The sequence below is a fragment of the Lamprobacter sp. genome, from assembly GCF_034860625.1.
Classification (GTDB): Bacteria; Pseudomonadota; Gammaproteobacteria; order Chromatiales; family Chromatiaceae; genus Lamprobacter.
Genome location: NZ_JAYESN010000032.1, coordinates 1 through 48,059 on the forward strand (window position 1 = coordinate 1; position 48,059 = coordinate 48,059).

Here is a 48,059-nt window from a genome sequence, read left to right on the forward strand (position 1 = left end):
GCCGATGGTGAGCCGACCTGCTTCATCGGCGCCGGCGCCTATGATCACCACATCCCCGCGGCCGTCTGGCAGATCACCACCCGCGGCGAGTTCTACAGCGCCTATACGCCCTACCAGGCCGAGGCCAGCCAGGGCACGCTGCAGGTGCTCTACGAGTTCCAGTCGATGATGACCGCGCTGACCGGGCTCGATGTTTCCAACGCCTCGCTCTACGACGGCGCCTCGGCGCTAGCTGAAGCCGTGCTGATGGCGGTGCGCTCCAATCGCAAGGTCAAGAACCCGCGCGTGCTGATGCCGCGCACGGTGCATCCGTTCTATCGGCGCACCGTCGCCAGCATCGTCCAGCATCAAGGCATCGAGCTAGTTGAGGTCGACTTCGACAAGCGCAGTGGACAGACGCGAGTCGCCAACTGCGAGGCCGTCGCCGATGAGCCCTTCGCGGCGCTGGTGGTGCCACAACCCAACGTCTTCGGTGTGCTCGAGGAGGTCGATGCCCTCACCGACTGGGCCCAGGCACGCGATGCGCTGGTGATCGGCGTGGTGAATCCGGTCGCCCTCGCCCTGCTCTCGCCGCCGGGCGACTGGGGCCAGGCTGGCGCTGATATCGCCTGCGGCGAGGGCCAGCCGTTGGGGATGCCGCTTGCCTCCGGCGGCCCCTATCTCGGCTTTCTCTGCTGCAAGCAGGCCTTCATCCGCCAGCTGCCCGGCCGTATTGCCGGACGCACCGAAGACCTCGACGGCAAGATCGGCTACACCCTCACCCTGCAGGCGCGCGAGCAGCATATCCGCCGCTCCAAGGCGACCTCGAACATCTGCACCAACCAGGGCCTGCTGGTCACCGCGGCGACCATCCACATGGCGATCCTCGGCGCCGAAGGCCTTGAGCGCGTCGCCGCCGCCTGCCATGCCAACACCGTCCGACTGGCACAACAGCTGTGCGAGGTGCCGGGCGTCGAGCCAATCTTTAGCGGCCTCGCCTTCCACGAGCGCGCCCTGCGTCTGCCAGCGCCGACCGAGACGGTGCTCGCCGGGCTCGCCGAGCAGGACATCCTCGGCGGCTTCGATCTCGGGCGGGAGTATCCGGAGCTGGGCTCTGCGGTGCTGGTCTGCGCCACCGAGAAGCGCACCGATGCCGAGATCGCCGCCTATCGCGAGGCGCTCGCCAGCGCCCTGGCCATCGCCAAAGCGGCCTAGCTCCCTGAATGCAGGAGAAGCGCGCCAAGCTGCAAATCCAACGAATGCTTCGTTTCCTTAGGTTTCGTTTCCTTAGGTTTCGTTTCTTAACGACTCACAATCGGTATCTCGCGCCATGGACTTGCAGCATTGGGCCGTTAGCATCGGCCAACGGCATCAATGAAGCCAACGCTCTCGCACATCAGGGAATGCGTGCGAAAGAAGCACTATGTCGTCACGACGCATGCTGCCGAAGAGGTGGTCAAACTTGGTCCGACCGGTAAGCTGATTATCGTCACTGTTTTTCGAGAGATCTATGATGAGTGAAATGTGCGCTATCTGCGGTGGTTCTGGAGTGGTTATCCGAAGGGTGACCCGGAGCTATGGTAAAGGTAACGGGCTCCTGATCATCGAAGACGTTCCGGTCATCACTTGTCCGCACTGTGGCGAGAGCTACATGACTGCAGAAACCATGCACGAGATTGAGAGGATCAAACAACATCGTGCGACGTTCGCTACACCAAAGCCGGTCGCCGTTGCTCATTTTGCCTAATCGTCGGATGCGATCGCTGCTTATCGCGAAGCCCTAGCGAGCGCCCTGGCCATCGCCAAAGCGGCCTAGAACAGCGTCCATCCATTGCGTCCCAATGTCAGCGCCACCATCCGCCGATCATCGGGAAACAAACACCAGACAGCCACTAAACACTCACTCCTATATCACTCACTCCTCTCTCCTAATCACTCACTGCTCACTCCTAATCACTCACTGCTCACACACACCGCCATGCTCATCCAAGAACACTCCCGCCCTGGCCGCCGCGCCACCGCGCAAGCGCCGCTCGCGCCTGCCGACCACAGCGCTCTACCGCCAGCACTGCGCCGCAAGCAGCGTGCCGCCCTGCCCGAGGTCTCCGAGCTGCAGGCGGTGCGCCACTATACCCGGCTGTCGCAGCAGAACTTCTCCATCGACACGCACTTCTATCCGCTCGGCTCCTGCACCATGAAGTACAACCCGCGTGCCTGTAACAGCCTCGCCTCGCTGCCCGGCTTTCTGGCGCGCCATCCCGCCGCACCCGAGACCCATAGCCAGGGCATCATGGCCTGCCTGCATGAGCTACAAGACATGCTGAAGAGCGTCACCGGCATGCACGCGGTCTCGCTGGCACCCGCGGCCGGCGCCCAGGGCGAGCTGGCCGGGGTGATGATGATCCGCGCCTATCACGACGCGCGCGGTGATCACGACCGACGCGAGATGCTGGTTCCCGACGCCGCTCACGGCACCAACCCGGCCTCGGCGATCATGGCCGGCTTCGAGGTGCGCGAGGTACCGACCGGCCGCAACGGCGATGTCGACATCGACGCCCTGCGCGCGGTGGTTGGCCCCCAGACCGCCGGCATCATGCTCACCAATCCGAGCACCGTCGGCGTCTTCGACCGCAACATCCAAGCCATCGCCAAGACCGTGCACGAGGCCGGCGGCCTGCTCTACTACGATGGCGCCAACCTCAACGCCATCCTCGGCAAGGTCAGGCCAGGCGACATGGGCTTCGACGTCATCCACATGAACCTGCACAAGACCTTCTCGACCCCGCATGGCGGCGGCGGGCCGGGTGCCGGTCCGGTCGGGGTCTCCAAGCGGCTCGAGCCCTATCTGCCGATCCCACTCGTCGCACAGGTTGATGACGATGGTCATGGCGACGGCAGCAATCGAGACCGCTATCGCTGGCTCGACGAGGACGACCGCCCCGAAAGCATCGGCCGCCTCACCGCCTTCGGCGGCAACATGGGCATCCTGCTGCGCGCCTATATCTACGCCCGACTGCTCGGCGCCGAGGGCATGCGCCGGGTCTCGGAATTCGCCACGCTCAACGCCAATTATCTGCAGGCGCGGCTGCGCGCGGCCGGCTTCCAGCTCGCCTACCCGGAGCGGCGCGCCAGTCACGAGTTCATCATCACGCTGAAGAAAGAGGCCAAGGACTTCGGCGTCAACACCATGGACTTCGCCAAGCGACTGCTCGACTATGGCTATCATGCGCCGACCACCTACTTCCCGCTGTTGGTACCGGAATGCCTGCTGATCGAGCCGACCGAGACCGAGCCCAAGGAGGCGCTCGATGGTTTCGTCGAGGCGATGATCAAGATCCGCGCCGAGGCCGAACAGGAGCCGGAGACGGTCAAGCAGGCGCCACACAGCCTGCCGGTGCGTCGACTCGATGACGTGCGCGCCGCGCGTCAGCTGGATGTCGCCTGGAAGCCTTTTGAGGGCAATGCCTAGGAGAGCCTGATCACCCAGCCTGTTCCAGCTTATGGCGACCACTGTATGGCGGCCAGGGCCTCCAACCTTGATGCTGCCGTTAGATCAGGTCAGACAAGGTCAGACCAGGCTAGCCTGATGAGGCCTCCAGCGGACCAAGCAGGCAAAGGGATGTTCGAGGCCGCCCGAGACGCAAAACAGGGTCGGCACAGCTACACAAGACCGTCAAGATCAACAGGAAATCGATACGCGACCATGGCCAACCACACTGTCAGCGGATGGCGCCGCATCTTGTTCGCCTTCGGCTACTCGATGAAGGGCTTCAAGGCTTGCTACGAGCTGGAGGAGGCCTTTCGTCAGGAGGTCTTCGTCCTCATCTTTCTGATCCCGCTGGGGCTCTGGTTGGGCGAGTCGCCGGTCGAGAGCGCCCTGCTGGTCGGCAGCCTGTTGCTGGTGCCGGTGGTCGAACTGCTCAACTCAGCGATCGAGGCCAATGTCGATCGCATTGGCTTAGAGCGCAATGAACTTTCAGCACGCGCTAAGGACCTCGCCTCGGCTGCGGTGTTCATGAGCATCAGCTTCGCGGCGACGATCTGGGCGTTGATCTTAATCCCGCGTTGGCTGTGATCGCGGCACGACCCCGGACGCTCATCGCGACAAGCGCGCAGGCATGGCGTGTCTCGCAACCGGCGGCCGAGCGCGGTGCAAGCGCTCCGCCTGTCACTGGATTGCCACCGACCGCGGTGTGACCGTTCACCTGGAAATGGCCCCGATCAAGTTGCGATACACTGCGAAAGCCCCAGATGAGCCTCGAAACGTGCTTCTCAGTACCGATCATGAGCCCTTCCGCATGAGCCGAACCCCCAACGACGCCCCTTTTCTGCCGCTGCCGATCGCCGTGGCCACGGTCTCCGACAGCCGCACTGCCGACAATGACACCTCGGGCAGCTACCTGCGCGAGCAGCTCACCGCCGCTGGCCACCGGCTCGCCGACCAGGTGATCTGCAAGGACGACGTCTACCAGCTGCGCGCGCTGTTCTCGCGTTGGATCGCCGACCCCGAGGTGCAGGTGGTAATCAGCACTGGCGGAACTGGCATTACCGGTCGCGATAGCACGCCAGAGGCGATCACTCCACTGTTCGATAAGGCCATCGACGGCTTTGGCGAGCTGTTCCGGCAGATCTCGTTCGAAGAGATCGGCGCCTCAACTGTGCAATCGCGCGCGGTTGCCGGTATTGCGAACGGCACGCTGCTGTTCTGCCTGCCCGGCTCCACCGGCGCCTGCCGCACCGCCTGGGAGCAGATCCTGCAGCCACAGCTGGACAGCCGCACCCGGCCCTGCAACTTCGCCCAGCTCATTGCCCGCTTCAGCGAGCGCTGATCATCATGGCCAAAGCGACGACTGACGGCCGCGGGGCGGTGGAAGCTGCCCAGCTGGAGGGAGCTGCGACCAGCAAGATCAACCAAGGCGCGCCTGATTCCACCTCAGGATGCTCGTCCGTCAATAGTCCAAACGACTGCGAGCCAGGCCAGGGCTTGTCGGCAACGCCGCTGACCAAGCCGCTTAGCGTCGAGGAGGCCTCAGCCCAGCTGCTCGCGGCCGCCCGCATCATCGAAGGCAGCGAGATGCTGCCGACCGCAGACTGTCTCGGACGTGTGCTCGCGGAGCCTTTCTTCAGTAGCACCGATCTGCCGGGCTGGGATAACAGCGCGATGGACGGCTACGCCCTGCGCGTCACCGATCTACAAGCCAGCGACGGATGGCTGCCGGTGAGTCAGCGCATCGCCGCTGGCCAATGCGGCACCCCGCTGACGCCGGGGACTGCCGCGCGCATCTTCACCGGCGCGCCGGTGCCCGAGGGTGCCGATACCGTCGTCGTGCAGGAGGTCTGCGAGCAGGAGGGTGATCGCGTGCGCGTCAACGCCGAGATCACCGCCGGCGCCAACATCCGTCGCCGGGGCGAGGAACTCGAAGCAGGCTCGCAGGTACTCGCGGCCGGAACCCGCCTCGCACCCCAGCATCTCGCCCTTGCCGCTGGCGTCGGCGCCGAACAATTGCGGGTCTATCGCCGCTTGCGCGTGGCCGTGCTCGCCAGCGGTGACGAGCTGGTGATGCCCGGAGAGCCCTTGGCACCGGGCCAGATCTACAACTCGAACCGGTTCCTGTTTCGTGCCTTGCTGCAGGCGCTCGGCTGCGAGGTGATCGATCTCGGCATCGTCAAGGATGACCGAGAGGCAACCGTTGCCGCGCTCAGCACCGCCGCCGAACAGGCGGATCTGGTCTTGGCCAGCGGCGGCGTTTCGGTGGGTGAAGAGGACCATGTGCGCCCGGCGGTCGAGCAGCTCGGCAGCCTCGACCTCTGGCGCGTCGCGATGAAGCCCGGCAAACCGCTTGCGTTCGGTCATATCGGCGGTACACCATTCATTGGCAGCCCTGGCAATCCGGTCTCGTTGTTCGTCACCTTCTGCTTGCTCGCACGGCCGTTCATCGAGCGCATGCAAGGCGTGCAGGATGCCAAACTCCCGACCCCGCTCTGGCTACCGGCGGGTTTTGCGCTCAACAAGCCCGTCAAGCGGCGCGACTATCAGCGTGCGCGACTGGAGATCGATGCAACCGGCCAGGCTAGGGTACAGCGCTTCCACAGCACCTCGTCGGCGGCGCTCAGCTCGCTGACCTGGGCGAATGGGTTGGTCATCATCCCGCCGGATGCAACCATCGCCATCGCTGATCCGGTCGCCTTCCTGCCGTTCGCTGAGCTGGTGCCCGGTCACCAGAGCCTGTGGGTTCAGAGGCCTGAGGCCTGAAATCTGAGGAAGACGCTCACCATGATCCAATTACGCTACTTCGCCAGCCTCCGCGAGCGTCTCGGAATCGATGCGGAAGAACTCGAGCCAACCTCAGGTGCAACCGTGGCCGAGCTGAGGGCCTATCTGCGCAGGCGTGGCGAGCCTTGGCAGCAGGCGCTCGCAGAAGAACAGCGCGTCCTTACCGCCGTGAATCAAGAGATGGCGCGCCCAGACAACGCCGTTGCCGATGGTGATGAGGTGGCCTTCTTTCCACCCGTGACGGGTGGTTGAACAGCTTGCTCGGGCTCGAATTGGGCTTCTTGATTTCATGATCATGCTGGCCAATGATCCCCAAGGATCTGATCCTGGCTCCAAGGACAGCGATCCGGAAACGCCTCATAGTCCAGCGGCGTCTCGGCGCCATGTAACCAAGCCGCATGCCAGGCCGTTCACTCTCCCAAATAGACCTCAACCACCCGCGGGTCGTTCTGCACCTCATCCATGCTGCCCTCCGCCAACACCGACCCCTGGTGCAGCACGGTCACGCGCTTGGCGATCGAGCGCACAAAGTCCATATCGTGCTCGACGACAACGACCGTATGCTTGCCGGCCAGCGAGGTCAGCAACTCAGCGGTGCGTTCCATCTCTTGGTGAGTCATGCCGGCGACCGGCTCGTCGACCAGCAGCAGATGCGGATCTTGCATCAGCAGCATGCCGATCTCAAGCCATTGCTTTTGGCCATGCGAGAGGGCGCCGGCCTCGCGCTGAGCGTGCTCCTGCAGGCCGATGATGCCGAGCACCTCGTCGATACGATCGCGCTCCGCGCCGCTCAGGCGAGCAAGCAGCGTCGGAAAGACGCGCTTGTCCGCCGCCATCGCCAGCTCCAAGTTCTCAAACACGCTGTGATGCTCAAACACGGTCGGCTTCTGGAACTTGCGGCCGATGCCGACCTCGGCGATCTCTGGCTCGGTCAGCTTGAGCAGGTCGATCTTCTGACCGAAGAAGGCGCTACCCGAGTCCGGCCGCGTCTTGCCCGTAATGATGTCCATCATCGTCGTCTTGCCGGCGCCGTTTGGACCGATCACGCAGCGCAGCTCGCCGGCATTGACGTAGAGATTCAGCTCGTTGATCGCCTTGAAGCCGTCGAAGCTGACGTTGAGTCCTTCGAGGTAGAGGATCAGGCCATGACTGACATCCAGCTCCAGATCCTTGGCGCGGATCATGAAGTCGAACTGCCGATCGCGCCGCGTCAGCTCCTTGAAGTCCTGGCCGAAGCCTTGCCAGACCTGCTTGGGGCCGCTGAAGTCGAAGGTCTGATCGCTGCGGAGCAGATCGCGGCTCGAGCCGCGACCGGAGTTGGTTTTCGCGCTGTTCGCTTGGCTCCCCGCTTCGCTGCCCGGAGCCTGCTTGTCGTTCGCAGCCGGTTCGCGATCTGAAGGCAGCTCGTTCGTGGAGATCATGCGCTCGTCTCCTGCAGTGCAGCTGGCTCCGCCCGGCGCCGCCGCAGCCTCTTTAGCAGTCCTACAATACCTGCGGGCAGGAACACCGTCACTAGCACGAACAGCCCACCGAGGACGAACAGCCAGGCCTCGGGGAAGGCGCCGGTGAAGACCGTCTTGCCATAGTTGACCAAGACCGCGCCAATGACCGCGCCATAGAGGGTCGCGCGTCCGCCGATCGCCACCCAAACCACCAACTCGATCGAATTCAACGGCGAGAACTCGCCGGGATTGATGATGCCGACCTGCGGCACATAAAGCGCGCCGGCGATACCCGCCAACACCGCCGAGAAGGTCCAGATCGCCAGCTTGACCCGATCCACCCGATAGCCGATGAAACGCACCCGCGACTCGGCATCGCGCACCGCGACCGCGACCCGCCCGAGCTTCGAGGTCACGATCCAACGGCAAGCCCAATAACCGAGCGCCAGCGCCAACGCCGAGGCCAGGAACAGCCCGATGCGCGTGCCATCGGCCTGCAGATTAAAGCCGAGCAGATCCTTGAAATCGGTCAGACCGTTATTGCCACCGAAGCCCATCTCGTTGCGGAAGAAGGCCAGCATCAGCGCATAGGTCAGCGCCTGGGTGATGATCGAGAGATAGACGCCAGTGACGCGCGAGCGGAACGCCAGCCAGCCGAAGACGAACGCGAGCAGCCCGGGCACCAGCAGGATCATCAACGCCGCGTACCAGAATTGATCGAAGCCCTGCCAGAACCAGGGCAGTTGCTGCCAGTCGAGGAAGACCATGAAATCCGGCAGCAGCGGATCACCATAGACCCCGCGATCGCCGATCTGGCGCATCAGGTACATGCCCATCGCATAGCCGCCGAGGGCGAAGAAGGCGCCATGGCCAAGGCTGAGAATCCCGAGATAGCCCCAGACCAGATCGACCGCCACCGCGAGCAGCGCATAGGTCAGATACTTGCCGAGCAGGGTCACCGTGAAGGTGCTGACATGCAGCGGATTGGCCTCCGGTACCAGCAGGTTCAGGATCGGCACCAGAACGGCGATCAGCGCCAGCACCGCCAGCATGATCTGGCCGCCGGTATCGCCCTTGAGTGGTTGCAACAGGCCCATGTTGAAGGTTCTCATCCGGTCTCAATCAGTTCGCCGGACGGCGCCCGGCCTCGTTAGTCTTCGTTCTCGACTCCCCAAGCGTTGCCAGCCGGGGCGTCCAGGGCGACAAGGCGATGAGTGACATCGTTTAGTCCGCCGCGGCACGGCCCCGCTGCGGGAAGAGTCCGCGCGGGCGCTTCTGGATGAACAGGATAATAAAGACCAAGACCAGGATCTTGGCCAGCACGGCGCCAGCCCAAGGCTCCATCAGCTTATTGGCGATTCCCAGCGTCATACCCGCGACCAGGGTGCCCCAGAGATTGCCAACACCGCCAAACACCACGACCATGAAGGAATCGATGATGTAGGCCTGGCCCATGTTGGGACCGACATTGGTCAGCTGCGACAGCGCCACGCCGGCAACCCCGGCGATACCAGCGCCGAGCCCGAAGGTCAGCGCATCGACCCGCGCCGAGTGCACCCCCATCGCACGCGCCATGGCACGGTTCTGTGAAACCGCCCGCACCTGCAAGCCAAGTGCAGTGCGTTTGAGCACCAGCAGCAAGAGCGCGAACACGATCAACGAGAAGAGCAGGATGTAGAGCCGGTTATAGGTCAACGCGAGCCCCGGATTGAGCTGCAGTGAGCCACTCATCCAGCTCGGGTTCTGGACGATCACGTTCTGTGCTGAGATGGTCGTGCGCACTAACTGCTGCAGGATCAGGCTGATACCGAAGGTGGCCAGCAGGGTCTCCAGAGGTCGCCCGTAGAGGAAGCGGATGACGGTACGCTCGATGGCGACGCCAAAGGCACCAGAGACCAGGAAGGCCGCCGGCACCGCCACCAACAGCGACCAGTCAGTGAGGCCCGGCATCGCCTGCTGCACCAAATAGGTGGTGTAGGCGCCGATCATGATCAGCTCGCCGTGGGCCATGTTGATCACGCCCATGACGCCGAAGGTGATCGCCAGCCCGATCGCCGCCAGCACCAGCACCGAGCCGAGGCTGAGGCCGAAGAACAGGGTCTCGATGCTGCTGTTGAGCTGACGCTTGCGATCGATCGCATCCAGCGCCGCTTTGGTCGCGGCGAGAACCCCAGGATCTTGCTCCACCTGCAGCAAGCCGTTTAGCGCATTGCGTGCCTGCGGATAGAGATTGCCATGCAGCACCTCGATGGCTGCCAAGCGGCTGTCCAGATCCGGCTGTTTGAGATCGGCGATGGCGACCACCAAGGTCAGCATCTCCATCACCTGCGGGACGTCTTCCATGGCAAGCTGTGTGCGCACAGCGCTGATCACCACCGGATCATCACTGCCAACCATCTCGCGCGCTGCCCGCATGCGCAGCGCCGGGTCTGGGCTGGCCAGGGTCAGCGCCGCAATCGCTGTCCGCAAGGCGCTGCGCATCCGATTGTTGACCGTGATCTTGCGCACATCACGGCGCCCAACCTCACCGAGGGCCTCGCCGCTCAGCGCATCGGTCAAGGCCCAGCCGCTGCTGCCTGCCGGCGCTACATAGACGATGCGATCATCGTCCTTTCGATAATAGAGATCCCCTGCGAGCAGCGCTTTCAACAGCGGGATCGCGCGCGGTTCACCAGTTTCGGCGATGGCTTGAGCTGCGGCTTCTTTGACCTTGAACGAGGGATCTGTCAGCTGGGAAACGCGCTCGCGCAACACACTGATTCGCTCCGAATCAGACCCTGCTTCCGGGTCCGGTTCAGATTCCTCGGCCCTGGCTTCGGCAATCACAGTCTTTGCGGGCTCGAGTGCCGCGCTCGCAGCCATGTCGTTTGCGACATTGGCTCCCGCGTCGACAACGAGGCCAGGGATCGACTCGTCCACCGAATCCACTGTGAGCTTCGCTGTCGGGTCTCTGGCGGGATCGGTTGGCTGGCTATCGTCAGCGCCAGTGGCTGTGGCTGTCATCAGCAACAGCAAGAAGCCAAGCGCCATCGCCAAAGCAGGGCCACTGCCGCCAAACACAAACCTGGACATAGGGCTCATCAACCGCACGAGGTCATCTAAGGGGTGAACGCTGCCGCGTCATTCGGATCAGGACGTTCCGGCAACTGGGGTGACCAGCGCGCCATCCCTGGCTTCGGATCAAATGCGGCGTCGGCGCAAACGCCGGCCGCTGCCTCTAGTCTCTCAACGCCACGGTACTAGACGCCTCGCTTCTAGACGCCTTGGTTCTCAAAACTACTCCGTTGCAACCTGCACGCTGCCAAGGCATTTTTTCGTCTTGGTATTGTAGTTGCCACAGTTAATCGGGTCTGTCCAATCGCCGATCAGATCCTTGGAGCCTTCCAGGTAGTCCGACCAGGCATCGCCAGGAACCTCTTCCTCGGTCTGGTAGACGATCGCGAACTGACCATCATCCTGTATCTCACCAATCAGCACCGGTTTGGTGATGTGATGATTGGGCAGCATCTTAGCAGTCCCGCCACTCAGATTGCTGGTGGTCAAGCCGACGATGGCGTTCTCGACCGCATCGGTGTCGGTGGTGCCGGCCTTCTCGACCGCCTGCACCCAGAGATCGAAGCCGATCTTGTGTGCCTCCATCGGGTCATTGGTGACCCGCTTCGGATTGCCGATGAACTCATGCCAGGTCTCGATGAAGGCCTCGTTCTCATCGGTCGGCACACTCATGAAGTAGTTCCAGGCCGCCAGATGGCCGACCAGCGGACCGGTGTCGATGCCTGAAAGCTCCTCTTCGCCAACCGAGAAGGCGATGACCGGGATATCCTCGGCCGAGATACCCTGATTGCCCAGCTCCTTATAGAAGGGCACGTTGGCATCGCCGTTGATGGTCGAGACCACCGCCGTCTTCTTGCCCTCGGAGCCGAACTTCTTGATGTCGGCGACGATCGACTGCCAGTCGGAATGCCCGAACGGCGTGTAGTTGATCATGATGTCCTCCTCGGCCACCCCATTCTGCTTCAGATAGGCCTCGAGGATCTTGTTGGTGGTGCGCGGATACACGTAGTCGGTTCCGGCCAGCACCCAGCGTTCCACGCCCAGCTCGTCCTTCAGATAATCGACCGCTGGGATCGCCTGCTGATTCGGCGCCGCGCCGGTGTAGAAGACGTTCTTGGACGATTCCTCGCCCTCGTACTGCACCGGATAGAACAGCAGGCCGTTCAGTTCCTCGAACACCGGCAGCACCGATTTGCGCGACACCGAGGTCCAGCAGCCAAACACGGCAGCGACCTTGTCTTTCTGAAGCAGCTCACGCGCCTTCTCAGCGAACAGCGGCCAGTCCGAGGCCGGATCAACCACCACCGCCTCGAGCTTTTTACCAAGCACCCCACCCTTCTCGTTCTGCTCATCGATCAGCATCAGGACCGTATCCTTCAGCGTCGTCTCGCTGATCGCCATGGTGCCGGAGAGCGAATGCAGCACACCGACCTTGATGGTCTCATCGTTGGCCTGATCCGCTGCGGGCGCGGCGTCTTCGGCGAATCCGGACAGCGACGCGGTCAGCCCGAGCGCGATACCGGCACTGAGCAGCAGGGGTTTGAAAGACGGGATCGCAATCATCCAGTGTCTCCTAATCATGGTGAGTCTTAGAGCATCAGTGGTCGGCCAGAGCTGCCGCCTAGCGGCATTAAGCAAATTCCAGACCAGGGAAAACAACCGACTGATATTGAAGGACAAGATCGACTCACAGGAGCGCTGATCGAGGAGCAATGCACCAAACCTGAGCAATCACCCTCGCCTTGGTGCAAGCCTCTGCACCAGATTGGCAAACACCTGAGCTGGATGAACGCTCCCGTCAGGGGCGCAGCACCAGATTAAAGTCGCGGAACGGCTCGAAGTCCGACCCACTCGGCACCGGCAAAGGCGAGGCGTCGTAGATCGCATTGACGACAGACTGATCGAACATCGGGTTGCCGCTGCTGGTGATGATCCTCACCTGATTGGTGATCACCTTGCCGCCCGGCTCGAGCTGCACATTGACGACTGGGGCGTTGCCCTCCCAGGTACCAGCCGGGTGCACCCAGAACTGGCGGATGCGCTCCTGAATCGCCGGTACCCAGCGGCTGGCAATCTCCTCGCTCGGCGCGGTTGCTGTGCTCGACTCGGCAGCGTCGCGCGACGCGATGCTGAGCGCTGGCAATCCAACAGCAGGCAGCAGGCCTCGCGCACCGAACAACGCCAGCGCCGTGAGTGCATTGGCGAGCAACACCGCAACGAAGACCGTTACAAACAATTTTCCAGTGCCCATCAGGGGTCCTCTGTGAGTTCAAAGACGCCATGATCATCCCCAACTTCTCGCAGAGCAATCAGCAAACGAGGTCCCAAGATCACCATGCGCATCCTGCACACCATGCTCCGCACCGGCAACCTGCAACGCTCCATCGACTTCTATACCAAGCTGCTCGGCATGAAGCTGCTGCGTCAGAAAGACTATCCAGCCGGCGAGTTTACCTTAGCCTTCCTCGGCTACGGTGATGAGTCCGAGCACACCGTCATCGAGCTGACCTACAACTGGGGCGTCGAGCAGTATGAGCTCGGCGATGCCTATGGTCATATCGCGATCGAGGTCGAGGATGTCTATGAGGCTGCCGCGCGCATCAAGGCGCAAGGCGGCGAGATCCTCCGCGAGGCGGGCCCGATGAACGCTGGCACCACCATCATCGCCTTCGTCAAAGATCCCGACGGCTATCCGATCGAGCTGATCGGCGCCAAGCAGACCGCCGGCTAGATCAGCGCCATCCTTGCTGGTTGCGGCCTAGGCGTCAGCCATCGAACGGGCCGCGATCAGCGCCGATCGCGCACCCAGCTGCGGCAAAATCGCTCGACCCACCGCAACATTGCGCGCAGACTTCGGCATCCCTTCTCACCGAGTCCCGCGCACTTGGCTCATCCCGCCTCTTCCCTGCCGCCCGAACAACCACCCGAGCCCGCCGAGCAGATCGCCGCCACCCTCGCCGAACAAGGTTGGTGCCTGACCGATAGCTTCCTCGCCCCACTGCACATCAGCCAACTCCGCCATGAGGCGCAACAGCGCTGGCAGGCCGGACGCTTCCGACGCGCCGGCGTCGGCCGCGGCGAGGATCTCGAACTGCGCGACGAGGTCAGAACCGACCGGGTCGATTGGCTCGACCCGAATGAGCTCAGCGCTGCGCAGCGCCTCTATTGGAGCCAGCTCGAGCAGCTGCGGCTGGCGATCAACCGCAGCCTGTTCCTTGGCCTCTACGCGCTTGAGGCGCACCTAGCCGTCTATCCACCCGGTACCTACTACCGCAAGCACCTGGATCAATTTCGCGGCATCGGCGAGCGCACACTGAGCTGCATCCTCTATCTGAATGATGCCTGGCAGGCACAGGACGGTGGCGCGCTGCGTCTCTACACCGATCCGGAGCGCCCTGAGCTGAGCGAGTTAATCTTCCCCGAAGGCGGTCGCCTAGTGACCTTCTTCAGCGCCCGGTTTCTGCATGAGGTGGAGCCCGCGCAGCGCGAGCGCTTCAGTCTCACCGGTTGGTTCAAGCGGCGCAGCTAGACAGCGAGCAGGTGGTCGACAGCCGGCAGGTGGTCGACTCATGGCAGCAATGCCCCAGCAGCATCAGGCATCTTGGGCTGATGACCGCCTTTCGCTTAGGCCACCCCGCCCCTCGAACCCTGTAAGACCTGTCTGGTCGCAGACCCGACAACGGACGCTTACGCGCTGTCAGCCTCCTCACAGAAGCTTCGGCAACCCGGCTCTGACCATCGTCGAATCAACCGCTTAGCCTTATACACACATTGGGCACAGCGTTTGCTTATAACCCCCTATACAGCCTAGCGCGTCGCACATGCGACGCCGTCAGACTTTACGGGGATCGAGACATGGTTCAAGCGGTAACCACTCTGAACACAGAGCGGCGAAAGGCGGAGAGCGGGCCAGCCGGCGGCTGTGCGTCGAGTGGCTGCGGCAGCAGTAGCGACAAGCTCGCGCACCTGCCAGAAGCGATTCGCGCCAAGGTCAACGACCATCCTTGTTTCTCCGAGGACGCCCATCATCACTATGCGCGCATGCATGTGGCGGTGGCGCCAGCGTGCAATATCCAGTGCCACTACTGCAACCGTAAGTACGACTGCTCTAACGAGTCACGCCCCGGCGTTGTCTCGGAGCTGCTGACACCCGAGCAGGCGGTGCAGAAGACCTTAGCCGTCGCCGCTGCAATCCCCCAGATGAGCGTGCTCGGCATCGCCGGCCCGGGTGATCCGCTCGCCAACCCGGAGCGCACCCTCGCCACCTTCCGCGCGCTTTCCGAGAAGGCCCCCGACATCAAGCTCTGCGTCTCGACCAACGGCCTCGCGCTACCGGAACTGGTCGACGAGATCTGCCAGCACAACATCGACCACGTCACTATCACCATCAACTGTATCGATCCCGAGATCGGCGCCAAGATCTATCCCTGGATCTTCTGGAACAACCACCGGATCAAAGGGGTCAAGGCGGCGCGGATCTTGATCGAACAGCAGCAGAAGGGTCTGGCGATGCTGGCCGAGCGCGGCGTCCTGGTGAAGGTCAACTCGGTGCTGATCCCCGGCGTCAACGACGAGCATCTGAAAGAGGTCAGCCGCGTGGTCAAGGCCAAGGGCGCCTTCCTACACAACGTCATGCCGCTGATTGCAGAGGCCGAGCATGGCACCTTCTATGGCCTGATGGGACAGCGTGGCCCGACCCATGACGAGCTGCAGGCCCTGCAAGACGCCTGCAGCGGCGACATGGCGATGATGCGCCACTGTCGCCAATGCCGCGCCGATGCGGTTGGCATGCTGGGCGAGGATCGCGGCGCCGAGTTCTCGATCGAGAAGATCGAGCAGATGGACATCGACTACGCCGCCGCGATGGCGCGTCGCGCCGCGGTGCATGCCGAGATCGAGGCCAAGCGCCAGGCTCAACGCGAGGCCAGCCGGCAGGCGACGCAGACCTCAGGTGGCGAGGTCTTCGTTGCCCTCGATTCACTCACTCGCCGTCGCCCGACAGCGTCTTCGACGGAGCCCGACCTGGTTTCCGCAGCGGCATCAGCATCAGCATCAGCATCGGAAACAAGACCGCTCGCAACGCAACCCGCAATTCCACTCATCACCGCCCGGACCGCCTTATCAAGCGCTAAGGCGCCGGCGGGCACGACCAGTCGCTCAGTGCGCATCGCTGTCGCCAGCAGCGGCAGCGGTGTAATCAACCAACACTTCGGACATGCGCGCGAGTTCTTGGTCTATGAGGCCGACGCCCAGGACGTGCGCTTTATCGGCACCCGCCGGGTCCAGGCTTATTGCACGGGCGATGAGACCTGTGGCGAAGCCGAATCAGCACTCACCGGCACCCTGCGTGCGCTCGAGGGCTGCGCCGCCGTGCTCTGCTCGAAGATCGGCATCGAGCCCTGGGACGCGCTCGAGGCCGCCGGCATCGCACCGAACGGCGAGCACGCGATGGAGCCGATCGAGACCGCTGTCGCCGCCGTCTACGCCGAGCTCAGAGTAAGCGGCGCCCTTGACCAAACCGAACCCATGAGTGCGCTGAGCGCTTGAGCCAGCCCCAAGCGAATCATGTCGCGTGAAGACGCGAACGAGTCTGGCGACGATTGGCCGATCACTGACTGCGCCGGTCTGGAAGTCAAGTTGCCAAAAGGCTTCCGGACAACAGCCGCCACTCCAGCGCCTTATCGCCCCTCATTCGCGGCTTGGCGGCTCCAGGGTTTAGCGGCTTCGCGCGACACCTGACACCCGGCGAGCAACAACACTGCCAGCAACGAGACCGAAGGAAACACCATGGCTTACCAGATTACCGATGGCTGCGTGAACTGCTGGGCCTGTGAACCGCTGTGCCCGAGCCAGGCGATTCAGGCTGCCAAGCCGCATTTCATCATCGACCCAAGCCAGTGCAGCGAATGCACCGGTGACTTCGCCGAACCGCAATGCGCGAGCATCTGCCCAATCGAGGGCGCCATCCTCGACGCCAGTGGCATCCCACTGAATCCGCCCGGCTCACTGACGGGTATCCCTCCCGAGCGCTGGAACTCGGCGATGGCCGAGATCCGCGCTCGTTAAGGTGTTGCGTCATCGATTTCGCCGAACTGAGTCCGTACCCGGAAACAGGCGCCTCATCGTCCAAGCTGGCGACGCGCTATGAACCTTAGAGAGGCTCAAGAGAGGCTCAGCCACAGAAGCGCTGCATGACGGCGCCCGATGGTTCCAACCCACGAATCCATTGCAACCAAAACCAAGAGGAAAACACGACATGGCCAAGGCAAAAGTGACCTTTCAGGACATCGATCAAACCGTCAATGTCCCCGCCGGCATCCGCGTCATCGACGTCTCCGAGAAGATCGGCGCCGGCATCATCTACGGCTGCCGCGAGGGCGATTGCGGCACCTGCATGATGCATGTCGTCGAAGGCTGGAACAATCTGACCGAACCCTCGGTGCTCGAAGAAAAGGTCTTGCGCGAGAACATGGCCAGCCGCCACGACCGCCTCGCCTGCCAGGCCCAGATCATCGGCGATTGCACCGTCAAGCCGGCCTAGCGCTCGTTCAAGCTTAGCGTCGCAGCACTTCAGCGCATCCCAGTCCACATCAACCCATCCAACGCGGAGCCCCCATCAATGGCACTCGTGACCTTTTCAAACCCCGACTACAAAGACAAGACCGTCTACGCAGTCGCCGGCAGCCACACCGAAACCCTGCTCAAGATCGCCAAGGAGAACAAGATCCCGGTCCAATTCGACTGTCAGGATGGCGAATGCGGCCATTGCCTGGTGCGCGTGACCAGCGTCGATGAAAAAGATCGCATGGGTTATTTCCTGACCGATAAAGAGCAGACAGTCCTCAAGGAGCTCGGCAAGCTCACGCAGGACCAGATCGACCAGCTGCATGTGGACGATATGCCGAGCGAATGGCGTCTGGCCTGCCAGATGATCGTGCGCGACGAAGACGTCCTGGTCGAGTACTGACCCATGCCCCCGTCGGCTCCGGCCACCTCAGCGCCCATCGTCGAGGCGAGCACCAAATGGGTGCCCGCAGCTGGCGGCTGCTCAGGATCAGTGCCGGAGACAACCGCGGAGCGCTGGCGGCACTGGCTCCTGTCCCTTGCCGCCGGCCACCGAAATGACGGTCTGTTGGCCTCAATGCTCGCAAGTCAATGCGTCGGCCTCGGCGCGATGCCAGACTATCTCGGCCTCAGGCCAGAGGCGTTCAATCAGCTGATCGCCTATCACTTTCCGGCACTGCGACAGACCGCGCTTGCGCAGCCGCAGCGCCCACTCGATCCAGAGCGGACTGACGAGCGGGACGAACTGGTTCGGCTCTTGCTTAAAGGATCAGACAACGGACCCGGTAACGGGACATCAGATGACAAGCCCAGTCAGCAACCTGAACTGTCCGCATCCTATTCCAACTTGCAGCCGAGCCTGCAGCAGCGCTGGATGGCCGAGATCATCGCCACGGGCTGTATGGGAAGCGACCACCTCTGGCAAGACCTTGGCCTCTGGAATCGCGCCGAGTTGAGCCGATTGATGGAACAAAACTTCCCCGCCGTTGCCCAGAAAAACGTCCACGACATGAAGTGGAAGCGGTTCTTGTACAAACAGCTGTGCGAGACCGAAGGCATCTACACCTGCCGTTCACCCTCCTGCGAGGTCTGCGTCGACTACCATGCTTGTTTCGGGCCTGAGAACTGAATTCCTGCTGCTGGCCGAGAACGGCAGCGGCGATCTGATCAAGCGTCGTGCCATCGGCGCCTATCTGGGCCTCGCCGTCGGTGATGCGCTCGGCGCCACCGTCGAGTTCATGACCCCGCGCGAGATCCGCGACCAGTATCGCGAGCATCGCGACATCAAGGGCGGTGGCTGGCTGCGGCTGCGCAAGGGACGCGTCACCGACGACACCGAGATGGCGCTCGCGCTCGGCGACAGCATCCTCAGCGCGGGCAAGGTCGACGCCCAAGCCGCGGCCGAGGCCTTCAGCAACTGGATGCGCAGCAAACCCGTCGACATCGGCAATACCGTCCGCCGTGGCATCTCCCATTATCGCCGAACCGGCGAGTGGACCTCCCCGGAGAGCGAGTTCGACGCCGGCAACGGCGCTTGCATGCGCTGCCTGCCCGTCGCCTTAGCCACGGTCGGCGCCGACATCGACGACGTTGCCGAGGCCAATCGCCGCCAAGCCCACGTCACTCACAACAACCCCACCTCCGACGCCGGCACCCTCTGCGTGATCCGCATGGTGCAGGCCGGTCTGCTCGGCGGCACGCGTAAAGACCTCAAGCTCTTGGCGGACGCGCTCGCAGCCGAAGACCCGGTCTACGCCTACGACCGCAAGCGCATCGAAAACCCCAGTGGCTTCATCGCCGACACCCTGCGCACCGTATTCCAGGCGCTGTTCGCGACCGACGACCTCGAATCTGCACTCATCGACGTCGTCAACCGCGGTGGCGACGCCGACACCACCGGCGCCATCCTCGGCATGATCGCCGGCGCCCTCTATGGTCCCGCCGCCCTCCCCGCGCGCTGGGTGCGCACCCTCGATCCCGAGGTGCGTCAGCATTGCCTGTCACAGGCTCAGCAACTGCTCAAGCTAGCGCCACTCTGCAGTGCTCGAGCAGCGACTGGCTAAATCCAGGCATGAAGGCTCTCTAAGCGCGTTGGCGTTGGAATTCTCGTTGTTCTCGTTAGAGTCCTTGAATCCAGCGAAGAGCTTCTGCGTCGCGCGCGCTGCCATTTGCGGCATAGGCCATACTGGCGGATCGGGATAGCAGGGGTCCCTCGCCTCATGGAGGTTTACACCTGCATGCGCATCACTTCCTGATAGGCGTTGACCAGCCGGTTGCGCACGGATTTGCCGAACTCGAAGGCGACGCTGGCCTTTTGCACATCGATCATCAAGTCGTTCAGGGTGATGTTTGGGTCACCGGCCTGAAAGGCTTTGCCTTTGTCGACGGCGTCGATCTGCAAGGCGTTGATGCGTTGGATGGCAAGGCGCATCTCGGCGGCAAATCCGCCGGCGGGTTGCGGACCAAGGTTCTGCCCTGCTCCATCGGCAGCGGTTATCCTAGTGTATCTGGAACCAGCGGTTTGATTCGGTCCTGCGGCTTGACCAGCGCCGCTGGTTTGGTGGGTACTGCTCGCTTGGTTGGCTAGGAGGCGCAGGGTAGCAAGGGCGGGCTCAAGACTCGGTACGGTGCTCATGCTGTGTGGCGGCGATGGTTGCTTGGGGTTCGGAGGCGCTTGTGGCTTGCTCGGTGTTTGGGTGCTGAGCGTAACAGTCAGGCGCGTCCGAGCATAGGGACAAATAGCGGCTATTATCGAGGCTGTTCCAGCCTTTGCCGATCAAATGGATGTTAGCTCAGAACGCCTTGCTGCAACCCCATTTCCGAGGGTCTCAACCAGCCCTGAACCAAGCGTCTTGTCCTAGACTCTGAGACACCGAGTGATCCCAACCCGCCCTATTCTGCTCGGCACCCTTGTCTCAGTGAGTGCTTCGTTGATGCTATCAGTTTCTGACAGTTGCGCATCGAACGGGTCATCACACCCACTGAACAGATCGGCGACAGTCTCATCAGCGACTGATCTGACCTGGCCGTCATTCGATACCCTGACCTATGGCTTGACGATCAAGTCGCTCGGCGACGCGGAACTCGATCGCGCCATCAACGATAGCTCGATGCTCGAGCGCCTGCGTGAGGAGGCGCCAGTCGGTCCGTTCGGATTGATCGCACGCGCCGATATGGACATCGACCGCATCGACCAGGTGCTGCGGAGCTTTGGCTACTACGATGCGCTAATCGAGATCCGTATCGCTGGCCTTGACCTCAATGACAGCGCCTTGCTGCCGAGACTCGAGCAGCTTGCGCGAGGCACTGAGGACCAAGTCCCACTCCAGGCCCAAGCTCAGACGCCACTCCAAGCTCCAGTTCCTGCTCCAGTTCCTGCTCCAGCTCCAGCTCTGCCACAGGCTCAGGCTAAGGTTCCGCACCAGGCCGAGTCCCCGGCGCGGGCTCTAGGCCAGGCCAAGGCCCCACCTCAGACTCAGGCCCCGCCTCAGGCTCAGTTGCAGGTGCAAGTCCAGATTGACCCTGGGCCGCGATACCGGCTCGGCACCGTCCAGCTCGATGGCCCCGTCCCACCCGCGGCACGCGCCGCATTCAACCTGCAGCCCGGTGAGCCCGCCAACGCACCGGATGTGCTGGCGGCAGGCACCGCTGTCCTCGCAGCCCTGCGCGAAGATGGTTTTCCGTTCGCGCAGGTGCCGCCACCCGAGGCCATCGTCGACCATCGCACCCGCACCATGGCGATCAGCTATCGCGCCGAGCCGGGCGAGCGCCTGCCACTTGGCGAGATCGAGATCATTGGGCTGGAGCGGTTGCGCGAGGGTTATGTGCGGCGCCGGCTCGGCCTGAAAGCCGGAGAATCATTTAGCCCCAGCCGTCTCGAGGCCGCACGGCGATCATTGATGAATAGCGAGGCCTTGGCCTCGGCACGGCTGACAACCGGCAGCGCGCCGGACGCGAGCGGTCGCCTCCCGCTGCGACTCGAAGTCGTCGAGCGCCCGCGCCGGGTACTGCGGCTCGCCGGCGCTTACTCGAGCGACGAAGGCGGCAGTCTTTCAACTGCCTGGACGCATCGCAACCTGTTCGGCGGCGCCGAGCAACTGACGCTGGCCGCCGAGATCAGCCAGCTCTCGGCTCGACCGATCGGCGACATCAATGATTCGGCCAGTGCCGCGTTGCGGATTCCTGATCTGTGGCGGCGCGATCTGGATCTGCAGCTCAAGCTCGGCGCCGTCAGCGAGCGCCTCGAGGCCTATGATCGCGATGCGCTGACCGCTTCGGCCCTGCTCGAGCAGCGCATCTCGTCGCGACTCAGGATCGGCGCCGGTCTCGGCATCGAGCGCGCGCGGATCGTTCAGGATGGTCCGGACGAGGACTTCGAGCTCTTGTCGCTGCCGATGACGCTAGACTGGGATGGCAGCGATGATCCGCTCGACCCGCGTCACGGCTGGCGACTGACCGCGCAGCTAACTCCAACGCCAATGGTGCAAGGCGATGGTGACCCCTTCGTTCGCGTCCGAATGGTGGCTGCCACCTATCTGGATCTGTCTAGCGCCAGTGCTGCTGGGTCCAGTTTGGCTGGAACCCGTCTGGCCGGTCCCAGGCCGTCTGGACCTAGACTGTCTGGACGCGGGCCCTCTGGACCCACACTGTCTGGTCGCACCAGCAGTCGCAGCAATACCATCGAACCCGGGGTACAGACCGCAGCTGATCCGCCGCTGCTCGGGCGTCGAGTGCTCGCGGCGCGGCTGGCGATCGGCCGCACCCTCGGCGCCAACGCCAGCGCCATCCCGCCCGATTGGCGCTTCTATGCCGGCGGAGGAGGCTCGGTGCGCGGTTATCCGTTCCAGTCGATTGGCCCGCACACCGCTAACGGCTCGCCCGCTGGGGGCGATGCGCTGATCGAAGGCAGCCTGGAGCTGCGCCAGCGCATCGGTGCGCGTTGGGGGCTTGCGACCTTCGTCGATGTCGGCGATGTCTCCGCGGACGGCTTCCGCGGCTTCGGCAATCTTGCGATTGGCGTCGGCCTGGGTGCCCGCTTCCACACCCCGGTCGGACCGATACGAATCGATCTTGCAACGCCGGTGAGGGTTGCTGAAGACGACCCAGTGGTGCAGCTCTATATCGGCATCGGCCAGGCCTTTTGATGAGCCAGAAGCAAAGCTGCGCCGCACCATGATGCGACACCCAGGTTTGCGCCCAGGTCTGCGCCCAGATTTGCGCCCAGGTTTGCGTCTTCAATGGCGACGCCAAAGACGGCAGCATCAGCAAAGGCTGAAGCAGAAAAGGCTGCGACAGAGACGCTTTTGGACCTGGACAAGGCTGGCCTTGGGTCCATCACTGACGCTCCCGGTTGTTCTTGCGCTGGTCATCGGGCTCAACAGCGAGAGCGGGCGTGACTTGATGGCGAACGCGATCAAGGCAGCCACTGGCAGTCGGGTGCAGATCACTGGACTTGGCGGCTCGCTACCCTTTTCGCCTCGGATCGAGCGGCTGGTGATCGCCGACGCCGACGGCCCTTGGCTGCATATCGATCATGCTGCCTTGTCGCTCGCACCGCGCGCGCTGCTGAACGCTGAGCTCGAGATCCAGTCACTGACGGCGGGCTCCGTCGCGCTGCTGCGCAGGCTATCGACCCGTGGTGGCTCCAGCAGCACTTGGCCCCTGCCGCTCGCGATCCAACTGCAGCATCTTGCGATCGGCAATCTGCAGCTGAGCGGAGCGGTCGAAGCCGCGCCGGATTTGGCGATTCAAGGTTCCGCTGCCCTCGCCAGAGACGGCAATCTGCAGGCGAACCTCGCGATCACGCCAGCCAGCTCCACCGCAAACTTTGATCTCACGCTCCCCGGTCGTATCAGTGACCTGGTCCTCCTCGACCTAAGGGGCTCGCTTCAGTCCGGCGCGCTCGCGCTCACCCTCGGCGAGAGCCACTGGTCGGGGATCGACGCGCAGGGGCATCTGCGTTGGGCACCTGCGCAGTCGCTGCCGATCGGTGAGCTCGCGTTCGATATCGCGCAGCTCGCCAGGCTAGAGGCGGTCGTCGCCCCTTGGCTCGACCTATCAACACCGCTGACACTCGGCGGACGCCTGCAGGTGCGTCTGATGCTCAATGAACAAGGCCTGCTAGAGATCGACCTAGAAGGCGCGGACTTGAGCCTGCCGCACGAGATTCAACTGGCAAGGCTGGCATTGCTGGCCGAGGTCGATGCTCCTCTCGAGCAGCCATGGGTCCGCTCGACACTTCGAGTCACAGGCCTCGAAGTGCCCGGCCTCGCGGGCGACTTGGCGGTACAAGCCACAGGTCCTGCCGAGGCACTTGAGCTGAATGCCGACGCTCAGCTGCAGCTCGCACAGGTAGAGGAGCGGGATCAATGGGATCAACGGGAACAGCTCGCGCAGCTGGGACGGCTGCAGTCGCTAGGCGCCGACAAACAGGTCCGGCTCAGCGGCAGCGGACAGCTACAGGCGTTCGCGCGCCAACTGCGTCTGAGCACCGCCTCGCTTGAGCTGCAACGACATGGATTTCAGTTGCTTGAGCCGGCTCGTATTGATTTTAGCGAGGGACTGAGCATCGACGCGCCAGCAGTCCAGCTCTTGGCCTCGGACGAGTCGCAGATAAAAGAGCAAACCGGCGGCCAGCTTAGGGCTAGCGGCCAGCTTAGGGCTAGCGGCCAGCTCGGAATCAGCGGCCGCTTGGCACCAGCGCTGGCGCTTGACGCACGGGTCATTGACCTGCCAATCGCAACGGTCATCGCCCTGCTACCCCGCACCGCCGCGCTCCCTGAGCCATTGTGCAGCCTCACTGGCCTGATCGATCTTGAAACCCGCCTCGATGGGCCAGCGAGCGCGCCGCTTGGCCGCCTTGATCTGCTCGCCCGCCAACTCCGCTGGTCTGCAGGCCTGGGCCGCAGCCTGCCACCGGGCGAGCTACGATTGGCGCTGCAGCGCAGCCCGACAGCAACAACGATCGAGGCGCAGGCACTGGTTGGCGACCGCGCATCCCTGGAGCTCGCCGGGCAACTCGGCTCAGTGCCTTCTCTAGTCGACAACCTAGCGCTGCGCGCCCGCGGCCAGATCGATGTCGCGCTGCTCAACCCCGTGCTGGGCGCCGCTGGCCGGCAGTTGCAAGGGCAGCTCAGTCTGGACCTCGATATCAGCGGCCGTCATGCGCAGCCTTTGTTCGAGGGTTCGGTCGAACTCCGCAACGCCGCCTGGCGCGATCGCCGCCTCGGCCTGGTCTTGACCGAGATCGACGGCAGACTGCAACTCGCCGGTGAGACGCTCCGGCTCGAGCGTCTGACCGCCAGCGCTGGCCCAGGAACCCTCCAGCTGACCGGCACCCTGGGCTGGTTGTCTCCAGACCAGCCGGTCGACCTCAAGCTGAGTGCGCGCAAGGCCGGCCCGTTCCAGCTTGACCTGCTACAACTGCAAGCTGACGCCGATCTCCGGCTGCGCGGCGCGCTGGCGCGAGGCTCAGAGCTGAGTGGTGGCATCCAGTTCGAGCGGATCGATGTGCGGATTCCCGACCGCCTGCCAGTCGCTGTCACCAGTCTCGAGGTCAAAGAGGTGGGCGTCCGGCGCCAGCCACGGAGTCACCGGCAGCGCTCGCATCGGACGAACGGTGACACCCATGCCGGCTGGTCGCCTGCATCAATCGGGCTGGACCTGCTAATCAGTGCCCCGCGGGCGCTGAGCTTGACCGGCCGCGGCATCGATGCCGAGCTCGGCGGCGAGATCCGCGCCAGCGGTTCGCTCGCCGAGCCGGCGATCATCGGCGACTTCCGGCTATTGAGCGGCGACTATGCACTGGTCGGCCAGCAGCTGCGCTTTACGCGGGGACGCATCGGCTTCAATGGCGCCTCGATGCTCGACCCGACAATCGACCTCGAGGCCCGGGTCCAGGCCGCCGGAGCCACCGCCATCCTGGCCGTCGAAGGCACCGCTCGCGCGCCGGTGATCCGCCTCACCGGCGAGCCTGAGATGCCAGAGGACGAGGTGCTCAGCCGATTATTGTTCGGCCTCTCGCGCTCGCGACTCTCGGCGCTGCAGGTCACCCGCCTCGGCCTTGCGGCCGCCTCCTTGGCCGGCATCGAGGGCCCAGCCATCGGCCTGCTCGAGCGCACCCGCAGCGGACTCGGGCTTGACCGATTGGGCATTGGGCAAAACGCCGATGGCTCGTGGCCTGGCCGCGGGTATTCGATGCTTGAAGGTGGCCGTTACCTCAGTGAGCGCGTCTATCTGGGTGCTCGCCAGGGCACGCGAACGGGTGAGACCCAGGGCATTCTGCGCATGCAGCTCAACCCACGGATTCGTTTGGAAACCGATGTTGGTGCCGATCGTGGGGCGCGCGCTGGTGCAGCCTTCGAGCTCGAATATTAACTGCCCCTGACAGGCTGTAACGTCAACCCAGCAGCCGAAACTGACACTCAGCCTGTGCCAGATCCACCTCTGCCAGCGCCAGCGGTACCGCTTGGTCAAGCGCGAGGCCCTGCTTGGCACGGATGCGTGTCTCCAGCGCCAGCTCCGGAATCAACACCAGAGCCTTGCGCTCCTGTAGCTCGACCACGACGCCCTCGCCTTTCCACTGCGGCCGTTGCTTTAGATGCACCAGCTTCCAGTGCAGGTTGGATTGGCGCTCGGCGCGGCGCACGATAATCCCGCCTTGATCGGCCTCACCGGCGCGCTGACTCACCTGCTCGGCGCTCAGCGGCTCGCTGCCACGCAGATGCTGGCGCAGCTGCTGATGGACCAGCAGATCAGCATAGCGACGCAACGGGCTGGTGACGCGGCTGTAGGCATCCAGCCCAAGGCCGAAATGGCGTCCTGGCTCGCCAACGACCGTGCGACTGGGCTTGAACAGGCGCCGATAGGCATACATCGCGGCCATGCTCGCCGGCTGCTCGATGCGCTCTGGCGTCGGCTGGGTGGCGAAGGGGATCGGCAGCTCGCGCGCCTGGCAGTAGCGGGCCGCGGCCTCGCCCGCCATCAGCATCAGCTCAGTGACCATCGAGCGCGAACCGGTGCGCTCGATCGGTCGGATCAGCACCTCGCCCTCCCGCAGCCGCACACTGACTTCGGGCAGATCGATCTCGACTGCGCCCGAGGCTAGGCGACGCTGGCGATAACGCTCGGCGATCTGGGCCAGCTCCGCGAGGGGCGCTTCCCCAAGCCGACGGTCAGCCTCGGCATAACTCAGCCGCTGCACCTGCACCAGGCTCGGCTGGATCTCGATCTCGCTGATCTCGCCCTGCGCATCCAGCCGCAGGCCAAAGGAGAGTGCCGGCGAACGCGACTGCAGCCCAAGCCCAAGCTGCTCGGTGATGGCCACCGGCAGCATGTGGATGATGCCCTCGGGGAGATAAAGGTTAGCGCCGCGCGACCGTGCCTCGCGATCGAGCTCGGCGTCTGGCTCCACCAGCGCGGCAACGTCGGCGACATGGACCCAGACCCGATCCCCATCCAGGCTGATCGCATCATCTGGGTCTTGATTGCCCTCGTCATCGATCGCAAACGCCGGCAGATGCGTCAGGTCGAGTCGTTCCGGCTCGCCAGGCCTTTCGACCGTTGCCGCTAAGCTTGGGATCGGCAGCTCGGGGTTGGCGGGCGAGGCTCCAACCCGTGCTGGATAGGGATTATGTGTCGGTGGCCAATAGCCGACCGAAACCAAGAGCCGGTAGGCGCTGATAGGGGTTTCTTCAAAGCCCAAGGCCTTGAGGATGCGGCTATGCTCGCCCTGCAGGTTGGCGAGTCGCTCGACCTCGCCGAGCGCCTCTCGATCTTCGGGCTCGATCCGGCCCTCGCGCAGGCGCTCCAACATCGCCGCCCAGGCCTGCTCGGCCTTGGCCTTGGCCTCGCGCTCAGCGCGGTCGCGCTCGATCAGCTCGACTGCGCGCGGACGCAGCGCTTCCAACGTACCTTCGAACCAGAGCCCCTCATTGAGCCGCTCCCAGGCGCCCCAGGCCGCGCCCGGACTATGCTCGCCATAGAGCAGCTCCGCGAGTTCCTTGAGATCGGTCTCGACCCCCTCGAGCAGCTCCCAGGCCTCTTGCGGATTGACCTCGGGCGGGCGCAGCTCGGCCAAACTCGCGACCGGTCCCGGATGGAGCGATAACACATCCTTGGGTCGCACGCGCTTGGTCTGCCCGCCCTCGATCTCGATTTCGATCTTCTCCGCCGCGGCCAGTACCCGCGCCGGTCGGCTCTTGTACACGACTAGGCTGCCGGTTCGCGGAATGGCTTGATGAAAGGACAAGGCGTTGTTATCTCCAGGACGTGAGTAAGCTGAGCGTGGTGGCTGATAACACTATATCAGTTGCCATCATCCAAGGGTCCGATACGCTATCATCGCCTGCCTAACGCAAGCGAGCGAGCGAGCGAGCGAGCGACCAACACCCAAACCCAATCTCGACCGACCACATCCAGTAGCCGGTGGCAACCAGCATCATCGCCGACCGCCGGATCAGAGTCGCACGATGAAAGCCCGACTATGAAAGCCTGACTATGAGAGCCCGACTATGAATACCGACTGGCAAGCCTTTCTCGACTCTCAGGGCGGCCATATCGGCAGCGACGGCGCCGCACAGTTCGACAGCGCGCCAGCCGATCCAGCCTCTGCGCTCATCGACCTGTCGCACCTCGGCCTGATCGCTGTCAGCGGCCCTGAGGCCCAAGACTTCCTGCAAGGGCAGCTCAGCAACGATCTGCGCGAACTCTCCGACACCCACACTCAGCTCAACAGCCATTGCAGCGCCAAAGGCCGGATGCTCGCCAACTTTCGCGTCCTGCGCTTCGAGGAAAGCCTGTTCCTGCTGCTGCCGCGGGCCCAAAAGGACAGTCTGCTGAAGCGACTGAGGATGTTCCTCTTGCGGGCCAAGGCGACGATCGACGACGCCAGCGATGCGCTCGTCTGCGTCGGCATCGTCGGCGATTGTGCCGAGGACGCCTTGACGCACGCCTTCGGTCGTCTGCCGAGCGAGCCGAATGCCATGGTCCGCAAAGGCGCCACCGCGCTGATTCGCATTGCTGACCCTCATCCGCGCTACCTCTTGATTGGACCGGCAGAGGCGGCCCGCAGTGCCTGGGAAGCGGCCCGTGCAGCGGGCGCCGAGCCCGCCAACCCGGACCTCTGGGCCCTGCGTGACATCCGCGCTGGCATCCCGACCGTGCTGCCTGAGACCAGCGACAGCTTCGTCCCACAGATGGCCAACATGCAGCTCATTGATGGCGTGAGCTTCCACAAAGGCTGCTACACCGGCCAAGAGGTGGTCGCGCGGATGCAGTATCTGGGCAAGCTCAAGCGGCGCATGTATATCGCCCAAGCCGAGCTGGATGCCGACGCCGAGCCCCCGGTGCCTGGTACCCTATTGAGTTCGCCCGACAGCACCTCTGAGCAAGCGCCAGGCCGGGTCGTCGACGCCCGCCCCACCGGCACCGGCCGTTGGGAGATGCTGGTGGTCGCCGAGATCAGTGCCGCTGAGCAGGGCGAGCTGCGGCTGGGCGATGCAGGCCCGGTGCTCAGCGTCAGCCCACCGCCTTACGGTTTTCCGAGCAAAGACTTGGCACAGGATGAGCCGGCTTAATCCGTCTCGTCGCTGGTCCAGAAGGCATCCTTCAGCCAGAGGGCGTCCTTCATCAGTCAGCGCCAGGCGGCAACCAGGCTGACCGCGCCGCGACCGGCCTCACCAGCGCGACCAGTTAAATCACCGGACCTACCCATCGCAACCGCGATCATCGACCGAGCATCCTATGACCGAAACCGTCCACAATGTCGATCACGCCGAGGTAAGCAAGTTCGAGGCCCTCGCCTCGCGCTGGTGGGACCCGGAGAGTGAGTTCAAGCCGCTGCATGAGATCAACCCGCTGCGGCTGGGCTATGTGCAAAGCCGAGTCCCACTGAACGGACGCGAGGTACTGGACGTCGGCTGTGGCGGCGGCATCCTGTCCGAGGCCATGGCCCTGGCCGGCGCCAAGGTCACCGGCATCGACATGGGCGAGGAGCCGCTCAAGGTTGCTGAGCTGCACACGCTTGAGACCGGGATCGAGGTCGATTACCGGCAGATGCCCGTGGAGCAGTTAGCCGCTGAGCGTCCGGCTAGCTTCGATGTGGTCACCTGCATGGAGATGCTGGAGCATGTGCCCGATCCCAGCTCGGTCATTGATGCCTGCGCGCGCCTGGTGCGGCCCGGCGGCTATGTCTTCCTCTCGACCTTGAATCGCAATCCAAAGAGCTACCTATTTGCGATCATCGGCGCCGAGTATGTGCTGAACCTGCTGCCGCGCGGCACCCATGACTTCGCCCGCTTCATCCGCCCCTCAGAGATCGACCGCTGGGTGCGCGCGACGCCACTGCGCATCACCGACATCAGTGGCCTCAACTACAACCCGATCACTCGCCACTATCGGCTCTCGAAGGATATCGACGTCAACTATCTGGTGTGCTGCCAGATGCCGCGCGGCACCGATGCCTGAGAGCACCGATGGCCGAGGCTGATCTAGCCGGCGCGGTGCTGTTCGATCTCGACGGCACCTTCGCCGATACCGCCCCCGATATGGCGGCTGCACTCAACCGTCTGCTGGCACATTATGACCGCCCACCGGTGCCGCTCGCGCAGGCGCGTCGTCATGTCTCATCCGGCTCGCGCGGCATGCTCGCGGTCGGCTTTGGGCTGATCCCCGGCGACCCCGACTACGAGCGGCTGCGCACTGAATATCTCGAGTTCTATGCCGCCGACATCCACTGCGATACCTGCCTCTTCCCTGGCATTGCCGAACTGGTCGAGGCGCTCGAATCGCGCCAAACGCGCTGGGGTATCGTCACCAACAAGCCCGGCTGGCTCACCGATCCTTTGCTCGAGGCGATGGCACTGCCGTTTCAGCCTGACTGCGTGGTCAGTGGCGACACTGCCGCGCGCGCCAAGCCGCATCCCGATCCACTGTTCCACGCCTGCGGACTGATCCAATGCGATCCGCGCGCCTGCTGGTATGTCGGCGACGATCAGCGCGACATCCTCGCCGGTCGCGCCGCTGGCATGCGCACCCTGGCTGCACTCTATGGTTATCTCGGTGTCGAGCGGCATCCGCGCGACTGGGGCGCGGATGGGCTGCTCGAGCATCCGCTCGATCTGCTGCGTTTTCTCGATACCGATGCGCCAATCGGCGTCTCAGCCGCCACGAGCTGAGCCTGAACGCATGCGACTCGAGCAGGCTAACCCAGACCCGCACCCCAAGGCCACGTCCACCGCTGACCTTGCGGCAAACAGGCCAAGGTTCGCCGGCGTAGCAAGCACCAGCAGCGCCACCAGCCTCGAATGGGGCTTTCCGAATCGCGCCACCCCCGCGGGCTCGAGCGCCTACGATGCGCGCTCACGCGCAGGTGTCCCTTGCCACACATTGGACAGGGATGGCCAGCGTACGCAGCAGGCTCGGTCTTCGCTCTGGCCGGCGCGCTCGGCAGCACTGCCAACGCGCTACGGATCAGCAGCAGGCACTTCGCCCGGCAGCGATTGGCGAGGAAGCCGAAATGGCGCACACGCATGAAGCCCTTGGGCAACACATGCAGTAGGAACCGGCGCAGCAGTTCCTCGCCGCTGAGCGTCATCACCTTGCGCTGGTTGCCGTCAGCGTCGTCCTGATAGCTCAGCGCGACCGAGTCGCCGTCGAAGTCCAGCAGTCGAGCGTCGGAGACTGCGGTGCGATGGGTATAGCGCCCGAGATAATCGACCACCGTCTCGGCACGCGCCAGGCAGGGTTTGGAGTAGACCACCCACTCCTTACCCATCAGCGCCTGCAGAACCCGATCGACTTCGTTGCGATCGCTGATTCGTGGCAACCGCCCGGCCTCGAACGCCGTGCGCAGGCGGCTGACAAAGCCGCCGCGAACATGCCGCGACAGCGCACGAACCGGGAACAACGCATTGCGTTTAGCCGGATGCCAGGTGCCGTCCTCAGTCAGCGCCCCGCCCGGCACCAGGCAGTGCAGATGGACATGACGCACCAGCGTCTGGCCCCAGGTGTGGAGCATCGCTGTCATGCCCAATTGGCCGTTCAGGCGTTTGGCGTCAGCGCCGAACGCCGCGAGCGTCGCCCACACCGTCTCGAACAAGAGATCATAGAGCTCCTTGGGCTGGACCTCGACCCAGCCATTGAGGGTGTCGGGCAAGGTGAACACCAGGTGATGGTAGGTCACCGGCAGCAACGCCGCGCGTTGACGCTCGCACCAGGCTTCAGAGGCATGACGCTGGCAGCGCGGACAGTGGCGATCGCGGCAGGCATGGTAGAGAAATGAACGCGCCCCGCAGGTGTCGCAGTCCAGGGCAAAGCCGCCGAGGGCAGCGGTCCGGCACTGGGCGATGTGATAACAGACCTGCCACTGGTGCGCACTGAGCGGGTGCGCTGCGGCCACGTCGTTCAAGCAAGCATGCACCAGCGCTTGTAATGAGGCTTCAGGCATGGTGGTTTGCTCCACCGCTCACCGGCGTGCTCGCCAACTGCGCGATCAGATCCAGTTCGCCTTCGCCATCGCCGGCACTCGGTAGCCAATGCACGTAGCGCAGCGTGGTGTGGATGCTGGTGTGGCCCATCAGACGCTGCAGTCGCTCCACCGGCAGACCCGCGGCGAGTTGGTGCGTGGCGTAAGCATGCCGCAGCGCATGAATGCCACCGACCTTGGTCACCCCGGCTTGCTGTTTGGCGCAGGTGTAGGCCTTTTGCAGACTGGTGGTCGACAAGGGTGCATCGCCGCGGCCGGCGAACAGCCAGTCGGTGGGCCGATACAATCGCCAATAGGCGCGCAGCTGTGCGAGCAACGTCGGTGACAACGGCACCAGTCGATCCTTGGCGCCCTTGCCTTGGCGTATGCACAGCAGCTTACGTTCACCGTCGATGTCGGCTACCCGCAAGGCCAGCACCTCGCTGAGGCGCAACCCGCAGCCGTAGGCGAGCATCAGCATGCTGCGATCGCGCGTCTGGCGACAGGCGTCGAGAATGGCCGCAACCTCGGCACGCGTGAGCAACGCTGGGATGCGCTGCGCCCACTTGGGTAGGACCTCTTCCAGGTCCAGTGTGCTCTAGTCGAGCACCTGCAGATACATAAAACGGATGCCGTTGTAGGATAAGCGCACGCTCGCCGGGGCCAATTGCCGCTCAATGACCAGGTATTCGAAGTACCGGCGCAGATCGTCGTGGCTCAGGCAGTCCGGCGAGCGGTGCGTGTATTTCGCCAGACCACATACCGCAGCCAGGTAGCTCTCGTGGGTACGCGGCGAGTAGCCATGCATCTGCATGGCGGTGATCATGCGTTGGCGCAGCAGCGTCATCGTCCAGTCCTCGACAGACAACCCGGATCGGGTCCCTTCGAATGTGGTCGATGCGCAGAAAAACACCGGAAAACCGACGTGCTACGGCGCAATTCCCTGCGCCGCACGCGCAATTGAAGAGTTTTATGTGTTTCTGCTGCAAACACTTGGGTTGTTTGCGGCCACTACCCTAGTCATCATCCCAAATCCTCTGGCGCGCGGTTAACACCAGCACGGATTGTAGATGATATTCCGGAGAGGTCCAGGGCGGGATCGCGCGGGCGAGGAACCGCTGCTCAGTGCCGGTAGGACATGGCCGCTGATGCTCCCCAGCCCTCTCCCAGATTCAAATACCCCGCGTTTGGCGGCGGCCTCAGCTCGGCTGTCGCTCGGGTCGGAGCAGTAGCGACGATAGACCGGGGGCCTGGCTTGCTTCGCTCGGCCGTGCCTGTTGTTACCCCCAGCCTTGGTCGTACCGATCGCCGTTGGCGAGTCAGGCGCCACAGGCGGCCGATGGTGCTTGAGCGGGTGTCTGTTTTTCTAGCCTTAAACGAACCATTTGGGTTCACTGGTTAGAGTCCCATCGCAGCATTGCCCGGGCAGCGAGGAATGCCAAGGCTTAAACTGGGCCTCATCACCATCATCCGCACCCGCAGCGACCAGAGCGACCACGCCTCATGCCCGATCTCGATATCCATTTTCTGCCGCCATCCGACTGGGCCAATAGCATCCATCTGCACTACTGGGAGCGCCAACCCGCAGCGGACGGCAGCGACTGGCCCGGCGTGCGGATGGAGCCTGATCCGAGCGCGCCAGGCTGGTACCGTTGCCGGCTCTCGCAGACCAGCCAACTGCACCTGGTCTTCAATGACGGCCAGGGGCGGCAAAGCGCCGATCTGTTTCGAGATCAAAGCGGTTGGTACCAGATCGACCGCGGCTGGCAAGATCAACGGCCAACTGGAACCGACACCGCGAGCGCCCTCGCAGGGGCTACGAGTGCCATCCCCGATGCTGCGGGCGCTATCCCAGGCTCTACCTCAACCGTCGCGTCGGCTGACGCAGCCGCCTTAGCAGCCTCAGCGGCAGCCCCAAAAGCAGGAGGAAGCGCGGGCGCAGAAGCGCTCTCGGCAGCAACGCCACCTCGGCCTCAACAAGGGTCTCAGGCTCCAGCTCCAACCACAGGCCCACGCCCAGTCGCCGAGCGCACCGATTTTCGCGAGGAGACCATCTACTTCCTGCTCACCGCCCGCTTCTTCGATGGTGATCCCTCCAACAACTTCTTCTGCCGTGATCGTATCCGCTTCGACGAGCAAGGCAACGCCACCGACCCACACTGGCGCGGCGACTTCAAGGGCCTGATCCAGAAGCTCGACTACATCCGCGACCTCGGCTTCACCGCGATCTGGATCACGCCGCCGGTCGAGAACCGCTCCGGGCTCGATTATCACGGCTACCATCCCTACGACTGGACCCGGATCGACCCCCGGCTGGAATCGCCCGACGCGACCTATCAGGATCTGATCGATGCCGCCCATGCCAAGGGCCTCAAGATCATTCAGGACGTGGTGGTCAACCACTCCTGCCAATACGGCATCCGTGGCCAGGTGCATATCGACCATTTGCCGATCAAATACTATGTGCCGCAAGGCTCGGAGCCGGGCCGGGTCGATCATGGCCCCTACCAGGGCAACCTCGGCAACTACGCCTGGCCCAACCGCGATGATATCGACAATCCCGTCGCGCCCGACTGGTATCGCGAGCGCCACGCGCGCGACCCCGAGGGCCTCGAACCGTTAGTCGACCCCCAGACCGGCGAGACCGTCCCCAAGCCCGGCTACAACCCCGGCCGCTTCTTCGGCATCGACGCCCAGCGCCTAGACCCGAACTGGTACCACCAAGACGGCTTCATCTGCGGCGGCGACTGGGAGAGCGCACATCCGCTGCAACAGAAGCACCTGGCCGGCGACTGCATCGATCTCGCCACCGAGCGCCAGAACGTCAAGGACTACCTGATCGGCGCCATCAATCGCTATCTCGACATGGGCGTCGACGCCCTGCGCATCGATACCGTCAAGCACGTTGAGCGCGACAACCTGCTCGAATACGTCAATGCCTGGAAGGCGCACAAGCCCGGCCTATTCGTGTTCGGCGAGAACCTGGTCAAGGGCTATGGCTGGGGCGATCTCGGCGGCGGCGACAACGGACCGAGCGAGATCCGACCCTGGTGGTACACCCGCCTCGGCCATGATCCGCGCGATCCGAACAGCGGTGGCGACTCCGGCTTCCCACAGCTCGACTTCGGCCTGTTCTCGACCTTCCGCGACACGGTCAGCAAGGGCACCTACGCCGGCACCGCTCAGATCCTGTCGATGGACTGGATCTACGGCGATGTCACCAGCCTGGTCACCTTCCTGCAGAACCACGACGTCGGCCCCGACAACGACTTCAAGTACCGCTTCAAGGGCGAGGACTGGATGGCGGCGGCGGCCTACAACCTGCTCTGGACCGCGCGCGGCATCCCTTGCCTCTACTACGGCGAGGAGATCGCCTTCATGCGCGGCGCGCCGCAGGATGTCGAGGGTGAGAAGGACACGCTGGAGAGCACCGGCCGCGCCTACTTTGGCGACCATCTCGAAGCGGATCGCATCGCCGAGACCCAGTCCCACCCGCTCTATCGCCATCTTCAACGCCTGAATCTGATCCGCCGCGCGATCCCGGCGCTACAGAAGGCGCAGATGACCCAGGTGAACGAATGGGGCAGCGGCATGAGCTTCGTCCGCGATCTCTCCGCCGAGGGCTCCTACGTGGTGATCGGGCTGGCGATCGGCAGCGATCAGCAGGTCGAGATCGGCGGCATCCGCGCCGGCCTCTACCGCGATGCGGTCAGCGGGGCCGAGCAGCAGAGCGACGGCCATCTGTCCTTCCAGGTCAAGGGCAGCTCAGCGGGCATCTGGGTGCTGGATGGACCTGGCAAGATTGGCGAGGATGGGCCTTATCTGCACTGAGCCGCTGCTGCACGCTGATGCGCACCGATCCTCACCCTGTTGATCTCCGTGCGTCGGTATTGATCTGTGGTTCTGTCTTTGGAGAGCGGGTATGAGGTTTCCGAGAGCATCCGACATCATGAGCGCACGCCTGACAAGCTCGCGCCTCATCGGCCCGCGCTGGCGCCTGATCGACGCCCTGATCGCCGGTGTGGCGCTGACCCTGATGCTGATAGCCAATCTGAGCGGCGATCGCGGTCAGGTGGGCGGGTCCGGTCAGGCGACCGGCCATCCGCTGATCGCTGTACTCACGAACGCCCTTATCTTCGCCACCGCCATCAGCGTCAGCTTCCCAATCGCAGACTGAGGCTCATCCATCGGCCAAGCCCACTCGTGCCGAGAACTGCATCATAGTTCTCGCGACAGCGCATTGCGCTTCAGCGCCGTCGATGCTATTCAAAACCGTGCCCAGCGCTCAGCCAAGCAGCGAGCGCGCAACGTCTTGATCAAGAAACCGCTTCTCTGATGCCCCACACCTCGCCCCCATTCCAGGTCGACAATAGGGTTGCGACCAAGCCGTCCAACAACACCTCGCAAGCAAAGGCTCAGCCAGGGCAAGTGACGGCGCAACGCGTCCTACAGTTCACCGACCTCCATCTCTACGCCGAGCCCGATCGGCAATTGTACGACTACTGCACCCGCAATAGCTTCGAGCAGGTACTCAGCCTAGCGCAGCGGACGCATTGGCCCCCAGACGCAATCCTGTTCACCGGCGATCTAGTGCACGACGAGCGCGCTGAGGGCTACCGTTATCTGCGTCAATGCATCGAACGCCTCGGCTGCCCTTGTTTCTGCATCCCAGGTAACCACGACCGACCCGATCTCCTAGCGGCAGAGGTCGAGCCGGGAGCAGATCGTGACTTTCGGGTCGAACGTTTGGGCCCCTGGGATCTGCTGCTGCTCGACTCGACCCTGAGCGGCTCTGAAGCCGGGCATCTTCAGCCGCAAACCCTCGCCGCCCTAGAGCATCATCTCCAATCAAGCCAACAACGCCCTGCCCTTGTCGCCCTACACCATCAGCCGATCCCCGTGGACAGCCGCTGGCTTGACAGCATGCAGATCGAGAACGGCGCCGATCTGATCACCCTCGCCGAGCGTTACAGCCAGCTGAGGCTGATCCTCTGGGGCCATGTTCACCAGGCCTTCGATCGCCAGCTGCAGGGCACCCGACTCCTCGCCGCCCCGTCCACCTGCACACAATTCAAGCCAGGCAGCGACGACTTCGCCCGCGACAGCCTCGCCCCCGGTTACCGATGGCTCCAACTGGAGCCCGACGGCAGCCTACAGACAGGGATCGAACGGCTCGACGCCAGCGTCACGTCGAGCTAAAGAGTCGAGCCAAAGCGCCGAGTTCAAGATGATGATGCGCCGCCAGCCTGGAAGACGCAGTACCTGCTTCAGGGTAAGGGGTAATGGGTAAGGCTCAGGGCTCAGCGCCCTTCGAGAAAAGCGTCAGCGTTGAGTCAAGGGCAGACGGGATAGACGCCTGGCTCAGACGCAAGATATTCGCGCCCGCCCTTAGTGGGTCGTAAACGCGCTCAGCGGTCGATAGTCTTGGGTCTCACAGGCGACCGCAGACACATCGGCTGCTGAGGGGCCGCGGTGCAGCCAAGCTTTGAAGCTATCGAGTGCATCAGAGTCGCCGCAGGCAAGCACTTCGACGCGCCCATCGGGCAGGTTACGTGCGTAGCCAGTAATACCGAGCCGTTGCGCCTCGTGAGCAGCGGAGGCGCGAAAAAAGACGCCTTGCACCCGACCACTGACGAAGCAGCGGATACAACGCGCACCGGCCCATCCGGACCCTTGCTGTGGATCTGTCATCATGACCTCCTCAGGGTGCACTCAGGTTGAACCATCGGCACTCAGGTTGAACCATCGATTGAGTCATTCGCTGACCTATTGAGACAACGCGGCCTGCTGCTCAGCGTCGCGCTTGGCCCGCTTGTACTTGGTGAAGGTCGTCTCCTGATAGGCGCCTTCGACGACATACTGACCAAGCAGCATGAACTCTTCGCTATCGCGTGTCGCTCCGGTATAGCGCGCAACGAGATTGCCCTCGAGATCAAAGAACGCAAACACGGGCGTTGCACGAACCCGAAACTGCTTCAGCGCAAAGTCTTTTTGCGTATCTGGATTGCCCGCAAAATCCACCACCTCGATATCGCCCTCGACATCCACCGGAAAGATCAGAAAATGCTCGCGGAAGAAGTCCTGTACCTCGGGCTGATTGAGCACCCTCGACTTCATGCGATGACAGAAGGGGCATTCATCCATCTCAAACATCAACAGAATGCCGGTTTTACCCTCGTCCCGCGCGGTTTCAAGCTCTTCACTGAAATCGCCGAAGGTCTGGTGGAAGAAGTACTGACCAGGATCGCGCCCAGGATCAGCGAGTGCCGATCCTGCCAGCAGACCAAGGAGCAATATAGGAATGAGCAGCACGGCAAGGGGCTTGAGCGCGGCTAATGCTCGAATCAAGGGCATCACTGGTTCCTCTCAGTCACATGTTGGATGAATGCTCGGCTCTTTGCCGGATCGGTATTTCGCGGCGCCGCAGGGTCGGCGGGGCATGCGCGAACGGTGATCTTTAGATTGTGCGAACAAGCCAGACTAACTGCAATCCTGCAATCGCGTTCTTCATCATGCTGTGCTGATACGGGACAATGCGGGCTCAAGCATCTGGCTGATTGACGCTCGGCTTGAGACCTTCACTGTCGAGCTGACTGCATCCGGACAGTCCCGGCACCAAACCGCTCGGCGCCGGACACCGGTTTCGCCGCCGTTGGCAACGACAAGTCCAGGCCGTTTAGATCAGCACCTGCACGGCCCATGAAGAGCCTCAAATCCTCGCTAATCATGTCCCAGCAGTGTGGACCAATGCGCTCGGGCGCACCACTGAGATCGGTGTCGAAACGCATTTCACGCCCGTCAAAGGCGATGCGGACGCCCAGCATCACCGGCTTTGGATCAGCGGCATCGCTGTCATGAGCGGGGAGACCCGCGCCTTGCCTGGCACGGGGATAGATGGCTACGCTGATCTCGACCAGTTCGGTTGCCAGGCGGGGCAGATTGGTTTCAATGCGGGTCAGGGTGCAGTCCGGATTGCGGCAGCGCTCGCGTAGGGCAAAGGAAAACTCACGATCAACGAACACACCAATCGCTCGCTCGAGATCCTCAAGATGGCGCTGACAGCGTCGCAAGCGCTTCGGATGGGCCGCCTCGTCGCGCAGTTGTCGGCGTATCACCTTGCGCAGCCGATCAAAGCTCTTCGGTAAGGTGCCACTATGAAACCCGCGACACATCAGCCCACGCATGTTCTCGCCATGTGCGCCCACGGCGGCTGGCTCAATGGGGCTTTCGGGGGCCTGATCTGCCTCAACCGCGCTCAAGCGCTGGCGATGATTGGCCTCGTAGAGCTTCCAGTTTTCCTTCAGCTCCCAGACCAGGAAGCCAAACAGACCAGGCAGCAGCACAATGGTCAGGGTCACGAACGGATAGGCGATGACCTTAGGCAAGACCGACTGGGTGATCTCAACGAAAGCCGTCGTGATTGCCGGTAAAAAGGGCAACAGCAGCTTGTGGCCGATGGTCACGATCGGAAAGTGCTTGACCGGGTTAACCTGCGGCTCGACCAGCACAGTGACGTAGAACTGAATCAGCGCCTCGGAAAAACGCCAGATCGGGGCCAGAAGCGATTTGGTTGCCAGGCTGGTCAAGGGTTCGCCCCGGTGATGGGTCAGCCCCTCGTCGACCCGATGCAAGAGCTGCGAAAAACGACGGGTCAACTCTTTGAAGAAGAACAGTAGCTGCTGTATCAAGCCAATGAAGAGGGCCTGATTAAGACGCTGCAACGAGGTTCCGATGCGAGTGCTGAGATTGTCGAGGAAGCGGCGGCCCGCCGGTGTATTCCTTGCCAGGGTCCCCAACGCGAACGCTAGCCCAAGCAACCACAAACCAGGCTCGATCGGTACCTCTTCAACCAAGACCGCAAGCGCGATGATCGGCGCCAGCGGCAAGATGCCAATCAGCATTGGCTGAATCAGGTTGCGGCCGAGCCCGCGCAGCAAGCCGGTACTCAACAGGGCGGCAATCGGCCACCAACGCATCAAGCGGTGCGGACCGTCCCAGAGCAGAAAACGCAGAATGCGCCAGCCACCCAGGATCACCGCCTTGGCGACATGACGGCCGATCCCGGTATGCACGACGAGATTGATCAGCATGCCACTGAAGACCACCGAAGTCGTCTCGGTGAAATGGAAGCGCTGATCCACGAAAGGGATCAGGGCAATCAGCAAATCCAGGCTCTTGAGCACCAGGAAGGAGCCGCCGAAGGGCAGCAAGAGGTAACGCAGGATGTCGCGTCCCAAGGGCGTACCGAACAGCGGCGCGCCGAGCTGCTGCAAGCCCTTGATATAGATCTCGCCTGGACGATAGACGCCGGGCAGCGCACGCTCAGCGGTACGATCGAAACGTCGCAGCCGGTCACCGCGAAAGAACTCGGCCCAAGTCGGGTCTGGCAGGCGCAGAATATTGCGCGCGACAATATCGCGGACATCGGTAAACTTCAGATGCCGACGGTGCTTGATCACGTCGAGCAGTTCGAGCTTCATCTTCTGCGCGGCGACGATCTCGCGGTGATTGCGCGGGATGAAATCGGCCTCTCGCATCGCCTGCTCGAGACGTGGCGTCAGCTCAGTATCGAGTCGATCCGTGATCGATTGATTCAGGCTGCGCAACAAACGCGTGAAGCGCTCCAGCTCAGCGATCGGCCAAGGCAGCTCCTCGAGCCGTGCGCGACTTGCCTCCAACGCTCTTAGGGCTTTGAGCAGGGACTGAAACGGCAAGGACTCGCTGATCGGGGTCCGACCGAGGTTCATGAGCCAGCGGCCGAGCCGAAGCCGGTAGTAATCAGTGGGGCCTCGGATCAGCAACTGCTCGAGGCAGCCCAGTAGGCCCTGCGCCGCCGGTGAGCCATAACGGCCCCGATCATCGACAACCAATCGATGCACCAGCGCGCGCAATTCGGCGCCTGCGCCGCGCTCCAAGGCCCAGCGCTCGGCCAAGCCATCCGCTAACAGCGATTCGACCAGCGCCTCACGCTTGGCGATGGCCTCCTCCAACGCGGCCGGGAGCGCTCTGGCATCGGACATCAAGCGCCGCGCCAAGCGCCGCGCCACGGCGATCCGACGCAGCGCCAAGGCAAGATGACCGCCGCGCTGAGCGCGCACCGCAGCCGCGACCCGCTGTTCGAACAAGATCACGCCGGCGCGAAGATCAGCCTCGCGTCGCAAGCGACCGGCGGCAGCGGTGACAAGGCGTTCGCGTCGCAATAACCATCGTGTCAATACCGGCGGGACCCAGCGCAGCGCACCCAGCAGCCGGGTGCGCCAGATACCCACAAGATCGCCAAGGCGCTCGCCCCAGTCCGGGCACAGATCCAGCTGCACACCACGCGCAAAGGCCTCCATGAGCAGCTGCTCGGGGGATGGCTCTGGCGCAGCAGTGTGCGCTTTCACTTCAGAACGCTGACCTCGAGCCATTGGGGTCGTCGGATGACTGGCTTGCGCGGCGGCATGCGCGGAGGCCTCCGCCTGTGTCAGCGCCACCACCGCCTGTAGGTCGGGATCAGTCCGCCCATAGGGCAGCGCGAGTGGCAGCAAGGGGATGTCCCAGCTCGGATGACCACCGCCGCCAGGACGACTCTTGAGTAAGAGTCCAGGCAGCCGCTCATCGACCAAGGGCCGGGGCAGGTCGAGCCCAACTGCCGACATCCAACGGTCGACCGCCGGCCAATCCTGAATCGCCGGAAAGAAGAATCCGCGCGCACCTGGGGCGAAGTAGCGCAAGCGCACAACGAAAGCGACGAAGCTGCGACAGACCAGGTCGTCATCCCACACCGGCAGGATGAGACCATCATGGCTCAGCACTTCGCGTACCTCGGCGAAGGCATCAGCGCCGATCCGTTCGAGCAGCGAACTCGCACCGAGGCCAGCATCCCGATCCGCGCAATCCTGAATCGACTGCCATGTGCGTGCCACCTCGGCTTCGAAGGATCGTGCCCAATAGTCGTCGCGCAACCGCCGAAAGCTGCGTTGCTGAAGGCGCTGGTTGGGCGGACTGGGCAGCAAGATCACCTGCTCCGGCAGCCGCAGGCCTTCAATGACCGATAACGCCTCGGCATTCTCGGTTTCGAGCCCGAGCAGAAAGTCATCCCGTGGCATCAAGTAATAGGGCAAGCTCGGCACTGAGATCCCGGCCAGGCGCTCACCCAGCTGACCTTCGATCAGCCGTTCAATAGCCCGCGCATGGAACAGAAACAGGCCTTCGGCCGGCTTCATGATCTGTTGGCGAAAGGCCTTGGCGGTAACGATAGACATGCTGAAGGGGGGAGGTGAAGACCGCGTTAAGCATTGATCCCACGTCGGCTTTGGGGCGAACAGGGGTCACTCAGTGGGCTGCCCCGTGGCATGGGGCTCACCCATCGGGCTCGCCCATCGGGCTTCACCGTCAGCGCGCGGTTTCGCGATCGAATGAGGATGGTTTTGGGATGGATTAGACAGCTGTCGATAGGTCGCAACTCTAACCGATTGCCCAGCATCATGACGGGTTTTCAAACGCGATGGCGGCTGAAAGCCAAGACCTGAAACGACGATCCTGTTAGGTTTTCGCAACAAAACCGTCACCACGCGAGACCAATACTCAAGCCTATCGGCAACTGCTGCGCACCCAGGCCAGTCAGCGCGAGGTGGTACTGGTAGGACGTGCGGCAGTGGTCTTGCTGGCGCTGAGCGCCTTGTTGCTGGCGACCGATCCCGATAACAAGGTGCTCGGATTGATGGCCTATGCCTGCCTGGGCAGGCTTTGGTGCCGCTTTCGGCCCGGTGCGACTGATCAGCCTCTACTGGGAGCAGATGAACTGGTCTCGCGCCATTGCGGGCGTGCTCGCCGGAGGTCTGGTGGGTTAAAACTGCGCGCGTCGTGAAGTGCGATTCGAGCATGGCCGGGCCTCGCAGAGGTCCGGCCATGCTCAGCTCAGAAGCTATAGGTCGCAATCAGACGCCAATGGTTCATTGTGGCGTCGGCCTTATTGCCACTGCTCTGGTTGACGAAGCCATCGTACTCACTGGTCCGGTTGACATAGAGGGTCCGGATCGTCAGCCCCTTGACCTGCTTCGGCTTGTAGGTCAGCACCAGATCCAGCTCCTCGGCGTTCGAGGTTGGCACGGCAGCCGGGGTGACGTTCGGCACCGCACCAACGGTCTCTGACTTGCCATAGTCGAAATAGGCCGCCATGAAGCGCAGACCGGGCATGATCTCGTAGCTGGCGCGCAGCCCCCAGGCATTCACATCCTGGCGATAGGCATTGCGCGAGAAGATCGAGCTGGTAAAGGCCGGATCACCACCGAAGGCGTTGAAGAACGCAGTGTCGCCATCGGATTGGTTCCACATCAGATGCGCGGTCCATTTCTTTTTGGGTCCGATCAGGCCCGCCTTGAGGCCAAACAGGTTGTAGTCCAGGTTGCCGTCGCCAAAGTTGGCCTGGATTGCCGGACCGCCCTGTATCCCTTTGGTACCGTCGCCGACATCATCTTGGCGTAGATACTGAGCACCGAGATCGAGCTTCAGGTTGTTCAGTGGGATCTTGGCGTCGACATCGAAGTAGACCGTATTGGCGATATTTTGGGTGTAATAATTCCACAGCGAAAGCTTGGTATGCGGCAGTCCGGCATAGCTGATACTAGCGACGGTAAGACCGGCAATATTGTCGGCCCTTGGACCAAGTGCGATCTGGCCGAGATTGAAGAACTCGGCCTGCCGCAGCCCGGCTTGATTCGGCGCTTGGGCAACACCGGCAGTACCAGTCGCCTCGCCGATGAAGCCCCAGTCGGTCATCGCCCGGGTACCGAAGGACATCTGGGTGATCTGCCCGAGGGAGATATCTAGACCCTCGATCGGCTTGGCACCCGCGCGCAGCGCGGTATACGCATTGGGCACCAGGTTATAGGTATTTTTGGTCAATGGCGTATCGATCTGGCCACGGCCGCCGAAGGCATAGAGGTGCTTGTTGCCGAAGGTGATATTGACATTGGTGAGCTGTGCTTTCTGAGCGCCAGTGTCGTTCAGGAACATGCCGCGCGCGGTGCGCTCTTTACCCACCTTCGGATCAAAATCCGTACTGCCGAAGATGTCGCCGTTGAGATAGCCTGCAGTATTGAAGCGGAAGCCTTTCCAGGCCGGGCTCTTGTAGTCCAGCATCACTGAATAGCCATTGCCACTGCTCGGGTCCCATCCATTATCCTCGGCCGTCAGGATACTCATGGCACGGATACGGCCACTGAGCTCGCCATAGTCATTGCCCTGGAACTTCAGCTCATAGGCGCCAGCTCCCGCGCTGCCTAGGCCAACGGATAGCGCGACGGCCGCGATTTTATGCTGTCTCAGCATCCTCATCCTCCCGTTTCGGGTTGTTGGTCGTTGTTGTTTTGTGTCGTACCGCAGACAAATTTACTACATTCCTGCAACATTTGTATCAAAATCTCAACATTAACCCTCGGTTCCTTGAGATAACGCACAACAGCCTGACAGAAATCAAAACCCACAGAACTGGACTGAGTAACGCTGTCACGAAGCGTTTCGACGAGCACAAGAAAAATCTGTGATCGAAACCTGTCGCAACCGTTATAATGTTGCGATAACCATCTTCGTGCTGCTTCACACCGAGATCCCCGCCGTGCGCAGATTCGCTTCCCTCTTCATCCTGATGCATTTCGTCGCTAGTCCGGTCTGGGCTGAGGATCACCCCGCGAGACTCAGGGTCTTCGCGAGTGTGCTGCCGGTGCAGACCTTCATCGAAGCGGTCGGCGGCGAGCGCGTCGAGACCGAGGTCATGGTGCTACCCGGGCAGAGTCCGGCGACCTACGACCCCAGTCCGAAACAGGTCGCGGCGCTGGCGGGGGCCGATCTCTATGTCCGTGTCGGTGTGCCCTTTGAACTTGCTTGGATGAAACGGATTCAGGCCGCAAATCCTGATATGCCGGTCCTTGATCTCCGCGATGGCCTACCCTTGCGCCTGCAAGAGGCGCACGAGCATGATCATGAGCACGGACAGCATGTAGGTCACGCGCATGAAGCGACGACCGACACACCAAGCACGGCCCCCGTGCCCGACGAGATGGACCCGCATATCTGGACGAGCCCGCTCCTCGTCCGCGAGATGGCAGTCGCGATCCGCACCGCTCTCAGTGAGCTTGACCCCGAGGGAGCACCCCTCTACGCGCGCCGCCAGCAAGACTTCGACGCCGAGCTCCTTGCGCTGCACCAAGATTTGCAGCGCAGCCTCGCCGGGCTCGACGACCGCGCCTTCTTGGTCTACCACCCCGCCTGGGGCTACTTCGCGGATACCTATGATCTCGAGCAGATCCCGATCGAGCGCGCCGGCAAGCAACCCGGACCGCGGCGGCTCTCGGCCTTGATCGAGCAGGCGCAGACCGCTGGCACCCGCGCGATCTTCGTGCAGCCCGAGTTCGATCAGCGTATCGCCGAACAGGTCGCGCGCAGCATCGGTGGTCGGGTCGAGGTGGCAACCCCGCTGGCCGCCAACTATGCCGAAAACCTGCAACGCTTTGCGGCGATCCTCGTCGATGCCAACAGCAGGTCCGATAGCACCGACTCGGCGGACAGCACCGAGTCAGCGCATTCAGTGGAATCTGCACCTTCAGCGCCACCAGCGAACCCTGCAGCGCCATCGGCTAAGGCTCAATGACTGCCTCCATCGCCGTCATCGAGATCGAGCACCTCAGCTTCGCCTATGGCGAGGTGCCGGTGCTGGAGGAGGTCAACCTGCGCGTCGAGTCCGGCGAGTTCCTCGGTTTGGTCGGCCCCAACGCCGGTGGCAAGAGCACGCTGTTGAAACTGATCCTCGGGCTGCTGCACCCACAGCAGGGACGCATCCGCGTCTTGGGCCGCACCCCCAAGCAGGCTCGGCGCCATATCGGCTATGTGCCGCAATATCCGGCCTTCCTCCGCGAATTCCCGATCCGGGTTTTGGATGTGGTGCTGATGGGCCGACTTGGGCTGGGCGGCAATCGACTGCAGCACCTAGGAACCTGGCGCCGCCACGATCGCGAGCGCGCACAGCAGACGCTGGTGGACGTCGAGGCCGGCGATCTGGCCCAGCAGCCGATCGGCGCCTTATCCGGCGGCCAACTGCAGCGGGTCCTGCTGGCGCGCGCGCTGGTCAGTGAGCCCGAGGTGCTGATCCTCGACGAGCCCACCGCGAACATCGATCAACGCATGGAAGGCGAGATCTTCGAACTGCTGGCGAAACTGAACCAACGCCTCACCATCGTCGTGGTCTCACATGACATCGGCTTCATCTCCAGCTATGTCAGCCGCGTCGCCTGCCTCAACCGAACTCTGTTGTGTCATCAAACCGAAGCCATCGATCCACACCTGATCAACGATCTCTATGGCGAACGGGTCCGTATGATCAGTCATGTCCACTGAATTCTTCACCGCTCTGATCCAACATGGCTTCCTGCAGCAGGCCCTCATCGCTGGGCTGCTCGCCAGCATCGGCTGTGGGCTAATCGGCCCTTTCGTTGTCGTCAAGCGCATCACCTTCTTGGCCGGCGGCATTGCACATTCGGTGCTCGCAGGCATGGGTGCCGCGCTCTTCTACGGCGTCGATCCGCTCGCCGGCGCCCTCGCTGCCGCAGTCGTCGCTGCGCTCTTGATCGGTTGGGTGCGGCTGCGCTGGCGCACCGGAGAAGACACTGCCATCGGTGCGCTCTGGGCGATTGGCATGGCCATCGGCATCCTCTTCGTCTCACAGACGCCTGGCTATGCCACCGACCTGATGAGCTTCCTGTTCGGCAACATCCTGCTGGTGCCCACCCGCGAGCTCTGGTTCATGGCGTTGTTGGATCTGGTCTTGCTGCTGAGCGTCGCTCTGTTCTATCGGCAGTTCGTCGCCGTGGCCTTCGACGAGGAGTTCGCGCGCTTGCGTGCCGTTCCGGTCGATCTGTTCTACCTGCTGCTGTTGGTGCTAGTCGCTGTCACGGTGGTGTTGATGATCCAGGTGGTCGGGTTGATTCTGGTGATCGCGCTGCTGACATTGCCAGCGGCGACTGCCGGGCATTGGACCGGCACCCTGGCCGGAATGATGCTCGGCGCGACACTAATCGGCGCCCTGCTCACCAGCGGCGGCCTCGCGCTATCCTATGCGCCTGATCTGCCCACTGGCCCCACCATCATCCTGCTGGCGGGCGCGCTCTACCTCTTGTCCGCCGTCAGCACTGGCTTCATGGCAAGGCGACGGGCCGAGAAGGCAGTCCGGGCAACCACCAAAGGTTGAGACTGAGGCTGAAATGGACGAAGAGACACTGCAACAGGCGCTGCACAGGGCTGAATTACTCTGCGCGCAGCGCGGCGTGCGCTTCACCGCGCAACGACGCCGAGTGTTGGAGCTGGTCTGCCGCGCCGCACGCCCGATCGGCGCCTACGAGATCCTCGACCAATTACGCGATGGCGCCACTGCGGCACCACCAACGGTCTATCGGGCGCTCGACTTTCTGCTCGAGCAGGGCTTTGTGCATAAGCTCGAGACCCTGCACGCGTTCATCGGCTGCACCCATCCCGAGCACCCGCACGCCAGCCAGTTTCTGATCTGCAGTGATTGCGGACAGGTCAAGGAACTCGAGAATGCGGCCATCGCCGGCAGCCTGCGCACAGCCGCGCTGGAGACCGGGTTTCAGACTGAGCGACCGGTGATCGAGGTGCTAGGCACCTGCGCTCATTGCCGGCGCAAGACCGACGAGACTTGAGGAATACCCGATGCCGATGCCTTTAACGAAGCAGAACGCCGTGCTGCTGCGCGCGCTGATCCTTGCCCTGCTGGGTTTTTCCAGCAGCATCATCGCGCAAGCGGATGCCGATCAAGGCCCGCATGCGCATCGTCACAAGGAGCATGGCCATGCGCATACCGACGGGAACAGCCAAGCAGATCGTCAATCAGATCAGCAAGCGCGAACCCAAGACGACGCAGCGCAAGCAACCGGTTTTCGCCAACAGGGGGCGCACGTACACGGCGTCGGCCAGCTCAACATCGCGATCGACGGCGATGCTTTACTCATCGAACTGATCAGCCCGGCGATGGATCTGGTCGGCTTTGAGCACGCACCCAGAACCGAGGCACAGCAGCGTACGTTCGCCGAGGCGCACTCACGGCTCGGGCAAGCGAATCAGCTCTTCACCCCGAGCGCCGCAGCCGACTGTGCTCTGACAGCGTCCGATGTTGAGTTCGATCTTGGGACGCCTGCAAGTGACGATCCCGCAGCAGCTCAGCATGAGCATGAGCGCGAGGATGGGCACGAGCACGAGCACGAGCACGAGCACGAGCACGAGCACGAGC

The 48,059-nt window shown here is 63.1% G+C and carries 43 protein-coding genes; 29 read left to right on the plus strand and 14 right to left on the minus strand.

All coding sequences use genetic code 11. From position 1 onward, the window contains the following. The 7 genes from gcvPA to moaD form a co-directional block, all read left to right on the plus strand. Positions 1–1,194, plus strand: a 1,194-nt coding sequence (gene gcvPA / locus VBE63_RS10480; protein ID WP_323682973.1) for an aminomethyl-transferring glycine dehydrogenase subunit GcvPA, incomplete at its 5' end; no start/stop codon positions are given. Positions 1,195–1,501: 307 nt separating this feature from the next. Beyond that, positions 1,502–1,726 (plus strand): type II toxin-antitoxin system MqsA family antitoxin, encoded by a 225-nt coding sequence (locus tag VBE63_RS31350; protein ID WP_416274535.1) that lies wholly within the window; start codon positions 1,502–1,504, stop codon positions 1,724–1,726. A gap of 231 nt (positions 1,727–1,957) precedes the next feature. After that, positions 1,958–3,448, plus strand: coding sequence for an aminomethyl-transferring glycine dehydrogenase subunit GcvPB (gene gcvPB, locus VBE63_RS10485; protein ID WP_323682974.1), 1,491 nt, complete (start codon positions 1,958–1,960; stop codon positions 3,446–3,448). A 234-nt stretch (positions 3,449–3,682) separates the two neighbouring features. Further along, positions 3,683–4,054, plus strand: a complete 372-nt coding sequence (locus VBE63_RS10490) for a diacylglycerol kinase (RefSeq protein ID WP_323682975.1) — start codon at positions 3,683–3,685, stop codon at positions 4,052–4,054. Positions 4,055–4,277: 223 nt separating this feature from the next. Beyond that, positions 4,278–4,808 carry a molybdenum cofactor biosynthesis protein B gene (moaB, locus tag VBE63_RS10495; RefSeq protein WP_323682976.1) on the plus strand — a complete coding sequence of 177 codons (531 nt, stop codon included), beginning with the start codon at positions 4,278–4,280 and terminating at the stop codon, positions 4,806–4,808. Positions 4,809–4,813: 5 nt separating this feature from the next. Then, positions 4,814–6,232, plus strand: a complete 1,419-nt coding sequence (glp, locus tag VBE63_RS10500; protein WP_323682977.1) for a gephyrin-like molybdotransferase Glp — start codon at positions 4,814–4,816, stop codon at positions 6,230–6,232. A gap of 21 nt (positions 6,233–6,253) precedes the next feature. Next, complete coding sequence (gene moaD / locus VBE63_RS10505) at positions 6,254–6,505, plus strand: molybdopterin converting factor subunit 1 (RefSeq protein WP_323682978.1); 252 nt, start codon at positions 6,254–6,256, stop codon at positions 6,503–6,505. 158 nt (positions 6,506–6,663) lie between these two features. Here moaD and urtD read toward each other — a convergent pair whose 3' ends face one another. From urtD to VBE63_RS10530, 5 genes are all read right to left on the minus strand, one after another. Continuing rightward, the gene (gene urtD, locus VBE63_RS10510; RefSeq protein ID WP_323683013.1) at positions 6,664–7,437 is read right to left on the minus strand and encodes an urea ABC transporter ATP-binding protein UrtD; all 774 of its coding nucleotides are present in this window, start codon (positions 7,435–7,437) and stop codon (positions 6,664–6,666) included. A 233-nt stretch (positions 7,438–7,670) separates the two neighbouring features. Next, positions 7,671–8,807: an urea ABC transporter permease subunit UrtC gene (urtC, locus tag VBE63_RS10515; protein WP_323682979.1), complete on the minus strand. Its 1,137-nt coding sequence runs from the start codon at positions 8,805–8,807 to the stop codon at positions 7,671–7,673. A gap of 112 nt (positions 8,808–8,919) precedes the next feature. Further along, complete coding sequence (gene urtB / locus VBE63_RS10520; RefSeq protein ID WP_323682980.1) at positions 8,920–10,767, minus strand: urea ABC transporter permease subunit UrtB; 1,848 nt, start codon at positions 10,765–10,767, stop codon at positions 8,920–8,922. Positions 10,768–10,971: 204 nt separating this feature from the next. Then, positions 10,972–12,312, minus strand: coding sequence for an urea ABC transporter substrate-binding protein (gene urtA, locus VBE63_RS10525; protein WP_323682981.1), 1,341 nt, complete (start codon positions 12,310–12,312; stop codon positions 10,972–10,974). A gap of 235 nt (positions 12,313–12,547) precedes the next feature. Continuing rightward, complete coding sequence (locus VBE63_RS10530; protein ID WP_323682982.1) at positions 12,548–13,000, minus strand: energy transducer TonB; 453 nt, start codon at positions 12,998–13,000, stop codon at positions 12,548–12,550. A gap of 84 nt (positions 13,001–13,084) precedes the next feature. Between VBE63_RS10530 and gloA the strand changes: the two genes are divergently transcribed. The 8 genes from gloA (at position 13,085) to draG (ending at position 19,376) form a co-directional block, all read left to right on the plus strand. Then, entirely contained in the window at positions 13,085–13,480 is a 396-nt protein-coding gene (gene gloA, locus VBE63_RS10535) for a lactoylglutathione lyase (RefSeq protein ID WP_323682983.1), read from the plus strand. 153 nt (positions 13,481–13,633) lie between these two features. Beyond that, positions 13,634–14,278 carry a 2OG-Fe(II) oxygenase gene (locus tag VBE63_RS10540; RefSeq protein ID WP_323682984.1) on the plus strand — a complete coding sequence of 215 codons (645 nt, stop codon included), beginning with the start codon at positions 13,634–13,636 and terminating at the stop codon, positions 14,276–14,278. 326 nt (positions 14,279–14,604) lie between these two features. Next, positions 14,605–16,296 carry a nitrogenase cofactor biosynthesis protein NifB gene (gene nifB, locus VBE63_RS10545; RefSeq protein ID WP_323682985.1) on the plus strand — a complete coding sequence of 564 codons (1,692 nt, stop codon included), beginning with the start codon at positions 14,605–14,607 and terminating at the stop codon, positions 16,294–16,296. A 240-nt stretch (positions 16,297–16,536) separates the two neighbouring features. Next, the gene (locus VBE63_RS10550; protein WP_323682986.1) at positions 16,537–16,815 is read left to right on the plus strand and encodes a 4Fe-4S binding protein; all 279 of its coding nucleotides are present in this window, start codon (positions 16,537–16,539) and stop codon (positions 16,813–16,815) included. A 190-nt stretch (positions 16,816–17,005) separates the two neighbouring features. Then, positions 17,006–17,290 (plus strand): 2Fe-2S iron-sulfur cluster-binding protein, encoded by a 285-nt coding sequence (locus tag VBE63_RS10555; RefSeq protein WP_200242678.1) that lies wholly within the window; start codon positions 17,006–17,008, stop codon positions 17,288–17,290. A gap of 78 nt (positions 17,291–17,368) precedes the next feature. Further along, positions 17,369–17,716 carry a 2Fe-2S iron-sulfur cluster-binding protein gene (locus tag VBE63_RS10560; protein ID WP_323682987.1) on the plus strand — a complete coding sequence of 116 codons (348 nt, stop codon included), beginning with the start codon at positions 17,369–17,371 and terminating at the stop codon, positions 17,714–17,716. Between the two features lie 3 nt (positions 17,717–17,719). Continuing rightward, positions 17,720–18,442 (plus strand): nitrogen fixation protein NifQ, encoded by a 723-nt coding sequence (locus VBE63_RS10565; RefSeq protein ID WP_323682988.1) that lies wholly within the window; start codon positions 17,720–17,722, stop codon positions 18,440–18,442. Then, positions 18,417–19,376, plus strand: a complete 960-nt coding sequence (draG, locus tag VBE63_RS10570; protein ID WP_323682989.1) for an ADP-ribosyl-[dinitrogen reductase] hydrolase — start codon at positions 18,417–18,419, stop codon at positions 19,374–19,376. Before VBE63_RS10565 ends, draG begins: the two co-directional genes overlap by 26 nt. A 164-nt stretch (positions 19,377–19,540) precedes the next feature. Here draG and fliE read toward each other — a convergent pair whose 3' ends face one another. Then, a complete protein-coding gene (gene fliE / locus VBE63_RS10575; RefSeq protein WP_323682990.1) occupies positions 19,541–19,948 on the minus strand; it encodes a flagellar hook-basal body complex protein FliE in 408 nt (135 codons plus the stop codon). Positions 19,949–20,366: 418 nt separating this feature from the next. On the opposite strand from fliE, the gene VBE63_RS10580 reads away from it, so the two are divergent. Both VBE63_RS10580 and VBE63_RS10585 read left to right on the plus strand, forming a co-directional pair. Beyond that, on the plus strand, positions 20,367–22,457 hold the full coding sequence (locus tag VBE63_RS10580; RefSeq protein ID WP_323682991.1) for an autotransporter assembly complex protein TamA: 2,091 nt from the start codon (positions 20,367–20,369) through the stop codon (positions 22,455–22,457). Between the two features lie 181 nt (positions 22,458–22,638). Beyond that, on the plus strand, positions 22,639–25,689 hold the full coding sequence (locus VBE63_RS10585; RefSeq protein WP_323682992.1) for a translocation/assembly module TamB domain-containing protein: 3,051 nt from the start codon (positions 22,639–22,641) through the stop codon (positions 25,687–25,689). Between the two features lie 22 nt (positions 25,690–25,711). Here the strand turns inward: VBE63_RS10585 and VBE63_RS10590 are convergent, their stop codons facing one another. Further along, a complete protein-coding gene (locus tag VBE63_RS10590) occupies positions 25,712–27,562 on the minus strand; it encodes a ribonuclease catalytic domain-containing protein (RefSeq protein WP_323682993.1) in 1,851 nt (616 codons plus the stop codon). Between the two features lie 262 nt (positions 27,563–27,824). Here VBE63_RS10590 and VBE63_RS10595 point away from each other — a divergent pair, with 262 nt between their 5' ends. The 3 genes from VBE63_RS10595 to VBE63_RS10605 all read left to right on the plus strand — a co-directional run bounded on the left by VBE63_RS10595 (position 27,825) and on the right by VBE63_RS10605 (position 30,488). Further along, a complete protein-coding gene (locus VBE63_RS10595) occupies positions 27,825–28,889 on the plus strand; it encodes a folate-binding protein (protein ID WP_323682994.1) in 1,065 nt (354 codons plus the stop codon). Positions 28,890–29,055: 166 nt separating this feature from the next. After that, on the plus strand, positions 29,056–29,778 hold the full coding sequence (gene ubiG, locus VBE63_RS10600; protein WP_323682995.1) for a bifunctional 2-polyprenyl-6-hydroxyphenol methylase/3-demethylubiquinol 3-O-methyltransferase UbiG: 723 nt from the start codon (positions 29,056–29,058) through the stop codon (positions 29,776–29,778). An 8-nt stretch (positions 29,779–29,786) separates the two neighbouring features. Beyond that, positions 29,787–30,488: an HAD-IA family hydrolase gene (locus tag VBE63_RS10605; RefSeq protein WP_323682996.1), complete on the plus strand. Its 702-nt coding sequence runs from the start codon at positions 29,787–29,789 to the stop codon at positions 30,486–30,488. 26 nt (positions 30,489–30,514) lie between these two features. On the opposite strand, the gene VBE63_RS10610 is transcribed toward VBE63_RS10605, so the two are convergent. Genes VBE63_RS10610 through VBE63_RS10620 form a run of 3 tightly spaced genes read right to left on the minus strand, consistent with a single transcriptional unit; the run spans position 30,515 to position 32,624 of the window. After that, complete coding sequence (locus VBE63_RS10610) at positions 30,515–31,759, minus strand: IS91 family transposase (RefSeq protein ID WP_323682997.1); 1,245 nt, start codon at positions 31,757–31,759, stop codon at positions 30,515–30,517. Beyond that, entirely contained in the window at positions 31,752–32,321 is a 570-nt protein-coding gene (locus tag VBE63_RS10615; RefSeq protein WP_323682998.1) for a tyrosine-type recombinase/integrase, read from the minus strand. The genes VBE63_RS10610 and VBE63_RS10615 overlap by 8 nt, the downstream gene beginning before the upstream one ends. Before the next feature lie 54 nt (positions 32,322–32,375). Then, entirely contained in the window at positions 32,376–32,624 is a 249-nt protein-coding gene (locus VBE63_RS10620; RefSeq protein ID WP_323682999.1) for a site-specific integrase, read from the minus strand. Between the two features lie 656 nt (positions 32,625–33,280). Here VBE63_RS10620 and VBE63_RS10625 point away from each other — a divergent pair. From VBE63_RS10625 to cpdA, 3 genes are all read left to right on the plus strand, one after another. Beyond that, the gene (locus VBE63_RS10625) at positions 33,281–35,608 is read left to right on the plus strand and encodes an alpha-amylase family glycosyl hydrolase (RefSeq protein WP_323683000.1); all 2,328 of its coding nucleotides are present in this window, start codon (positions 33,281–33,283) and stop codon (positions 35,606–35,608) included. A gap of 118 nt (positions 35,609–35,726) precedes the next feature. Next, positions 35,727–35,954 carry a hypothetical protein gene (locus VBE63_RS10630; protein ID WP_323683001.1) on the plus strand — a complete coding sequence of 76 codons (228 nt, stop codon included), beginning with the start codon at positions 35,727–35,729 and terminating at the stop codon, positions 35,952–35,954. Between the two features lie 158 nt (positions 35,955–36,112). Further along, positions 36,113–36,976: a 3',5'-cyclic-AMP phosphodiesterase gene (gene cpdA / locus VBE63_RS10635; RefSeq protein ID WP_323683002.1), complete on the plus strand. Its 864-nt coding sequence runs from the start codon at positions 36,113–36,115 to the stop codon at positions 36,974–36,976. A gap of 189 nt (positions 36,977–37,165) precedes the next feature. Here the strand turns inward: cpdA and VBE63_RS10640 are convergent, their stop codons facing one another. From VBE63_RS10640 to VBE63_RS10650, 3 genes are all read right to left on the minus strand, one after another. Continuing rightward, positions 37,166–37,471, minus strand: coding sequence for an acylphosphatase (locus tag VBE63_RS10640; protein ID WP_323683003.1), 306 nt, complete (start codon positions 37,469–37,471; stop codon positions 37,166–37,168). A 72-nt stretch (positions 37,472–37,543) separates the two neighbouring features. Further along, positions 37,544–38,131: a thioredoxin family protein gene (locus VBE63_RS10645; protein WP_323683004.1), complete on the minus strand. Its 588-nt coding sequence runs from the start codon at positions 38,129–38,131 to the stop codon at positions 37,544–37,546. 224 nt (positions 38,132–38,355) lie between these two features. Beyond that, the gene (locus VBE63_RS10650) at positions 38,356–42,024 is read right to left on the minus strand and encodes a sulfite exporter TauE/SafE family protein (RefSeq protein WP_323683005.1); all 3,669 of its coding nucleotides are present in this window, start codon (positions 42,022–42,024) and stop codon (positions 38,356–38,358) included. Positions 42,025–42,489: 465 nt separating this feature from the next. Between VBE63_RS10650 and VBE63_RS10655 the strand changes: the two genes are divergently transcribed. Continuing rightward, positions 42,490–42,612 carry a sodium:solute symporter family transporter gene (locus VBE63_RS10655; RefSeq protein ID WP_323683006.1) on the plus strand — a complete coding sequence of 41 codons (123 nt, stop codon included), beginning with the start codon at positions 42,490–42,492 and terminating at the stop codon, positions 42,610–42,612. A gap of 67 nt (positions 42,613–42,679) precedes the next feature. Here the strand turns inward: VBE63_RS10655 and VBE63_RS10660 are convergent, their stop codons facing one another. After that, a complete protein-coding gene (locus tag VBE63_RS10660; protein WP_323683007.1) occupies positions 42,680–44,092 on the minus strand; it encodes an OprD family outer membrane porin in 1,413 nt (470 codons plus the stop codon). A gap of 286 nt (positions 44,093–44,378) precedes the next feature. On the opposite strand from VBE63_RS10660, the gene VBE63_RS10665 reads away from it, so the two are divergent. The 5 genes from VBE63_RS10665 to VBE63_RS10685 form a co-directional block, all read left to right on the plus strand. Next, positions 44,379–45,410: a metal ABC transporter solute-binding protein, Zn/Mn family gene (locus tag VBE63_RS10665; protein ID WP_323683008.1), complete on the plus strand. Its 1,032-nt coding sequence runs from the start codon at positions 44,379–44,381 to the stop codon at positions 45,408–45,410. Then, on the plus strand, positions 45,407–46,153 hold the full coding sequence (locus tag VBE63_RS10670; protein WP_323683009.1) for an ABC transporter ATP-binding protein: 747 nt from the start codon (positions 45,407–45,409) through the stop codon (positions 46,151–46,153). Before VBE63_RS10665 ends, VBE63_RS10670 begins: the two co-directional genes overlap by 4 nt. Then, positions 46,143–47,003, plus strand: a complete 861-nt coding sequence (locus tag VBE63_RS10675) for a metal ABC transporter permease (protein WP_323683010.1) — start codon at positions 46,143–46,145, stop codon at positions 47,001–47,003. Before VBE63_RS10670 ends, VBE63_RS10675 begins: the two co-directional genes overlap by 11 nt. Positions 47,004–47,016: 13 nt before the next feature. Then, complete coding sequence (locus VBE63_RS10680) at positions 47,017–47,472, plus strand: transcriptional repressor (RefSeq protein WP_323683011.1); 456 nt, start codon at positions 47,017–47,019, stop codon at positions 47,470–47,472. A gap of 16 nt (positions 47,473–47,488) precedes the next feature. Further along, a partial coding sequence (locus tag VBE63_RS10685; RefSeq protein ID WP_323683012.1) for a ZrgA family zinc uptake protein occupies positions 47,489–48,059 on the plus strand: 571 nt, incomplete at its 3' end.

Coding starts and splice junctions, on each gene's coding strand:
- VBE63_RS10680 (WP_323683011.1), top strand. CDS start 47,017: ATGGACGAAGAGACACTGCAACAGGCGCTGCACAGGGCTGAATTACTC.
- glp (WP_323682977.1), top strand. CDS start 4,814: ATGGCCAAAGCGACGACTGACGGCCGCGGGGCGGTGGAAGCTGCCCAG.
- VBE63_RS10610 (WP_323682997.1), bottom strand. CDS start 31,759: ATGCCTGAAGCCTCATTACAAGCGCTGGTGCATGCTTGCTTGAACGAC.
- urtD (WP_323683013.1), bottom strand. CDS start 7,437: ATGATCCGCGCCAAGGATCTGGAGCTGGATGTCAGTCATGGCCTGATC.
- urtB (WP_323682980.1), bottom strand. CDS start 10,767: ATGTCCAGGTTTGTGTTTGGCGGCAGTGGCCCTGCTTTGGCGATGGCG.
- cpdA (WP_323683002.1), top strand. CDS start 36,113: ATGCCCCACACCTCGCCCCCATTCCAGGTCGACAATAGGGTTGCGACC.
- VBE63_RS10565 (WP_323682988.1), top strand. CDS start 17,720: ATGCCCCCGTCGGCTCCGGCCACCTCAGCGCCCATCGTCGAGGCGAGC.
- nifB (WP_323682985.1), top strand. CDS start 14,605: ATGGTTCAAGCGGTAACCACTCTGAACACAGAGCGGCGAAAGGCGGAG.
- VBE63_RS10490 (WP_323682975.1), top strand. CDS start 3,683: ATGGCCAACCACACTGTCAGCGGATGGCGCCGCATCTTGTTCGCCTTC.
- moaB (WP_323682976.1), top strand. CDS start 4,278: ATGAGCCGAACCCCCAACGACGCCCCTTTTCTGCCGCTGCCGATCGCC.
- VBE63_RS10675 (WP_323683010.1), top strand. CDS start 46,143: ATGTCCACTGAATTCTTCACCGCTCTGATCCAACATGGCTTCCTGCAG.
- urtA (WP_323682981.1), bottom strand. CDS start 12,312: ATGATTGCGATCCCGTCTTTCAAACCCCTGCTGCTCAGTGCCGGTATC.
- VBE63_RS31350 (WP_416274535.1), top strand. CDS start 1,502: ATGTGCGCTATCTGCGGTGGTTCTGGAGTGGTTATCCGAAGGGTGACC.
- VBE63_RS10530 (WP_323682982.1), bottom strand. CDS start 13,000: ATGGGCACTGGAAAATTGTTTGTAACGGTCTTCGTTGCGGTGTTGCTC.
- gloA (WP_323682983.1), top strand. CDS start 13,085: ATGCGCATCCTGCACACCATGCTCCGCACCGGCAACCTGCAACGCTCC.
- VBE63_RS10620 (WP_323682999.1), bottom strand. CDS start 32,624: ATGACGCTGCTGCGCCAACGCATGATCACCGCCATGCAGATGCATGGC.
- gcvPB (WP_323682974.1), top strand. CDS start 1,958: ATGCTCATCCAAGAACACTCCCGCCCTGGCCGCCGCGCCACCGCGCAA.
- VBE63_RS10655 (WP_323683006.1), top strand. CDS start 42,490: ATGCCTGCCTGGGCAGGCTTTGGTGCCGCTTTCGGCCCGGTGCGACTG.
- VBE63_RS10645 (WP_323683004.1), bottom strand. CDS start 38,131: ATGCCCTTGATTCGAGCATTAGCCGCGCTCAAGCCCCTTGCCGTGCTG.
- VBE63_RS10550 (WP_323682986.1), top strand. CDS start 16,537: ATGGCTTACCAGATTACCGATGGCTGCGTGAACTGCTGGGCCTGTGAA.
- draG (WP_323682989.1), top strand. CDS start 18,417: ATGCTTGTTTCGGGCCTGAGAACTGAATTCCTGCTGCTGGCCGAGAAC.
- moaD (WP_323682978.1), top strand. CDS start 6,254: ATGATCCAATTACGCTACTTCGCCAGCCTCCGCGAGCGTCTCGGAATC.
- VBE63_RS10560 (WP_323682987.1), top strand. CDS start 17,369: ATGGCACTCGTGACCTTTTCAAACCCCGACTACAAAGACAAGACCGTC.
- VBE63_RS10640 (WP_323683003.1), bottom strand. CDS start 37,471: ATGATGACAGATCCACAGCAAGGGTCCGGATGGGCCGGTGCGCGTTGT.
- VBE63_RS10630 (WP_323683001.1), top strand. CDS start 35,727: ATGAGCGCACGCCTGACAAGCTCGCGCCTCATCGGCCCGCGCTGGCGC.
- ubiG (WP_323682995.1), top strand. CDS start 29,056: ATGACCGAAACCGTCCACAATGTCGATCACGCCGAGGTAAGCAAGTTC.
- VBE63_RS10660 (WP_323683007.1), bottom strand. CDS start 44,092: ATGCTGAGACAGCATAAAATCGCGGCCGTCGCGCTATCCGTTGGCCTA.
- VBE63_RS10625 (WP_323683000.1), top strand. CDS start 33,281: ATGCCCGATCTCGATATCCATTTTCTGCCGCCATCCGACTGGGCCAAT.
- VBE63_RS10555 (WP_200242678.1), top strand. CDS start 17,006: ATGGCCAAGGCAAAAGTGACCTTTCAGGACATCGATCAAACCGTCAAT.
- VBE63_RS10595 (WP_323682994.1), top strand. CDS start 27,825: ATGAATACCGACTGGCAAGCCTTTCTCGACTCTCAGGGCGGCCATATC.
- VBE63_RS10650 (WP_323683005.1), bottom strand. CDS start 42,024: ATGTCTATCGTTACCGCCAAGGCCTTTCGCCAACAGATCATGAAGCCG.
- fliE (WP_323682990.1), bottom strand. CDS start 19,948: ATGAGCACCGTACCGAGTCTTGAGCCCGCCCTTGCTACCCTGCGCCTC.
- VBE63_RS10605 (WP_323682996.1), top strand. CDS start 29,787: ATGGCCGAGGCTGATCTAGCCGGCGCGGTGCTGTTCGATCTCGACGGC.
- urtC (WP_323682979.1), bottom strand. CDS start 8,807: ATGAGAACCTTCAACATGGGCCTGTTGCAACCACTCAAGGGCGATACC.
- VBE63_RS10670 (WP_323683009.1), top strand. CDS start 45,407: ATGACTGCCTCCATCGCCGTCATCGAGATCGAGCACCTCAGCTTCGCC.